Genomic DNA, 41,425 nt, shown 5'->3' with positions numbered 1-41,425 from the left:
CTCCAACGGCAACGCCCGCGCCCGGCAGCACGCCGCCACCCCCGCCGCCCGGACGTCCGGGGTCGGCAACGCCCGCGCCCGGCGCAACCCCGGCCCCGACAGCGACGCCAGCCCCGGGGCAGCGGGGTGGAACGCCTCCTGCCGGCGCGCCCGCCGCCGGGACTCCGGCTGCGCCGCCGCAGGCTGGTGCGCCCGCCCGGCCGCCGGCACCTCCGGCCGGCGCCGCGGCTCCGACCGTGGTGCCCGGCACGCCGGCCGCAGCGCCGCCGCCCGACCGGGCACAATACAGACCGCCGACGGTCGCGCCGGCTTTCCGCGCCGCGCCGACAGTCGCCGCGCCCCTGCCGCCGCCGCCGCGTCCGCAGCAGCGTGACCTGACGCCGCTCGCGATCGGCGCGGGCGTGGTGGCCGGCGCCGTGATCGGCGCCACCATCGCCGATATCCATAACCAGCGGCGCGAGGTCGTCGAAGGCGGCCGCACCGTCTACACCGAGCCGGACCGCATCATCATCCGCGATCCGGGCGGGCAGGCTTACGTCCGCGGCAACGATCTCTATCGCTTCCGCTATGGCGCCCGCGACATCCGCACCGACACCGTCGGCGGCGAAACCCGCACCGTCGTGATCCGTCCCGACGGCAGCGAGGTGATCACCGTGGTCGGGCCGGACGGCTCGCTGCTGCGTCGTATCCGCCGGGACCCGCGCGGACGCGAGATCGTGATCATCGACAACACCTACCGCGATCCGCGGGCGGTCGGCGGCTTCTACGTCGACGTGCCGCCGCCGGTGGTCAACATTCCCTACGATCGCTACATCGTCGACGCCCAGGAGGCGCCGCCGCAGGTGATCTACGAAACGATGCGGGCTCCGCCGGTGCAGCGGATCGACCGGCGCTACTCGCTCGACGAGATCCGCTACAGCCCGAATGTTCGCATGCAGATGCCGAGCATCGACGTCAACACGATCAACTTCGAGACCGGATCGTGGACCATTCCGCCGGATCAGGCGGCGCGGCTGCAAGTGATCGCCGACGGCATCAACCAGGCGCTCCAGGCCAACCCGCAGGAGGTGTTCCTGATCGAGGGCCACACCGATGCGGTCGGCAACGAGGTCGACAATCTGTCGCTGTCGGATCGCCGCGCGCAGGCCGCAGCCGAATTGCTGACGCAGCAATTCAGTGTGCCCGCGGAGAACCTGACGTCGCAGGGCTATGGCGAGCAGTATCTGAAGGAGCAGACGCAAGGCGCGAGCCTGATCAACCGGCGCGTCACCGTCCGTCGCATCACGCCGTTGCTCAACGGCGACCAGGCCAACGCGGCGCCTCCGCCGCGCCAGTAAGACCTTCGCAAGAAGACAATGGCCGGGAGCGATCCCGGCCATTTTTCTTGTCACGCCGTCATTGCTTCCGATGGCAGGCATGCCTCGCAAACGGCGGCAACATGCCGGTGATCAGTGCCGCAACAGCCGCCGAGAATGCGCATGCCGGGGAATGCGCGCCTCAGCAAATGGTAGCGGCGGCCGAGATCTTGGGGATCACCACTGTCCAGCGCCTCCGATTCGTCGAGCTCGGCGTGGCTCTTGACCGATGCATTGGCTCTGATGCCGTGGATGCGCTGAACCCACGCCTCGCCTGCGGCGAGTGCACTCTCGAAGTGAGTTGGGTGCGCGCAATTGATCAGGAAGTATTCGCAGGCACGTTCAGTTGCGTCGTCGACCGCCTCGATCGCCTCGCGCAGCGACTCTCCCCGGACGAGGCGGCCATCGGTTTCGACCGTGAAAGAGATGGCGACCGGAATGTCCTGCCTCTTGGCTGCACGGACCACGCCCACCGCTTCGTTGATGCTGTTCAGCGTGAATGCAGTCACCATGTCGGCGCCCGCCTCGGCGAAGGCCGCGATCTGGCCTGAGTGGTAGGCTTCCGCCTCCGCCGCGTCCATGTTGCCGGCCTTGTAGCCGTCGCCTCGCGGACCGATCGCGCCGTTGATGACGCAAGGCATGCCGGGCAACTCCCAAGCGCCGCGCAATTCGTCGAGGAAGCGGATGGCGCGCATGTTGATGGCCTCGAGCCTGGCGGCATCATAGCCGAGCTTGGCGCCCCAATCAGGGTTGGCGCGCCAGGTCGGACTGTCGAGGACAAAGCCGAGCCCATGCTGCCGCGCGATACGCAGGTAGGCTTCGTAGTACTGCCTCAAATGCGCGCGGCCATCCGCGCTGTCGAGCAGCACAAATGCCGCAAAGTGGGGCAGCTCCAGCCCGTGCTGAAAGATGAGGGTTGTTTCCATGCCGCCATCGGTCAGGAAAATGCCGCCGCCGCGCTGCGGCAGACCATGTCTGTATCTGGCCATTGATCGCTCCATCATTTGGACGGGCCGCTCTCTTCACTCGATCGCGCTAGGCCCGTGTTCGGTCGCGGCATTTGGTGCCGCATAATGTCGCGTCGCTCTAGAAGCCCCGTGGTGCGGCTGAACTTCCACCCGCAAGCGGAGACAAATCAATGATTTGCAGGAGTCACGCGGAGTGGGCCTTGGCCCCCAAGGGCCAATTTCCGCACCGTCGGTACAGTTCTGGAGACATCGATGGGAAAGGGCGAAGCGACGCGCGAGCGCATTCTCGAGATCGCGGAAGCGGCGGTGCTCGCAAAGGGCTTCGGCGCCACCTCGATCGAGGAAGTCATTGCCGAGGCCGGACTGACCAAGAGCGGCTTCTTCTATCACTTCAGGGACAAGAACGCGCTCGCACGGGAGATGCTGCGACGCTACGTGGATACAAATGACCGCCTGTTCGACGAGATCTTCAGGCGCGGACGTGAGCTCTCCGACGACCCGCTGCAGTCGTTCCTGATCTCGCTGAAACTACTCGCCGAAGTCATGGCCGATCTGCCGAACGGCCATCCCGGCTGCCTGATCGCCAGCATCTGCTATCAGGAGCGCTTGTTCGACCGCGATGTTCGCGATCTGACCGCGCAATCGGTCCGGATCTGGAATGCGCACTTCCGCGAGATTCTCGACGGCATCGCCGCCATCTATCCGCCCCGCGAGCCGGTCGACCTCGACGATCTCGCGGAGATGATCTCGTGCGTGGTCGACGGCGCAATCATCATGTCGAAGACGCTCAACGACCCGAAGCGGCTGGAGCGACAGATCCTGCTCTTCCGCAGCTGCGTGAAGCTGGTCTTCACGCCGCCTCACTCGTCGTGAATTGATGGAACGTGAGCGGACCAGGGCGGCCCGTCCTGCCGCGCTCGCCAGCGGCAGGAATGTGATTGGGCCCAGGTTGGCCAGTCGCCCCCATCATTCTCGCGCAGCCAATCCCAGCGCCTCGGCCATGACGCGGAACACTTCGGTATTGTCCATCGAGCCGTGCACGCGCTCGCTCCCCGGGCCCGCCGCCGTGACAATGACGTCCTCGCCCGAATGCACGCTGGCGCCGACCAGCGACGACAGATTGCCGGGGCGCAGCACCGCGCCCGGGACCTCCTTGTATTTGTCGTTGGCCTTGAAGGTGCCGTCGTCGCCGGCCTTGACGGTCGGCTCGTTGGGATTGTCGAGCTTCGGACGGAACGTCTCGTAATGATCGGGCAGGCTCGCCGAGAAGATGGCAAGCCGGCGGCTCACGTCGACCCGTGACGGATAACCTTCCGCATCCGGCGCGGGATAGTTGGGGAATCCGGCCTGATCGTAGACCCCGACGCGCTCGCGCAAGGGCACGTTGGGCGTCGTGCCCATGTCGTCGTTCACCGTGCCGACCAGGCTGTTGGGGTGATTGTGATCGGCCAGCACCAGGATGAGGGTGTCGTCGCCGCGTGCGCGCGCCCATTCGCGCGTCTGACGCACCGCGTTGTCGAGCATGATCGTGTCGTAGACCGCGCGCTCCATGTCGAGCAAATGCGCGTATTTGTCGATCATTCCGGATTCGACCATCAGGAAGAAGCCGGCTTCGTTCTTCGAGAGGATTTTCAACGCCGCCTGCACCTGCTCGGTCAGATCAGGCTGCTCGGGGAATTTCTTGACGCCGCCTCCTTTCAGGAATTTGCGGTCGAGCGCACCGTCCATGTTGCCGGTGGCGAACAGGCCGAGCAGCTTGCTCGTCTCCTGCTTGGCGGCGGAGGCGCTGAGCTCGCCCGCGGTGGTCGCCACCTGATAGCCGGCATCGCGAAACTTCGCGATGTAGTCGGTCTCGTCCTTGCGCTTGGAGCCGGCAGCCGACTTCGGCAGAAAATTCGCGCTGCCGCCGCCCATCATCACATCCGGCTTTGCCGCGAAGAACTGCTCGACGATGTCGTCATAGGCGGCGCGCCGGCGGGTGTGCGCGACCATCGCCGCCGGCGTCGCGTCTTCGATCTCGGTATTGGTGACGACACCGATCGCCATGCCGAGCCGTCTTTTGGCGAGGCTGGTGATGGTTTCGACCTTGGGATCGTCGAGCGGGCTCGCGCTGCGGTCGGCATAGACGCCGAGGGCATTGACGGCGCTCTTGTGCCCGGTCGCATAGGCACTCGCCGAGTTCGCGGAGTCCGTGATGATCGAGTCCGAGCCGGCGGTTGCCACCAGCGCCATATGGGGCATGTCGTCGATGGCGAGCTTGCCGCGGCTCTTGCCTTCCGAAATGCCCTTGGACAGGATTCGCGCGGCGACCCGATGCGCCGGCGACATGCCATCGCCGATGAACAGGATGACGTTCTTCGCCTTGCGCGGGCCGGTGTCGTAGACCGTCCAGGTGACGCTGCGCTGGCGCGTGCCGTCGCTCACCTCCACGGCGACGCTACCCGGCTTGGTCAGCGTGACGTCGCGCAGGACCAGGGCCGACTGCTCCTTGCCGTCCTCGCGCTCGACGAAGGTTCCGGAGCGGCCGAACGCGGCCGCGTAATCCGCGCCGTTCACCGTCACCTTCAACTTGGCGGGATCGATCAGCCCCGGGAGCTCGACCTTGAAGTCGAACTTGGCTCCGGCCAGGATCTCGGCGCGATCGATCGGATAGATCGTCTGCGCCGACGATGATGATGCCCAACAGAGAACAATGAGAGAGGCGAGTGCCGATCCCCTGACCATGTGCGATGCTCCGCAATCCCGTTTCCAACAGTGGAAGCGTAGCGGTCGAGAATGACAGCGTCATTAAGCTCGGTGCCCGGATGGAGCGAAGCGCAATCCGGCTCCGGAAAGCCTCAGCCCTTGTCGCTCTCGAGCCGGAAGATCTGCGAGCCTTCGCTGCCCGACAACAGGCCGGTCTTCGAATAGAGACCGAGCTTGGTGCGGGTGTCGGCGATGTCGAGGTTGCGCATGGTGAGCTGGCCGATGCGGTCGGCCGGCGTGAAGGCGGCGTCCTCCACCTTCTCCATGCTCAGCCGCTCCGGCGCATAGGTAAGGTTGGGGCTCTCGGTGTTGAGGATCGAATAATCGTTGCCGCGGCGCAGCTCGAGCGTGACTTCGCCGGTGACGGCGCGGGCGACCCAGCGCTGTGCGGTCTCGCGCAGCATCAACGCCTGCGAATCGAACCAGCGGCCCTGATAGAGCAGGCGTCCCAGGCGCATGCCGCTGACGCGGTACTGCTCGATCGTGTCCTCGTTGTGGATGCCGGTGACGAGGCGCTCATAGGCGATGTGCAGCAGCGCCATGCCAGGCGCCTCATAGATGCCGCGGCTCTTGGCCTCGATGATGCGGTTCTCGATCTGGTCGCTCATGCCGAGGCCGTGACGACCGCCGATCGCGTTGGCCTCGAGGAACAGCGAGACCGGATCGGAGAAGGTCTGGCCGTTCAGCGCGGTCGGCTGCCCTTCCTCGAAACGCACCACGACCTTCTCGGCCTTGACGGCGCAGTCGTCGCGCCAGAACGGCACGCCCATGATCGGGGTGACGATCTTGATGCCGCTGTCGAGGCTCTCGAGATCCTTTGCCTCATGGGTGGCGCCGAGCAGATTGCTGTCGGTCGAATACGCCTTCTCCGCGCTCATCTTGTAGGCGAAGCCTTGCGCGGTCATGAATGCCGACATCTCGGCGCGGCCGCCGAGCTCGTCGATGAACTGCTGGTCGAGCCAGGGCTTGTAGATCTTCAGGCCGGGATTGGTGAGCAGGCCGTAGCGGTAGAAGCGCTCGATGTCGTTGCCCTTGAAAGTCGAGCCGTCGCCCCAGATGTTGACACCGTCTTCCTTCATCGCTGCGACCAGCATCGTGCCGGTGACGGCGCGGCCGAGCGGCGTGGTGTTGAAATAGGTGATGCCGCCGGTCGAGATGTGGAAGGCGCCGGACTGGATCGCGGCGATGCCCTCGTGGACCAGCTGCGTGCGGCAATCGACGAGGCGCGCGTTCTCGGCGCCGAACTCCATCGCCTTGCGCGGGATCTCGTTGTAGTCGGCTTCATCCGGCTGACCGAGATTGGCGGTGTAGGCGTAGCAGCGCGCCCCCTTCTGCTTCATCCAGAGCAGCGCCGCAGAGGTGTCGAGGCCGCCCGAAAAAGCGATGCCGACTTTCTCACCCTTGGGCAGGCTTTTCAGGATCGTGGTCATGGGGCTTCCAATCGGGTCTCAAGCTGATGTGATGGGTGCGTTCGACCGCGCGAATATCAAATTTCGCGGGGCTCGGCACCCCTTTAATGGCTCAAACCGAGGGCTCGGGGTCGGTCTTGCGGCCGAACAGGCGCTGGCGGAGCCGGTAAGCGGGCATGTTCAGCCGGGTCAGGGCGGCATCCACCGCTTCGTCCGAGAACCGCGTGCGCGGCCAGCGATAGATCAGCGCGTAGGCGAACCAGATCACGACGAAGGTGACGAGGCCGGCGATCGACACGTCCGTGAAAAAGTGCCCGCCGAAGGCCATGCGCAGGGCGCTGGTCAAGGCGCCGAACACCACGGCGGCGGCATAGGCGAGCGGCCGCCACGCCGGCGGCGCCAGCGCGGCCGGCGCCAGCGTCCAGAACGCCGTCGCGCCTTCGCCGGAGAAGAACGAGCAATTGCGCCCGCAAGTGCCGCGCGGATCCCACCACGGCACGAATTGCTGATTGCCGGCAAACTCGGTCACCACCACCGGACGCGGACGGCCCCAATAATTCTTGAACGTCAGGTTGGTCAAAATACCGGCCGACATGGTCATCGTCACCAGCAGGAAGATGACCGTACGCCCCGGCACCATCAGCGGCCGGTCGGGCCGGATCATCTTGACCACGAGCGCGACGATCGAGGGAAGGGCGAAGGCCCAGGCGATCCACATCGCCGCATCGCGCGCAAAGCCGGCCCACCCGTTCAGCTTGAGCGGAAACGTCTTGGTCTCCGCGTCGAAGAATAGCGAAGCGAGCTTGAGGTCGAGCTCGGGATAGAGGCCGAAGACGACGCCGATCACGAGCCACAGCGCCAGGGCAATGAAGAGTCCGGTATGGTTCATGGCGCGCGGTTTAGCGGAGTGGGATGGAGATGGAAACCCCAGGGGAGGGTAGGAAACTCACCGCGGGCCCGGCCTTGAATTCGCCGGCAATGGCGGCGGTGGTTTCCGCGGGGACGGCGGGATGCGCCAGGCGCCGGCGTTGCGGCCGGCGATCAGCCAGTAGACGAAGCCGGCAACGATGCCCGCGCCGGTCATGATCTCCAGGTGACGCCGGACGATGCCCTCGAACTGCAACGTGTCGGAATGGAACGGGACGAGGCCGAGATAGCAGGCGAGCCCGACAAGGCCGCCGCCGACGGCATAGGCGATCGCACTGCGGATGTAGAGCGCTTCGGTGATCGCGACGATCACCGCCGCCGGCACCAGCGCAAAGCCGGACACGAAGATGAAGCCGAAGCCGAGCAGGATGTCGATCGTGCCCTGGTCGACCGGACCGGCGCCGAGATCGGCGAATTCCGGAAACAGCAGCGCGACGACGACGATCATGCCGCCGACAAAGCAGGCGGCGAGGAAGCCGATGAAGATGACGACGAGGCGGCCGATCAGGGACATGACGAAGAAGTCCCGATTGTCGTCATTGCGAGCGGAGCGAAGCAATCGAGACATACGTCCGCGGAGACGGTCTGGATTGCTTCGTCGCTACGCTCCTCGCAATGACGAGGAGGCGAGAGCACGGGCATGACACACTAATCCGTCATCGCCATGGCGCGCAGCGCCTGGCGCTCGCGCGCCGAGAGCTTTTCCGTCTCCGACTTGAGCTGGCCGCAGGCGGCGAGGATGTCGCGGCCGCGCGGGGTGCGCACCGGCGAGGAATAGCCGGCGTTGAAGATATATTCGGAGAACTTTTCGATCTGGTCCCAGTCCGAGCATTCATAGGCGGTGCCGGGCCAGGGATTGAACGGGATCAGGTTGATCTTGGCCGGAATGCCCTTGAGCATCTTCACCAGCAGCTTGGCATCGTCGAGCGAATCGTTGACGCCCTTGAGCATCACATATTCGAAGGTGATGCGGCGCGCGTTCGATGCGCCGGGATAGTCGCGGCAGGCCTGCAGCAGCTCCTTGATCGGATATTTGCGGTTGAGCGGCACCAGCTCGTTGCGCAGCTCGTCGCGCACCGCGTGCAGCGAGATCGCGAGCATGACGCCGATCTCCTCGCCGGCCCGCACGATGTTCGGCACCACGCCCGAGGTCGACAGCGTGATGCGGCGGCGGGAGATGCCGATGCCTTCGTTGTCGCCGACGATCAGAAGCGCATCGCGCACCGCGTCGAAATTGTAGAGCGGCTCGCCCATGCCCATCATCACGATGTTGGTGACGCGGCGCGTGCCGTCCTCGCGATCGGCCCAGTCGTTGAGACGGTCGCGCGCGACCATCACCTGGCCGACGATCTCGCCGGCGGTGAGGTTGCGCACCAGGCGCTGGGTGCCGGTGTGGCAGAAGGCGCAATTGAGCGTGCAGCCGACCTGCGAGGAAACGCAGAGCGTGCCGCGGTCGGTCTCGGGGATGTAGACGCATTCGACTTCATGCGCCTTCTGAACATTGTCGCCGCTCGGCAGGCGCAACAGCCATTTGCGAGTGCCGTCGTTGGAGATCTGCTCGGCCACGACTTCCGGCCGGTCCACGGTGAAATGCTGCGCGAGCTCGGCGCGGATGCCCTTCGAGATCGAGCTCATCTCGTCAAAACTCTGGGCGCCGCGGAAATAGAGCCAGTGCCACAGCTGCTGCACCCGCATCTTGCGCTGGGCCGGCGCGACACCGATCTCGCCGAGCCGATCGGCAAGCTCGGTGCGCGACAGGCCGATCAGCGACGGCTTGGCCGGCGGCACATAGGTTTCGAGCGGGGTCTTCTCCACCAGGAGGCCGTTGTGCGGCTCGGTCGTCGGTTGCATTGAATGGACCTAATGGCTTGGTCGTTCCGGGATGGTCCGAAGAGATCGCGAAGCGACCCTGAGGACCAGACCCGGAACCTCGGAGATTCCGGGTTCGTGCTGTGCGCGCCCCGGAATGACGAAGAAATCTGGAACGGCCCTTATATAACAACCGGAACCGCCGATTGCGACCTTATCGCCCGCAGTCTTAACGCCGGCAATCCTGCGCGATCTTGTCGAGCGCCTGGGCGAGGCCCTTCAGCGAGAAGGTGTCGGTCGTCTCGGTCCCCTTGGCCGAGACGCCTTTGACGACGAGATCGGCGGATTTGCGCATGGCTTCGACCATCCGCTCCTCCTCGGCCGCGTTCTTGATCCAGAGCCCGTCCCCCTGCGTGTACATGGCGAAGGAGGCGCCGCCGACCTCGGCGGTCGATTCCGAGCCCGGCTTCAGCGCATAGCCGATCATGACCGAGACTTCGTTGTTGACCTTCTCGGCCGGCCGGGTCGAGACGAAGGCATAGGCGGGATCGCGCGGCCGGTTCGGCGGATTGGTCTTCGACGATGACGGCTTGGCCAGCGCGAAGCAGACCTTCTTGCCGTTCGGCGTCGCCGAATAGGCACCCCAGGTGCCGAACTGCCCGATCAGGGTCGGCTCCGCGCCCCCCGCAACGGCCGCAGCCGGGGCCGCCGGCTTGCTCTCGGGCTTCGGGGCCGCCTTTGCGTTGGTGTTGGCCGGCGGCGCCGCCGGCTTCGGTGCCGCCTCTTTTGGAGCTGGACTGGACTTGGGCGTCGGTTGCGCCCGCGCAGACACGGCGATTCCCCCGGCCGCCACGCCAGTCATCAAAGCTAAAATCAGCACCCGCCACATGCCGCGTTGGTTCCCTCAATATTGTGACTGGAAGATGGCCCGAGCGCGCTTTGTCCCCGGGCAGGGATAGCCGGGAAAGTTCAATTTGGGAAGGCAGTTAGCGGTATCTTCGGCGGCTAGGCCCTGGATCGGGCGGCGCGTTGCGCGGCCCATTGCGCCTCGGTCCAGCCGAGCAAATCCTCGGCGCCGGAACTGCGCAGATGCGCGCCACCGTCGATGACCACCATCTCGCCATTGATGTAGGCGGCGTGATCCGAGACCAGGAAGCTGGCGAGATCGGCGAGCTCGCCGTGCTCGCCGGTGCGGCCGAGCGGATTGCGCGAGGTCCAGCCTTCGTCGCGGCCTTCGGGACGGAGCTGCCCGGTGGCCCCTGCGGTCGGAAACGGGCCCGGCGCGATCGCCACGGTCCGGATGCCCTTCGGGCCCCATTCCACCGCAAGACTCCTGGTCATCGCCAGCAGTGCGGATTTCGCCATCGCCGAGGGAACGGTGAAGGCGCGGCCGGTAATGGTGGAGGTCGAGAGGATCGACAGCACGACGCCGCGATGGTTAGCCTCGATCCAGCGCCTGCCGGCGGCGAGCGTGCAATACATCGCGCCATGCAGTGTAGGCGCCAGGATCGCGTCCGCGGCGCGGAAGGAGAGATGCTCGCTCTGTGCGATGAAGGTGGCAGCGGCATTGTTGACGAGGATGTCGAGCGGCGCCTCGCGCCAGATCGCATCCATCATGCCGTCGACCGCCGCACCGTCGCGGATATCGCAGGCGATGGTGATGACCGTGCCGCCGATCTCGTCGCGCATCTCGCGCGCCGTCGCCTCGAGCCGCTCGAGCTTGCGGCCGCAGATCACGAGCTCGGCGCCGAGCGCGAGGAAGCGACGCCCCATCGCAGCGCCGAGACCCAAACCACCCCCGGTAATGAGGATGCGCTTGTTCTTCAGCAGGCTTGTTTTAAACATCGTTTGAATCCTTTCTCCGCGGATATCGTCATTGCGAGCCACCGGGTCCGCGCGAAGCGCGGCCCGATGACGGGCTTCGCGAAGCAATTCAGACTATTCCGCAGGACGGACTCTGGATTGCTTCGCTGCGCTCGCAACGACGGAGGATAGGCCGTCGCTGACCCCCAGACAAAGAATCCGGATTGTCGCCACTGCCTAAATCCGGCAGAAACGGCCAAACTATAATTCCACCCGAAACGCCCTCAAGGTGCCGCCATGAAAGCCATCCTCTGCTCGCAATATTGCCAGCCCGACGACCTCGTCCTGACTGAGGTGCCCGATCCGGTGGCGGGGCCCGGCGAAGCCGTGATCGCGATCAAGGCGGCGGCGCTGAATTTCTTCGACATCCTGATGATCCAGGGCAAGTACCAGATCAAGCCGCCGTTCCCGTTCTCGCCGGCCGCGGAAGTTGCGGGCGTGATCGAGAGCATCGGCGCTGGTGTCACTGATCTCAAGGTCGGCGATCGCGTGGTCGCCTCCTGCGGCCACAACGGCGCACGCGAGAAGATCGCGCTGCCGGCGGCATCGATCGTGAAGATCCCCGACAATCTCGACTACGACCGCGCGGCCGGCATCATCATCATCTACGGCACCGCGCTGCATGCGCTGGAAGATCGCGCCAGCCCCAAGCGCGGCGAGACGCTCGCGGTGCTGGGCGCAGCCGGCGGCACCGGTTTAGCGGCCTGCGAGCTCGGCAAGCTGATGGGCTTGAAGGTGATCGCCTGCGCCTCGTCGGACGAGAAGCTCGAATTCGCCAAGGCGCATGGCGCCGAGCTGACGCTGAACTACGCCAAGGAAGATCTGAAGGAAGGCCTGCGCAAGCTCACCGGCGGCAAGGGCGTCGACATCATCTTCGATCCCGTCGGTGGTGCTTACGCCGAACAGGCGCTGCGCTCGATCGCATGGGAAGGCCGCTTCCTCGTGATCGGCTTTGCCGCCGGCGACATTCCCAAGATGCCGCTGAACCTCGCGCTCCTGAAGGGCTGCGACATCCGCGGCGTGTTCTGGGGCGCCTGGACCCGGCTCAACCCGGCCAAGAATCGCGCCAATCTCGAGAAGCTGGTGAAGTGGACCGCGGAAGGCAAGATCTCATCGCATGTCGACCGCACCTTCCCGCTGGCGCAGACGGCGGATGCGCTGAAGGTGCTGGCGGGACGGCAAGCCATGGGCAAGGTGATCTTGCATCCGTGAGCTGATGCAGGTGATTGAAGTCGCGTAGGCTACGCGACTTCTGCTTTGCCGTCCGCCTCGCCGACCCCACGCTTCAGCGCGGCGCGGGCGGCCTCGCGATGCTCGTACGTGATGTGGCTGGCAACCATGCGGATGGCGGTGGCGAGCACGGCGGCGTCATCGGCGAAGCCGAGCATGGGCATCACGTCCGCGACGAAATCGAACGGCAGGACGAAATAGGCGATTGCACCGAGCAGCGAAGCCTGGACGTGACGCGGCGTCTGCCGGTCGAACGCGCAGTAATAGGCGGCAAGTAGATCCTCCGCGAACGGCAGATGCGCAGCGACCCGCTTCAGCTTGCGCCAGAAGCGGCGGCGCACGCTCTCGCGATCTTCCGCGAGCCGATCGGCCGGCTCGAAGCCAACGCTGTGCTCGGCAGCCATGCTCAAATGCTCCCCGTTCTGCGGGAGGCGGAGGACCGCCCGATCCCGGCTGATCACAAGATGGGGATGCAGCCGGTCCCTGCAAGACGTCTGCTTCAAGACGTCTGCTTGGTGTCAGCCTGCGATTGCGTTCATCGCCTTGGCGAGCGCCATGTCGCGCGCGGTGACGCCGCCGGCGTCGTGGGTCGACAGCACCACCTCCACCGTCTTGTAGACGTTGCGCCATTCGGGGTGGTGATCCATCTTCTCGGCGACCAGCGCGGCGCGGGTCATGAAGCCGAACGCCTCGTTGAAATCCTTGAAGACAAAGGTTTTCCCGATGGCGTCGCGGCCTTGGACGTCAGTCCAGCCGGATAGTCCGCCCAGCGCCTGCCTGCGCGCCTCCGCCGAGAGCCGTTCTGCCATGGTCGTCTCCGTCCTCTAGGGGGAACTTTACTCTAACACCGCCCCGGCGCCCCGGTTCATACGGGATTTCCTGCATCCGCTAACCATGACGGAGATGTAACCCCGCCGGACAAGAAATTTGCTACAATTGCGGGCGTAAATCGCCGGCCAAGATGAAACCGAGCCTGAAGCGCCTCTTTGGGAGACCGATGACCGGGGGATTGGACCTGGCCGAAACGCCCCCTCCGCCTTCGCCGCGATCCGCGGCGCGGAAGACGGCGCTCGTGTCTCTGGCGTTCCTGCTTGCGATCGTCGGCGTGGTCGCCGGCGGCTATTACTTCGCGATGCGTCCCGTGACGCTCAGAATCGCGGTCGGCCCCGCCAACAGCGACGACGTCAAGGTCGTGCAGGCGCTGACGCAAGGCTTCGCGCAGCACAAGAGCTATGTGCGGCTGCGCCCGATCCAGACCGACGGCGCGACCGCCAGTGCCAATGCGCTCGCGGAAGGCAAGGTCGATCTCGCCATCGTGCGCGGCGATCTCGACGTGCCGAAGAACGCGCAGGCTGTCGCGACCCTGCGCAAGAACGTCGTGGTGCTGTGGTCCGTGCCCGCCAAAGGAAAGAAGAAGGGCGCGAAGATCACCAAGATCGCGCAGCTCGCCGGCCATCGCGTCGGGGTCGTCGGCCGCACCCAGGCCAACGTCAATCTGCTCAAGGTGATCCTGCACCAATACGGCGTCGACCCGGCCAAGGTCGAGATCGTACAATTTCCCGTCAATGAAGTTGCCGAGGCGATCAAGGCGCAGAAGGCCGACGTCTACCTCGCGGCAGGCCCGGTCAACAGCAAGATCACGGCGGACGCGATCTCGGCATCGGTCAGGGAGGGCGGCACGCCAACCTTCCTCGCCATCGATTCCGCCGATGCGATCGCGCAAAATCATCCAGTCTATGAAGCGGGCGAGATCCCCGCCGGCACCTACGGCGGCTCGCCCGACCGGCCCGAGGACGAGGTCAAGACCATCAGCTTCGCGCACCACATCGTAGCGCGCAAAGGCGTGTCCGAGGCCGACATCGCAGCGTTCACGCGCCAGCTCTTCGCCGTGCGCCAGCAACTGGTGACGGAATTCCCGCTGGCGGCGAAGATCGAGACGCCCGACACCGACAAGGATGCAGTGATCCCGGTGCATCCGGGTGCGGCCGCTTTCGTCGACGGCGAGGAGAAGACCTTCCTCGACAAGTACAGCGATTACATCTGGTGGAGCCTGATGGCGCTCTCGGCCATGGGCTCGGTCGGCGCCTGGTTCGCCGGTTATCTGAAGAAGGACGAGCGCGACAACAACAATCACCAGCGCGAACGCCTGCTCGACATGATCGCCGCGGCACGCAAGTGCGAGACGACCGAAGAGCTGGACCAGATGCAGACCGAGGCCGACGAGATCCTGCGCGACACGCTGCGCTGCTTCGATCACGGCGCCATCGAGGAAGCCGCGCTCACCGCCTTCAACATCGCACTCGACCAATTCCACGCCGCCGTCGCCGACCGCAAGGCTGTGCTGTTCAGCCTGCCGCCGAACCTGCAACGTGCCAGCGCGCAGTTCCGGGCCGCCGGCAACGCGTGAGCGCCCGCGCGCGTTATTGCTGCGTCACATTGTCTCAATATAGCTCCCAACGTCATTCCGGGGCGATGCGAAGCATCGAACCCGGAATCCATTGCGCAGCATTCGCGGGGAGACATGGATTCCGGGTTCGCGCTACGCGCCCCGGAATGACGGACTCCCCCGCAAGCCCCGGGGTCGGAGCCTCATGACCATCACATTCTCCCGCCGCCGCTTCCTCGCCAGCAGCGCCGGTGCGCTCGGCACGCTGGCGATGCCGTATCTTTCGCGCGCGGCCGACCGGCCGGCAGTCACCCACGGCGTGCAAGCGGGCGACATCACCGTCGACGGCGGCGTGGTGTGGGCGCGAACCGACCGGCCCGCGCAGATGCTGGTCGAGGTCGCCACGAGCGAGTCCTTCAAGGACGCCCGGGCATTGCCGCCGATTGCGGCGCTGCCCGAGAGCGACTTCACCGCCAAGATGCTGGTCGAAAATCTACCCGCCGGCCAGGACATCTTCTACCGCGTCCGCTTCCGCGATCTCTCCCACAGCGCGATCGAGGGCGAGGCGGTGACCGGCCGCTTCCGCACCGCGCCGGCCGACCGCCGCGACGTCAGCTTCGTCTGGGGCGGCGACGTCGCAGGGCAGGGCTGGGGCATCAATTCCGACGACGGCGGCATGGTCACCTTCTCGACCATGCGCAAGCACCGGCCGGATTTCTTCCTGCACTCGGGCGACACGATCTATGCCGACGGTCCCATCCAATCCGAGGTGAAGCTCGCCGACGGCAAGATCTGGAAGAATCTGACCATCCCGGAGAAGGCCAAGGTCGCCGAGACGCTGGACGAGTTTCGCGCCGCGTACAAATACAATCTCACCGACGACAATCTCCGCGCCTTCAATGCCGAGGTGCCGGTCTTCGTGCAGTGGGACGACCACGAGGTCACCAACAACTGGTCGCTGTCGAAAGACTTGCCGGCCGCCTACAAGATGCGCGACATCTCACTGCTCGCAGCCCGCGCGGGCCGGGCCTTCCACGAGATGTACCCGATGCGGGAGAGCATCACTGAACCCGGCCGCGTCTATCGCCAGATCTCCTACGGCCCGCATCTCGACGTATTCGTGCTCGACGAGCGCAGCTATCGCGGGCCGAACGGTGCCAATCTCGAAACCGCCTATGGCCCCGCGAGCTATTTCCTCGGCCCGGAGCAGATCGCCTGGCTCAAGCGCGGCCTGCTGAATTCGCGCGCGACATGGAAGGTGATCGCATCGGACATGCCGATCAGCCTGATCGTCTCCGACACGCCGAAGGGCGGCTCGGAAGCCGTTGCGCAGGGCGACGGCCCGGTGCGTGGCCGCGAGTTCGAGATCGCCGACATCCTACGCTTCATCAAGATGGCGCCGATCAGCAACACGGTGTGGCTGACCGCGGAGGTGCACTACGCCGCCGCGCATTATTACGATCCGAACAAGGCGCAATTTCAGGAGTTCGAGCCGTTCTGGGAGTTCGTCTCGGGCCCGCTGCACGCGGGCACGTTCGGCCCGAACGCGCTCGACAATACCTTTGGTCCCGAGGTGCGCTTCGTCAAGGCGCCGGGCAAGGACAGCCAGAATCTGCCGCCGTCCGCGGGCATGCAGTTCTTTGGTCACGTCAAGATCGACGGCGCGTCCGGCCGGATGGCGGTGACCCTGCGCGATCGCGCCGACGTCGCGCTGTGGTCGACCACGCTCGATCCGAAGCTTGCGTGACGGCCAATTCGAAGCCGGATGAACCCTCCGGCCGGCCCGGACGACAATTGCGAGCGCCAGCGCATTTTCGAGGGCGTGATGCCGTCCGAGCCATGTTCGAGTTGATACCGTGCCGTTCAGCCGCCCAACGATCGTTATCGCGCTGCTGCTGAGCGCAGCATCCCCCACATGCGCGCAGACCCAAGAGAAGGCTCAGGACAAAGCGACGCTGGTGCGCGAGGCCCTCGCTTCGCGTTACGGTAAGGCGCTGACCGCCGAGCTCGGCAAGTCACTGCGCGCAAGCGCCGACCCGGCATGTCTGACGGACAAGGGGTTGGCTGCCGACCAGCTCGAACCGCGCGGCCGCGATATCGTCATCAGATGGGGCACGCATATGCTGGATGGCGCATCGGCGTTCATCGACCGGCAGACCTCCGACAATCCATTTGCCGGCGCAGCCGAATTGGAAAGCCTGAAGAGCAATCCGGATGTGAAGCGCTATCTCGCGATGGAAGAGCCGATACGTCAGGCGAAGATCCTGGATTTGATCTTCGAGCATTTCGACCGCTACAACGTGATCGCCCGCGTGAAACTTGGAGGGGTCTATCCATTGCAGACAGGCAACGAAGCTCTGCTCCGTCTCAATCCGACCGATGCAACGGAAGAGCGGTTGGAGACGTTCGCCAGGAAGAGTCGCTCGAAGGCGCTGAAACGTTTCCTGCAATTGTCCGATCAAGAGGCGATTGCGCAGAGTGCGGCGATCAGGAAGGCCTCATCGCCGGCGCCGTTTCCGCACACTTTCTTCAAGGGCGTCGAGACTGACCTCGCCGAGCTCTGCATTCGCTCCGGCAACTAGGCGATCAGGTGTCCCGTCTCTGCAGCGCCGCCTCCAGCGCCTCGCTCGAGCACGGCTTCTGCAGCCGGGGCCGGCCCGCCAATTCGGGCGGGATGCGCACCTCGGCGCCGTAGCCGGTGACGAACACGAACGGAACCTTCAGCGCAATGAGCCGCTCGGCGATCGCAAAGCTGGTCTCGCGGATCAGCTCGACATCGAGCAGCGCGAAATCGGGTGTCCGTTTGGCGATGGCGTTCAACGCCTGCGTCACCGAACCCGCGGTCCGCACGGCGGCCACACCAAATCCGAGCAGGCGATCCTCGAAATCGATCGCGATGATCGGATCATCCTCGACGATCAGAACATCGGCCGGCCAGCCTGTGCCATTGGAGTGTGCAGGTACCATGATCGCATCTTGGTTTGGGGGTTTTTGGATCAGGACTGCCGCGACACGATGGCTGCGCGCAGCGCATCGGAGGGTTCCCGGAACGAAACTCACCACATCATCGTTCTCTGGTCTGTCCACTTGTGCACACAGGAAACGGATGGAACTCGCTAAGGTGGGAGGAAGGGTGGGAGTTCAGAATGGATGCGCGTATCGGCAAGATCACCGAGGTCGAGAGCCGGCCGGCCAACAATCTGCTGCGGCGTTTGAGTCAAGTCGACTACGGCCTCGTGGCGCCGCACGTGACCGTCGAGGACTCTGCAGCCGGGCACTTGCTCTACAATCCCGGCGATGACGTGCAGGTGGTCCACTTCCCCTGCGGCCCGTCGCTCGCGACTTTCCTCGTCCCCAACGAGGATGGCCGCGACGTCGAGACCATTCTGGTCGGCCGCGAAGGCGCCGTGGGCGGCATCGTCAGCGAGGGATTTCTGCCGGCCTATACCCGGATCTGCGTCAAATTCGGTGGACCGTTTGCGCGCATTCACGTTGCCAAGCTGGAAGCAGCCAAGCTGCGCTCGGCGTCGCTGCGCAACGTCTTTGCCCGCTATGCCGATTGCATGCTGGCCCAGATCTTCCAGTCGACCGCCTGCAACGCGATCCATTCGATCGAGCAGCGCACCGCCAAATGGATCCTGGCGGCGATGGAGCGGACCGGCGACGAGACCAGTGTGCCGCTGACCCACGAACAGCTCGCGACTTTGCTCGGCGTTGGCCGCTCCTATGCCAGCCGCGTGCTTCAGTCGTTCAAGGCCGAAGGCGTGCTCGACACGCGGCGCGGCTCGATCCTCGTCCGCAACCGCGACGGCCTGAGGCTGCGCGCCTGCCTGTGCAACGATGCGGTGAAGATGCATTTCGAGGAGGTGCTGCGCGGGGTCTATCCGACCGAGGAGCGGGAAGCGGGGTAGCTTCTTCCTTCTCTCTTGTGGCGCTATAATGCGCGGCGCGCCGCTCTAACCGCGGTCGTGCTATACTGGCCCCGCATGAGCGGGACTTTCCTTCACACTCTCTTCGACATCCTGGCCTGGCTGGCGGCGGCTACCGCCGTCTTTTGGCTGTCGCGACGGGGCTTGCAGTTTCCCTCGCAATCCTTCGCGCTGCCCTATATCGCCACGCTGGTGTTTGGCGCAGGCCTTGGCGCCTATCTGTTCGGCTCCGCCAATCTGTGGCTGTCCGGGCAAAGCGGCATTGCGCGCTCGGTCGAGGGCGGGCTGGCCGGCGGCATCGTGGGAATCGAGCTCTACAAATGGTCCGCAGGCGTCACGGTGCGAACCGGCGCGCGCTTCGCGCTGCCGCTGGCGCTCGGCATCGCGATCGGCCGGATCGGCTGTTACCTCGCGGGCCTCGACGATTTCACCTATGGCACGCCGACGGCGCTGCCCTTCGGCCATGATTTCGGCGACGGCGTTCGCCGCCATCCCGTGCAGCTCTACGAGAGCGCGGCCATGGCCCTGTTCGCGCTCGCCTATGTGGTGGCGGTCTTGAACCGGAACGCGTTCACGATCACCAATGGTTTCTACCTGGTGCTCGCCTATTACGGAGCGCAACGCTTCCTATGGGAATTCCTCAAGCCCTATGGCACGCTGATCGGGCCCCTGACCCTGTTTCACCTGCTGTCGCTGTCCGTCCTGCTCTACGCCGCATTCATGCTGGCGACGGCACCCAAAGCGAGACGCTTACAAAAAGAGTCACTTGCATGAACGCGCCGTTGCGTAAGTCGCGTCCCTACATCTTCTGGGGCCAGACCCAATCTCTTTGCGAGATCTGCCTGAAGCTGGTGCCGACCAAGATCCAGATTCTCGGCAACGAGGTCTGGTACGAAAAGCGCTGCAGGGAGCACGGCGTGCAATCGACGTTGGTGTCGACCGATGCCGCCTATTGGCGGCTGTGCAAGGATTTCATCAAGCCGGGCGACCGGCCGCTGCAATTCCAGGAACGAACCCAATTCGGCTGCCCCTATGATTGCGGCCTCTGTCCCGACCACGAGCAGCATTCCTGCCTGGCGCTGATCGAGATCACCGAGCATTGCAACCTCACCTGCCCGGTCTGCTTTGCGGAGTCCTCGCCGGCACGAACCAAATTCACGCCGCTCGCGACGGTGGAGAAGATGCTCGACGCGCTGGTCGCGAGCGAGGGCGAGCCCGATCTCGTGCAGATTTCCGGTGGCGAGCCGACGCTGCATCCTGACTTCTTCGAGATCCTGGACGCCGTGCGCGCCCGGCCGATCCGCCACGTCATGATCAACACCAACGGCCTGCGCATCGCCCGCGAAAAGGATTTCGTGGCGCGGCTCGCCGAGAACAAGCGCGGGCTGGAAGTCTATCTCCAATTCGATTCGCTGCAGCGCGACGCGCTGATCAATCTGCGCGGCGCGGACTTGCGAAAAATCCGCCAGCAGGCGCTGGAAAATCTCGAGCATTACGGCATCTCGACCACGCTGGTCGCGACCATCAAGCGCGGCGTCAACGATTCCGAGATCGGCGACATCGTGCGCCACGCGCTGACCTGGACGTGCGTGCGCGGGGTGACATTGCAGCCGGTCCAGGATGCCGGCCGCAACGAGAGCTTCGACAAGAATACCGACCGCATCATGCTGTCGGAGATCCGCAAGCGCGTGATCGAAACCGGCGTGTTCGGCGACAAGGACATGATCCCGCTGCCCTGCAACCCCGAGAGCATCTCGATCGGCTATGGCCTGCGCAACGGCGAGAAGGTGCTGCCGCTGACCTCGTTGATTCCGCAAGAGCAGCTGGTTGCGGTGATGCCAAACACGATCAGCCCGGAAAAGTATCCGATGCTGCGGGAAAAGTTCATCGACCTGTTCTCGCTCTCGTCAGGGCCCCTCAACACGTCCGAGCGCGTCTGCGAATTGTTGTGCTGCCTGCCGAGCTTTCAGGTGCCGGACGGGCTCACCTACGAAAACGTCTTCCGCGTCACCATCGTGCAGTTTCTCGACCGCTTCAACTTCTGCGTCGGCAACGTCAAGCGCAGCTGCATCCATTTCGTGACCGAGCAGGGGGCGATCATCCCGTTCGACACCTACAATCTGTTCTATCGGAATGGCGCCATCTCCCGGATTCGCGCCGGGCTCGAGGGGCAAACCTATCACGAGGCGAGGCAAACCGAGGAGGCACCACGATGAGCGACACGCCACCGCCGGTTCTACCGCCACCCGCACCAACGCCCGGCCCAGCTCGCAGCGGTTGCCTCACCGCGCTGATGGCGATCGCCGGGATCTTCATGCTACTGCCAGGTCTCTGCGCACTCCTGTTCGGCGGAGTGTCGATGTTCGCGGACGGCAAGATCACTGGCGACATCGCGCCGTTCGTCCTTCTGGGACTGGTCGTGGGCATCGGCGGGGTCGCCATGATCTGGGCGGCCATCAAGGGGCGCAGGGTCCCCGCTCACCCCCCGACCCAGCCCTAAGCCCCGGGGATTCCCGGACAAAATTCAGTCAACCAACGGTCAAAGAACACATTGTTTTTTGGCCGTTTTTGCATATATTGCGCCGCAACGCGCAGGGCGCCCGGTCTGATATGGCCGGGCTTCCTTTTTGGGCGGAAAGCGCCCCGTTTCCAGTCTTCCAGCGTTGTTTCGAGAAGAGGTCCCGGTCCGACCGGCGAGATCGCGCTTAACCCATTGTTCGACCGCAAAGAAGCTCACTCATGAATCTTCGTAACGTCGCCATCATCGCCCACGTCGACCACGGCAAGACGACCCTGGTCGACAAACTCCTGCAGCAGTCCGGCACGTTCCGCGAGAACCAGAAGGTGACCGATCGCGCCATGGACTCCAACGATCTGGAGCGCGAGCGCGGCATCACCATCCTGGCCAAGGCGGCCTCGGTGCAGTGGAAGGACACCCGCGTCAACATTGTCGACACCCCCGGCCACGCCGATTTCGGCGGTGAGGTCGAGCGCATCCTCAACATGGTGGACGGCGCCCTGGTGCTGGTCGACGCCGCCGAAGGCCCGCTGCCGCAGACCAAATTCGTGGTCTCCAAGGCGCTTAAGGTCGGCCTCAAGCCGATCGTCGTCATCAACAAGGTCGACCGCCCTGACGCGCGCCCGACCGAAGTCATCAACGAGGTGTTCGACCTGTTCGCGGCGCTCGATGCCAGCGAGGAGCAGCTCGATTTCCCGATCCTCTACGGGTCGGCCAAGCAGGGCTGGATGGCGGATAGCCCCGAAGGTCCGCAGGACAAGGGCATGGAGCCGCTGTTCGACCTGATCCTGCGCCACGTGGCCCCGCCGAAGGTCGAGGAAGGTCCGTTCCGCATGATCGGTACCATCCTCGAAGCCAACCCCTATCTCGGCCGCATCATCACCGGCCGCATCTCTTCCGGCACGCTGAAGCCGAACCAGCAGGTCAAGGTGCTGAACGCCGACGGCAAGCTGGTCGAATCCGGGCGCATCACCAAGATCCTGGCATTCCGCGGCCTCGAGCGCACCCCGCTCGATGAAGCCGAAGCCGGCGACATCGTCGCGATCGCGGGCCTCACCAAGGGCACCGTCGCCGACACCTTCTGCGACCCGACCGTCGAGGTGCCGCTGCCGGCGCAGCCGATCGATCCGCCGACCGTGTCGATGTCGTTCATCGTCAACAACTCCCCGCTCGCCGGCACCGAAGGCGACAAGGTGACGAGCCGCATGATCCGCGACCGTCTCCTGCGCGAAGCCGAGGGCAACGTCGCGCTGCGCGTCGTCGAATCCGCCGACAAGGACGCCATGGAAGTGTCGGGCCGCGGCGAACTCCAGCTCGCGATCCTGATCGAGACCATGCGCCGCGAGGGCTTCGAGCTCTCGGTGTCGCGTCCGCGCGTCGTCTACCAGAAGGACGAAGCGACCGGCGCAACCATGGAGCCGATCGAGGAGGTCGTGATCGACGTCGACGAGGAGCATTCCGGCGTCGTCGTGCAGAAGATGAGCGAGCGCAAGTCCGAGCTGATCGAGATGAAGCCGTCCGGCGGCAACCGCCAGCGCCTGGTGTTCTACGCGCCGACCCGCGGCCTGATCGGCTACCAGGGCGAATTGCTCACGGACACCCGCGGCACCGCGATCATGAACCGCCTGTTTCACGGCTATGCCCCGTACAAGGGCGAGATCCAGGGCCGCCGCAACGGCGTCTTGATCTCCAACGACCAGGGCGAAGCGGTGGCTTACGCCATGTTCAAGCTGGAAGACCGCGGCCCGATGATGATCGAGCCGGGCTGGAAGGTCTATCGCGGCATGATCGTCGGCGAGCACACCCGCGACAACGATCTCGAGATCAACGTGCTCAAGGGCAAGCAGCTCACCAACATCCGCACCACCTCGAAGGACGAGGCGGTGCGCCTGACCCCGCCGATCCGCATGACGCTGGAAAAGGCGCTCGCCTATATCGAGGACGACGAGCTCGTCGAGGTCACCCCGAAGTCGATCCGCCTGCGCAAGAAGCACCTCGACCCGAACGAGCGCAAGCGCGCGGAAAAGGCCAAGGAAGCGGTGGCGTAGGAGTTACCCGGGTTCGCCCGGCGCATTCTCGCCGCGACTGATGAAGCCGATCGTCGTTGTCTCGTCGGAGAGATTGATCGCGTCCCGCAGAGCCGCAAGATGCGGTGCCTTCCAGGTATCGGGTTTCCGGTCGACATTCCAATAGGCGGTGTGGGTGAAGAAGTCCGCACCGCCGGCCAATCTCGTCGAGACCGGGAGGTCAACGATGTGCCGGCCGAAGATCGGGGCTAACGGTCCACCGATCACGTCGCCCCAGAAGATCTGTTCGATCGGGAAATAGATATTGGTCCAGCGCGTTAACCCGAACAGCGCACCGTGGTGGATCTGCCGAATCTTCTTCCTCGGATTGTCGAAGGCCAACAAGCCATCCTGCTGGAGCCGCTTCGGCGGACAGGTCGGAAACTCGCGCTCTTCGACACGACGCCTGAAATCTGCGCGCAATCTCTCGTGTCCATCCTTCTCGGCGGTATCGGGATCCTTTGCCTCTTCGCACATCAAGAAATAAGCGTGGGATAGTGCGCTTCCGAGCGTGACGAAGTCGGTCACCAGCCAGCTCTTGAACTCCCGCTGTTCGACAGGCCGCCTGACGGTCACGTCGGCGATGTTTGCGATCAACTGCCGTGCCTTGCGGCGAAGCTCCACTTTCTCCTCATGGGTGGCCACTTTCTCGGGCTGCCACGGCGCACCATCGACGGCCAAAAACTCCTGGCCGAGCAACGTGACAGGCGGCAACTCGTCGCAAATCCTGCTGAAATAGGCCCGCAGCATATCGTAGGCGACGACAGTGCCTAGGCTGTGAGCGACAACGACAATGCGGTCGTATCGGCCGCTTTCATGCAGACGCGCCAGCGTGTCTACGGCCTCTTTCCGGATGGCCCGACGAACGGCGACATTGGCCGGTGAGCCGCGGAAATAGCGCGCGGCATCGCCGAGATAGGGCTGGAGGAACGCACCGTTGGCGGCGAGATAGATGCCGATCACACCAAATGCGATCGGAGCGCTCCAGGGCGAATTCAATCCCCAGGGCCAAGCCTTGAGCACCGTTTCGGCCAGTGATCTGTCGTACCAGTACTGATCGGCCCAGATGAAGGCAAGGGACATGAGTAGCGAGACCGCGAGTGTACGCCAGAACGCGCGCAATCCTTGCTGTCCCATCACAAGGTACGTCGTCAGCAACGCATACAAGGTCGGAAGACCAATCAGCGTCAAGATCTCGGCGCCGTCGAGGAATCCGTTTCCGCCGGGGAAAGTACCCTCAAGCCAAAGATAGCCGAGGCCAGCGGCGAAACCCGCGACGCAGAAGGCGGCCAGCCACGGGACGAGACGAAGAGCCTGCCATTTGAGTGCGACGCAAAGGCCGAACACAAGACTGCATAGAATTAGAAGCAAGGGCGCAATCAGGATATTTTGCGCGCTGGTTTCCGAGAACAGCAACACGCCCCTGATTGCCAGCACGGCAAACGAGAGGTTCATCAGGCACAGAAAGATGGACGCGGTCCACCAGAGCGCATTGAGTCCGGTTCTCATGACCGGCCCCTTGCGGCACAACTCGTAGAGCCAGAGCAGCACGGCGACCGCCTTGGTTTCGCTCATGAGATGAGCCCAGTAGAGCTCGTGAAAATCGGCCACGCGCTTGTCCGCCGATCCCGGCACCTCGCTGGTCGTCATCACCGTCAGATCGATGTCGACGCCGCTCTTCTCCGGATGCGTCCAGAGCTTGTTGGCTTTGTCGTCGGGATTGCCTTCGTTGTGCCAAACGCCGCGGATGACGCCGCGTACAGTTTCCAGCGCGCGCTGGCTGCCGATACCGTGAACTACCAGAATTGCGGTTCGCTTGTGCTCTACACCCGGGTCGATGTTCGGCATGGGGAAATTCCTCGAAGAATGGATCAAAGAGAATGCGAAATTTGAATACAACCTTGGCACGAAAAACAAGGCGGTTCGGATCCGATGACTTAGCGATCTTCGTCACAAAAGTCGCGCAACCGGCGACAAGGTGGCATCCGGAACCGCGTGCGCTGCGGAAGGTATGCGCCGGCCCGGCTTCAGCACTCTTCGCGAACGTGCTAGAGCCCGCCCATGACCTCCCTCCCCTCCTCCGTCGACGTCGCGATCATCGGCGCCGGTGCCGCCGGCCTCGGCGCAGCCCATGCGCTGCAAGGCTCCGGCCTTTCCGTCATCGTGCTGGAGGCGCGTGACCGGCTCGGCGGCCGGGCTTGGACCGTGCAGGCCTCACCCGAGGTGACGTTCGACGTCGGCTGCGGCTGGCTGCATTCGGCCGACAAGAACTCTTTCGTGCCGATCGCGCGACAGCTCGGTTTCGAGCTCAACAAGGACCTGCCGCCCTGGCGCGAGCGGGCCTACGGCAATGCCTTTCCGGAAAGCGAGCGCGACGATTTCATGCGCGCAATGGACGCGTTCTATGAGCGTCTGTGGGAAGCGGCGCAAACAGGTAAGGACGAGGCCGCGAGCTCGCATTTGGAGCCCGGTAATCGCTGGAATCCGATGATCGACGCGATCTCGACCTATATCAACGGCTGCGAGCTGAAGGATATGTCGACGCTGGACTGGGAAGCCTATGAGGACACCAACTTCAATTGGCGCGTCCGCCGCGGCTATGGCGCGCTGATTGCGGCCTATGGTGCGCCCTGCCCGGTGGCGCTGAATTGCAATGTCGCGCTGATCGATCATTCGGACAAACGCGTCCACATCGAGACGTCGCGGGGCGCGCTGACCGCGGACAAGGCGATCGTCACCGTGCCGACCAATCTCATCGCGGAAGAAGCCATCCGCTTCTCGCCGCCGCTCCCCGCAAAGGTGAACGCAGCGGCGGGCCTGCCGCTCGGCGTCGACGATAAGGTGACGCTGGCCCTCGATGACGCCGAGACCTTTCCGACAGAAGGCAATCTACGCGGCGCCACCATGCGCACGGAGATGGGCACCTATCACATCCGCCCGTTCGGCCAGCCCTGCATCGAGGGCTTTTTCGGCGGCAGCTTTGCCCGCGCGCTGGAAGATGCCGGCGACGGTGCCATCGCCGCCCAAGCCATCAGCGAGATCGCGGGTTTTCTCGGCAACGATATCCGCCGCAAGCTGAAGCCGCTGTATGAATCGCGTTGGGCCCGCGATCCCTTTGCGCGGGGGTCGTATTCGCATGCGCTGCCCGGCCATGCCGGCGACCGTGCCGTGCTGGCTGCGCCGGTGGATGCACGTCTGTTCTTCGCGGGCGAGGCGACGTCGCCGACCTTCTTCACGACCGCGCATGGTGCACGGGACAGCGGCGAGCGGGCGGCGAAGGAAGTGCTGGCGGCTCTGGGCAAGCCTTAGCTGCAAGCTCCGTCATTGCGGGCTACTCGATCACTCGCGCTCGCAAATCCGCATCTGGCACGAAGCAGGCGTCATACTTTCCGAAGATGCGATAGCGGTTGCGCGCGACGAGGCTGTAGACCGCATCCCGCAGTGGCTTCGGCAACACGAATAATGCGCGCACCCAGCGCCAGCCTGGGAGTTGCGACAGCACCGTCAGCACAGCATCCGACTTCATGAACACCTCGCCGCCGTGGACAACCGCGTTGGTGTCGGGATCATCGGGGTCGATGCCGAACGTGCGCGCGAGCCGGGCGCCATAATCCGACTGGATCGGCGTGAACCGAAACTGCCTCGCCGTGTCGCGCTTGGCGACGAAGCGGACCCAGCGTGAGCAGAAGATGCAGACGCCGTCGAACAGAATGACGTCGTCCTCAGGCCATTTGGGCATCAGACTCTCTTTTTGACGCGTTTTCTTCACGCGAACCGGAATCCACTTCGCTCGAAAACGCTATCGGTTATCCAGCATCAGGAGCGCGACGACCATCAAGACGATCGCCGGCCCGGTCTTCACCAGCGCGCCAAGCGGCTCGATCCAGAGGTCGGGCGTCAGGATCGCCGCGCCCAGCATATAGCCGAGCGAAGCGAAAATACCCGCGACCAAGCCGATCGCAGCCGTTCGGCGGAAGGCGATCAAGACACCGATGCTCATGTCCATCAGGCTGGTGCCGATGGTGATGGGATCAACCAGCGCGGGCGGAAAGTTGTGCGCGGTCAAAATGCCGGCGGCGGCACCGTAGGACACGAACAAGGCGATGAAACCGGAGACGACCCAGAACGCGACCAGGCTTGCGAAAATCAGCGCCTTGACCAGGAACAGGCGCGCGAACCATTTGTCCTGGATGCTGGCAGGATGGCGTCCGATCGCCTCAGCCAGATGCTTCGGCGCGATACCCGTCGCGGCGCTCCACGCTGACGGATCGCCAGTCACGCCGCGACGCAGCTCGGCAATGGCGGTCGAGCGCATCGGCGGCGTCCAGCCGAGATAGCAGGCGACATCGCCGAGTTTCACGCCGAGATCGAGCAGGAAGCGGGGCATCGCGATGCGCGGCCAGCCGTCCGTGCCGAACGCATGGCGAAACGGCTTGATGACGCCGGCCATGGTGATCGGTTCGGCCTGCATCAGGTCCCAGCTCACCGCCCTCAACGAGGCATCGTCGATGTCGCGCGCGGCGAGCCAGGCGATGGTCGCCGTAATATCCTCGATCGCCACGGGCTGAAATGGCGTTGCCATGTCCTTGGCCGGCAAATCGATCGGAAAGGCTGCAAGCGCGCGGAGCATGGCGCTACCGCCATAGGCTGACGGTGCGACCACGAAGCCAGGCCGCAGGATGGCATGAGGAATGCCGCTAGCCCCGATCAGGCGCTCGGCCTCGCGTTTGGTCGTAGCGAAGGCGGTGCGGTCCGCCTCCGCGGAGCCGGGGATCGAGATGTGCACCAGCCGGATTGCGCGGCCGCTGCCGCCGATCGCCCGAAGCAGTCGCGCGACGAAATCGCGATGCACCGCGCTCGTGTTGCTGCCGGGGCCATCCTGGAGCACGCCGAGACAGTTCACGACGACGTCTACCGCGTGCTCGCTGAGGAGACGCGTCAGCGCGGCCGTGTCGAGGATGAGGATCGGCAGCTCGATGTCCAGCGCGCTCATCCTCTGCGCCGGCGACAGGCTCCGCGCCACGCCGACGACGCGAAAGCCCCGCGTGCGCAGATCGTCGGTGACGAAGCGGCCGATCAGGCCGGAGGCGCCGAGCACCAAAACGGTTCGCTCACTCATCGCTTCTCTCAAAACGGTTTCGCGATCATCAGCCACAGGATGGCCATCGTCGCGCCGAAGCCGGGGAAGCCGAACGCGAACCAGCGGCGGAATAGCACGAAATAGCGCTGTGGGAGCGCACTGCGCTGCGCAGCAGCCTTGCGCGCGAGGTCGCGCATCTCGATCTGCATGAACACGACCGGCACCCAGAACAAGCCGGCAATCGCGTAGAGCGCGAGTGAGGCCAGCAGCCAGCGCTCCGTGATCGAGGTCGCCGACAGCATCATCAGCACGCCGCCGCTGACCGGCTGGAGGATCACGGCCGACAGCGTGAAGATCGCATCCGCGATGACCACGACCGAAGCGGTGCGGGCGATGAACTCCGGGTCCTGCGTGCGATGCGCCATCAGCATGAAGAAGGCGATGCCGGTCCCGGTGCCGAGAATGACGATGGCGCCGAGGACGTGAACAAATTTGAACAGGAAATACAGCGTCATGGCTTCTTGGTCGCCACAGGCTTGGGCGGGTTCAGCGCCCGCGCGAGCTCGCCGCTGGCGGCTTTGACGCCGGCTTCGGTTTCGATCATCCAATGGCCTTCGCTGCCGACGGCCGGCAGCGGGCGAAACTCAGCCTTGCCGCCCGTGCCGCGAAACGCATCGACGAGTTTCTGCGAGAATGCCGGCGCGAAATAGCTGTCATTGGGCGCAACGAGCCAGGTGACGGGAATGCGCGCGGTCTTGCCGAATTCCGCTGCGGCGGCGAGCAGGGTGTGCGGCGCGCAGATTCGGTTCGGCTCATCATTGGCATGGCCGCCGCGTCCCGGTGCAAACACGGTGATGGCGGAGATCACCTTCGGATCGGCACCGGCGAGCGCCAGCGCACCCCATCCGCCGGCGGAATGGCCGATCACGATCGCGCCATCCTTGCGGATGAAATCCTGCTTTTGCAGCTGGACCAGCGCCAGCTTGATTGCGTCGGCCGTTGCGCGGCCCGAGCGCGTGTAGTCGGGCTCGCCGCAGCCGCCCTGATCCTCGAGGTAGCGGCCGCCGGTGGCACCATGGCCTGGCCGCTCCGGCACCAGCACGGCAAAGCCGCGCGCGACGAGATAGCCGGCGAGCGGGCGGTATTCCGGCTGCGGCATTTGCACCCGACGTAGCGTGTTCTGCGTCGAGGCGTGTGCGATCACCGCGAGCCGGAACGGACCTGGGCCCGAGGGGCGAAACAGCAGGGCATGCGCAGCAAGATCGGTATCCGGCGTTGGCACGCGCCATTCCTGCCGACGAAACGGTTCGCCCTCCTCTCCCGATGGACCGAACCTGACCTCTGCGCACAGAGGCGGCGCGGTCAGCAAGGCCAGCAGAGGCAGGAGCGCGATGGTATTGAGGAGCCGCATGAATTGCCGAGGGCGAACAAGAACAGCGACAGGCACACTAGTAGGAACGAATCACAATGAGCGGACTTTCTGCGGTGCCCATTGCCGTTCCTTCGTTGCCGCAAGCAACAGGAGTTTTGCACCGACGGCACGCACGCAGGTGCCCTCGGAGTTGCCGTCCTGTCTTTTTTCGGCACAACTCGGTTGAAATACTGATGCAGAAAGTCCACAGGTTAACCGATAATTAACGATAGGTCTTGCCGCCGGCGCGGCGACTTGGTTTGATCGCGTCCATGAGCACAACCCTGATCGAGGTCCGGCCGGCCAAAGCCGCAGATGCAACTGCGGTGGCGTCGACCCATGACGAAGCCTGGCGTTCGGCCTATCAGGGCATCATTCCCGGCGCCGAGCTGGAGAAGCTGATCAACCGCCGCGGTCCGCAGTGGTGGGACAGCGCGATCCGCAAGGGCAGCCGTGTCAGCGTGCTGGTGTTCGGTGACAAGATCGCCGGCTATGCCAATTATGGCCGCAACCGGGCCCGCAGCCTGCATTTCGACGGCGAGATCTACGAGCTTTATCTGCGGCCCGAGTTTCAGGGCCTCGGCTTCGGCCGCCGTCTGTTCGCCGCCGCCCGACGCGACCTGATGCAGAGCGGGCTGAAGAGCATGGTGGTGTGGGCGCTCTCGGACAACGACCCTGCCACCGAGTTCTACCGTGCCCTGGGTGGCCGCATGGTGGCGCGCTCGTCGGAGCGGTTCGGGCCGAAAGCGCTCGACAAGGTTGCCTTCGCTTGGACCAATTGAGCTGCTGAAACCCTAACCGGGCAGCGTTCCCATCCGTCCATACCGCAGGCCGCTCGCGCCGGTGATCGCCGGATTCATTATTTCACAAAAACGCGATGGATCAGCGGGCCAAGCCCGCGTATGACAGCGCCAAAATCGCTGCCGGGCGCGATTTATCCTCGGCAACAACGGAGCCTTGAATGCGTATCGATGCGGTCTCGATCGGAAAGAACGTCCCCCACGACGTCAATGTCATCATCGAGGTCCCCGTGGGCGGCGAACCGATCAAGTACGAGATGGACAAGGAGGCCGGCACGCTGGTGGTCGACCGCTTCCTCTACACGCCGATGCGTTACCCCGGCAATTACGGCTTCATCCCGCATACGCTGTCGGATGACGGTGACCCCTGCGACGTGCTGATCATCAACACCCGCGCCATCATCCCCGGCGCCGTCATGAGCGTGCGTCCGGTTGGGGTGCTGTTCATGGAGGACGAAGCCGGCGGCGACGAGAAGATCCTGGCGGTGCCGTCGTCCAAGCTGACGCAGCGCTACGACAAGGTGAAGTCGTATTCCGATTTGCCCGACATCACGCTGCAGCAGATCCAGCACTTCTTCGAGCACTACAAGGATCTCGAAAAGGGCAAGTGGGTGAAGATCCTGCGCTGGGGCGGCCCGGAGGAAGCGCACCAGCTGATCCAAGAAGGCATCGAGCGCGAGAAGAAGAAGAAGGGCTGATCCGCACGGTCATTCCGGGGCGCGTCAGAGCGAACCCGGAATCCAGAGGTCGGGGCGCGAGATTCCGGGTTTGGCTCTGCGAGCCGCCTCGGAATGACGCTCAACTACACCGCCGGCTTCGGCAGGCCGGCGATCGCGCAGGCCGCGCGGAGCGTGTTCACCAACAGGCACGCCACCGTCATCTGGCCGACACCGCCCGGCACCGGCGTGATCGCGCCGGCAACGGCAAGCGCTTCCTGATAGGCGACATCGCCGACGAGGCGCGTCTTGCCGTCCTCCTTGGGGATGCGATTGATGCCCACATCGATCACGGTCGCACCCGGCTTCAGCCAGTCGCCGCGCACCATCTCTGGTTTGCCCACTGCTGCATAGACGAGGTCCGCTTTCTTCACGAGGCCAGGCAGGTCGCGCGAGCGCGAATGCGCGATCGTCACCGTGGCGTTCTCGTTCAACAGCAATTGCACGAGCGGGCGGCCGACCAGGTTGGAGCGGCCGATGACGATGGCGTTCATGCCTTCGAGCGAGGCGTGCACGCTTTTGGTCAGGATGATGCAGCCGAGCGGGGTGCAGGGCGACAGCGCCTCGAAGCCGCCAGCGAGCCGGCCGGCATTGTTCGGATGCAGCCCGTCGACATCCTTGGCGGGGTCGATGGCGTTGATGACCGCTTCGGTGTTCAGCCCCTTCGGCAACGGTAATTGCACGAGAATGCCGTGCACGGAGGGATCCCGGTTGAGCTTTGCGACCAGCGCCAGCAGATCTGCCTGCGAGACGTCGGCCGGCAGCTTGTGCTCGAACGAGGCCATGCCCGCGGCCTGGGTCTGGGTGTGTTTTGAACGGACATAGACTTCGCTGGCGGGGTCGTTGCCGACCAGGACCACCGCAAGGCCCGGCACCAGATTGTGCTCGCGCTTGACGCGGGCGACCTCCTCGGCGACGCGGCCACGGAGTTCCGCCGCAATGACTTTTCCATCGATGATATCAGCGGTCATGTCCGTTCTCTCAATCTGTCGGTTTGGCCGATGTGAGCTGGCGCAGGGTTTCGCCGAGACGCGCCGGATCGCCGTCGACCGCGATCTGCTTCAGCCGCGACGTGGCTCCGGATAGCAGCTTTACATTGCTCTTGGGCACGCCGAGCGATTTCGCCAGCAGCGCCAGCACGGCCTTGTTGGCCTCGCCGCCATCGGCAATGGCGCGCACCCGCACCTTGAGCACGCTGCGGCCATCCGAAAGCTGCTCGATCCCGTCGATGTCGTCGCGGCCGCCGCGCGGCGTCACCCGCAGCGCGATGCTGATTCCTGCGGCCGAGTAGCGCCAAGGGTCCTTAGGGCAAGGCTCCTGACAACAAGGCTCCTTGTTGGCAACCAAGGCGCTCCCGCCCGCTTAGACCACGTTCGGGTAGATGTAGTACAGGATCACCCGCTCGATGAACATGATGATCAGGATCAGGATGATCGGCGAGATGTCGAGACCGCCGAGGCTGGGCAGGAAATTGCGAATCGGCGCCAGCAGAGGCTCGGTGATCCGGTAGAGGAACTCCGCCACCGCCGACACGAACTGGTTACGGGTGTTCACCACGTTGAAGGCGATCAGCCAGGACAGGATCGCGGAGGCGATCAGCAGCCAGACGTAGAGGTCGAGCACGATGATGACGATGTCGAGAACGGCACGCATGGCTTATGAGGCCTCTGGCTTTTGAAAACTCTGGCTCGGTCGGGATTGACGCCCCGTTTGCTAGATATCGGTTCCGTCAGGCCCAAACAAGGGAAGTCGGCACCCGGAGAGCTAAAACCGGGTTACGCCCGTCCTTGACTTGACCTTGGCGGGGACTTAAATGGCGCCCGGTTGTCGGCCGCGTTCACCAGAGCGGCCAGCAAAGGGGCCATAGCTCAGCTGGGAGAGCGCGTCGTTCGCAATGACGAGGTCGGCGGTTCGATCCCGCCTGGCTCCACCAGCCTTCGCTCGCTTCGCGAGCTACGGCTAGGCAAGCCAGCCGTGCTCTCTCGTAGCGAAGTGAGCGAAGGCTGTCCCGCCATAGCCCGAAGGGCGACGGCGGACCCTCTCCGTGAACTCCCCCTACCTCCCGGTAAACCTTGGCGGCCGCTTCTCCATGAAGCTCGCCACGCCCTCCCTGAAATCACTCCCGTTCAGCGCCACCATCATCTCCCTGTTGGCCTCGATCGTCGCCTCGGCCAGCGTCTGGAACGGCACCTCGTAGAGCTGGCGCTTGATCACGGCCATCGCGCTCGGCGAGACGAAATCGGCGAGATCGCGCGCGTAAGTATACGTCTCTTCACGCAGCTTCTCCGGCGGACAGAGCCGGTTGACCAGCCCGATCCGCAGTGCCTCCTCGCTCGACACGCGCCGCGCCGAGAGCAGCAGATCCAGCGCATTGGCGTGGCCGACGATGCGCGGCAGCATCCAGCTGATGCCGTGCTCGGCGATCAGGCCGCGCCGCGCGAAGGCGGTGGTGAACACGGTGTTGTCGGCGGCAAAGCGAAGGTCGCAATAGAGTGCATGCACCAGTCCAATGCCTGCCGTCGCGCCGTTCAGCATGGCGATCACAGGCTTCTTGATGGAAGGATAATAGCCGTACCGCGTCTGCCAGTCTGGCCGGCGATTCATGTCGAACGGCGGCAGGTTCGAGGCGCGCCTGACGTCGTTGGGATCGAGGCCCTTCAGCGCATCCATGTCGGCGCCGGCGCAGAAGGCGCGGCCCGCGCCGGTGAGGACGATGACGCGGACATTGTCGTCGGCGCTCGATGCCTCCATCGCGTTGCGCACGTCGCGCTCCATGACCGGCGTCCATGCATTCATGCGATCGGGGCGGTTGAGCGTGATGGTCGCGATCTTGTCGCTCACCTCATAGAGAATGTGTTCGTAGGCCATGACGCTCTCCCTTGTTTGCCGGCACGCGTTCGCACGCGCTCGTTAGAAGCGAGCCTAGCATACCCCGGGATGGGAGAAGGACTTGCGCCAAGGACCTGCGCCAAGGACTTGCGCGAAGCCGCGATCACTCGGCGGCTTGCGCCAGCATCGGCCGGCGCTCCAACCAGCCGTCGAGGAAATGATCGAGCCAGGCGCGTTCGGCGACATCGTAGACGGCGCGATCCGCGAAATGATGATGCCGCTGCCGTGCACCGGGCGCGCTGAATCCGTCATAGCCGCGCGTGGTCCAGCGGCACATCATCGCATAGGTCACATCGGGGTGGAACTGCACGCCGAAAGCATTGCCCGTGCGGAACGCCTGCACCGGGAAATCATCGCCTTCGGCGAGCAAGTCGGCGCCTCCAGGCAGCTCAAAGCCCTCGCGATGCCAGTGATAGACCTGCGCCGGCCAGTGCGGGCAGAGCGCGCGGCCCGCGGCGGTCGGCCTGATCGGGTAGTACCCGATCTGCGTCAGCGCCTGCGCATGCGGCGCGACACGGGCCCCGAGCTGCATCGCCAGCATCTGCGCCCCTAAGCAGATGCCGAGCAACGGGCGCTGCTCGCGGAGCGGAATTTCGATCCAGTCGATCTCACGGCGAATGTAGTCGTCGGAATCATTGGCGCTCATCGGCCCGCCGAAGATCACGGCCCCGGCATGCTGATCGAGCGTCTCGGGCAGGGGATCGCCGAAGCGAGGACGGCGGATGTCGAGGCGGTGGCCGAGCGCGCGCAACGCATTGCCGACGCGGCCGGGTGTCGAGCATTCCTGATGCAGGACGATCAGAACCGGCAGCCGGGTTTCAGCGGCGGCGACGCTCGCCGCCCTCTGTGGGAAGGCGACCACCTCTGCGCCACCAAACCTGTCCGTCCGGAACGACATGGCCTCTGCGAGTGCTATCGGTTCAGACCGCCAGCATAGCTAAGCGATGGTTAACATCGTGTGAGTTTGCGCACACACGCGCACGTCTGGAAGCAAGCTCCGGGCCACTACGGACGCGGGCGGCGGCGTTCAGCGCCGCTGCCGCTGGAACCGGCTAGTGGCCGCCAGGATGAAGCCGCGTGGGAAGAAGCGCAGCGCGAACGGCACAATCTTGTTGCCGAGGCCGGGCAGCACTGCCCGTTTGTTGGCCATCAGAGCGCGATACGCCTCCCGCGCAACCTCGGCAGCTGAGACGTTGAGAAAGGCCGTGTCATGTTGCGAGCCGACGCCGGCGCGGGCCTGGAATTCCGTGGGGACCGGGCCCGGGCAAAGCACGGTGACACGGACGCCGCGGGGAGCGAGCTCCGCCCGCAATGCTTCGGTGAAGGAAATCACATAGGCCTTGGATGCGTAGTACACGGCCATGCCGGGGCCGGGCAGGAAGCCTGCAACCGAGCCGACATTGAGAAGACCGCCCTTGTTCCGGATGAGCTGATCGGCGAAGCGCAGCGACAGATCCGTCAGGGCGCGGACGTTGACATCGACGATACCGAGCTGCGCGACGCGATCGCGCTCGATGGCATCGCCGAATACGCCGAAGCCGGCATTGTTGACGAGATGATCGAGCTCGACGCCTTCGGCGGCAAGTGTCGCGGCGATCCTCTCACCGGCATGCGGGTCCTCGAGATCGCAGGCGATCACGATCGGCTTCTTGCCACCCTTGGCGGCGATCTCGTTCGCGAGCGCTTCGAGCCGATCCACCCGTCTCGCCGTCAATGCGAGGCGATGTCCATTGGCGGCAAACACACGCGCCAGCTCCATCCCGATGCCCGCCGAGGCACCGGTGATCAACGTTACCCGCTCATTCACGATCGAAGTCTCTTGAATTGAAGTCTGTGGTCCCGGCAATACCAGAACGAGAGCATAAGCCGTGCGCGCCAGGCAAGCGGCGCTGGCAGCATGGCTGCTTGTGAGAGCGACAGTGGAAGCAGGAAAGACCGGTATTTGCAGTCGAATCCGCAGAAGCGGGGGACCGCCGGGCTTATATTAAAGTTTCGTCATGTGGCTCGCAGGCCAGGCAATCCACCGGGGACCGGTCCGACGGCGCGATCCTTGACCTGGCCACCGGCACGCTCCGCAATGGCGTGCTTCAGCTCGATCCGGTCACGCTGGGAGATGCCGAGCAGGTCGGACGCGCGCCAGACCACATTGTCCTCGAACTCGCTGACCTCTCCGTCGGCATAGACCAGCTCCCACATCATCTGCACGATCCGCTTGCGACCCGCTTCGTCGAGCGAGCGCATGATGACGCTGGTGAAGTGATAGAGGTCGACGGCCTCGCCTTCGACCTGGGTGGCGTCGGCGATGAGACGGTCAGCGGTGCCGCGGTCGAGCCCGAAATGGCTTTCGATCAGGCTGTGCAGCTTGCGCTGCTCGGCCGCGCTCGGCTGGCCGTCCAGCGAGACCACATGGACCAGCAGCGCGGTCGCGGCCAGCCGGTAATCGCTGTCGCCAAATGCGCGGTCCTGGGCTTGGGGACCGACAATGTCGGCGATGAATTGGCGCAAGCCGTCGAGCATAGGTCCTACCGAGATTGATGACGCCGCAAGGAGCGCGGCCGTTACCAGCATTATATGAGCAAGAAACCCAACCGGCGCAACGTGCGTCAGTTCCGCGCGCGTATTACGTTTCGGCAATCTGGGCGCGCTTTCTGCCGTGATGGCCGGGCTTGACCCGGCCATCAAAGCGTCACCGCGAGGAAGGACATTCATGCCCGGGCATGACGGTGAAGGATGTAAAGCGCTTTTGTTTCCCACGGAGCTAGAGACTGCGGCGCAGCCCACAAGCTCACGGTATCTCGTACACCACCATCTTGTCGGCGATGCCACGGAGCGCGGCCTGCTTCTGGATCGGCTTGATGGCGCGCTGCTTGAGCACCTCGGCGACTGCGGGAGCGTCCAGCACCGGGCCGGTGATGTGGATCTCCTGCGCGGTCGACAGGCTCTGCACGCGGGCGGCGATGTTGACGGTCTGGCCGAAATAATCCTGCCGCTCGTTGAGCATGACTGCGAGGCAGGGGCCTTCGTGGATCCCGATCTTGAGAATGAGGTCGTTGGCGCCGCGCTGCTTGTTCAATTCGTCCATCGCCGCGCGCATGCGCAGTCCCGCAGTGATGGCGTGCTCGGGCCTGACGAAGGTCGCCATCACGGCATCGCCGATCGTCTTCACGACCGCACCCTTCTCGGCGGCGATGATCTCCAGCAGCGCGCGAAAATGCGCCCGCACGAGATCGAAGGCATTGAGGTCGCCGACCCGCTCATACAGCGCCGTCGAACCCTTCAGGTCGGTGAACAGGAACGTCAGGGACGTGATCTTCAGTCGCTGGTCGACATTGAGGTTGTCGGCCTTGAAGACGTCGCGGAACGTCTGGTTGGACAGCATGCGCTTGGCGGTCAGGATCGGCTTGCGCTTGCCGATCATCTCGTGCAACGCGTGGTCGGCAATCCAGACCGAGGGCAATACGCGACTGTCCGATTGGTTCTCGAGCATGAGACGCAACGGTCCGGGGCGCATCACGGTGGTCCCCGTCGGCGCCTCCAGCTTGTTGAACATGATCGACAGCTGCTGACGCTCGCTGGTCGGCTCACCCTGAACGTCCAGGAAATGGGCGGAATGGGTGACCGGCTCGAACACGATGATGAACTGGCTCGGCAGATTGAGTGAGAGGATCGCCTTCTCGCCGGCGGGCAATTCGAGGGCTTCGAGCGTTACCTGGTTGATCAGGCGGGAAAAGGATTCGTCGTTGATGTCGACGCCTGAGCTCCAGAACATCTGCCGCACATACTCCCAGATCGGCAACGTGTCGGGATCATGAGCACCGATGCGGCGGACCCGCGGGCTGACGGTGAAGGCCACTTCGACCATCTCGTCGACGGAGGCCTCGTATCCGGCGGCGCAGAGCGCGCAATTGTAGTCGTCGTGCTTCAACGACTTCAGTGTGGCGTGCGCGCCCAGCACGCCTCCGCAGCCGGGACACAGCACGTTCCAGCTCATGTCGAACAGGCCGAGCCGCGAGGCGTGCAGGAAGCCGGAAATGACCTTCTCCTGGTCGAGCCCGGTCCGGTCGGCAAAATCCAGCGCATTGATCCGGTTGAGATCGCGATCATGACCGTTGGCGATCAGCTGCGCGATGGCCTCCACCACAACGGGATCGGCGGTCTGCTTCAGAACGGAGAGTTGGGCCTGGATGTCGCTCATGGCGAAACTCTATGTAGGCTGGATCACGCTAGCGGCCAGACGCGAGCCTGTCACCGACGCGTGATGCGGAACAGGGGTGAATGGTCCGGCTGGGTGGTGACGACGCCGAGCGGAATTACGGGGGTCGCGGGGTCGGCAAGCTCGATTCGGTACGCTCCGATCAGCCGCGCCAGCGCCAGCACGGATTCGGCTTGGGCAAACGGTGCGCCGATGCAGACGCGCGGACCTGCACCGAATGGCAGGTAAGCAAAACGGTCCGGCGCCTCCTGCGACATGAAGCGCTTTGGAATGAATGCGTTCGGCTGATCCCACAGCTTCTCGTGCCGGTGCAAGAGCCAGGGCGCGATCATGATGATGTCGCCCTTGCCGATCTCGACGCCCGCCGCATTGTCCCTATCGCGCGCGGCACGCGCGACCAGGAAGGCCGGCGGATAGAGCCGCATGGTTTCGTCGATCACCGCGCGGGTGAATTTCTGGCGATCGATGTCGGCCATGCTGTCGAGATGCTCGCCGCGGGTCTCGGACGCCACCTCCTCCTGCGTATCGGGATCGAGCGCGAGCAGGTAGAGCGCCCAGAACAGCGCCGTCGCCGTGGTCTCATGACCGGCGAGGATCATGGTCGCGACCTCGTCGACCAGCTGCTCGTCGGAGAAGCCCTGGCCCGTCTCGGGATCGCGTGCCTCGTCCATGAGATCGAACAAATCGCGCGGCGGCGCACCGTCCTTCTTGCCCGCCTTACGCCGCTCGGCGATCAGCATGGCCACGAACTCGGTCCAGCGCTTGCGGAAACGGGCGCGGGCAAAATCCATCGGGCTCGGCCAGGACACCGGCAGCACCATGTCGAGGAAGTACGGACGCCCCAACCGCGCGGCATATTCCATGATGAAGTTGCGCAGGGTTGCGCCGTGCTGGTCCATGCCGAACGAGAACATCGTGCGACCGGCGATCTCGAGCGTCATGCGCTGCATGATCGCGCGCAGGTCGACCGGCTCACCGGTTTGCGCGTCCAGCTTGGCGATGGTTTCGTCGAGCACGGCCGTCATGTGCGGAACGAGGTTTGCGGTCGCGCGCGGCGTGAAGGCCGGCGCCAGCGTGCGGCGCTGAAACGTCCAGGAATGACCTTCCGCGATCAGAAGGCCGTCGCCGAGAACGGGGCGCAGCATGCGGATGCCGGCCGGCGTGCGCGTGTAGTTCTCGTAATTGCTGAGCAGCACGTGCCGGATCGCGTCCGGCTGGTTCAGGATGAAGCTATTGCGGAAGAAGAAGCGGCCAGAAATGACCTCTTCCTCGTAGGCGCGTTGACCCCAGGTCGCGATCATATTCTGCCTGATGACCGCGAGCCGGCCGAAGAACGACATATCGTCGGGCGCTCGCGGAGGAGCCGGAGGGGTGATGGGCCGACGCACGCTGGCGATATTCATGGCTCTCTCCCGCAAGGTGGGACGCAGGTAAATAGCTAGTAAGTCAGCTCGGCGATGGCAATCCGGTTCTCGGACGCAGCCCAGGCGCGTGCCACAATCCGTTCTTCGCCGAATTGGGCCACGATGTTACGGCCAACCTCGGTGGCGGGAAGCCGCAGGGTGGCTGCCGCATCCGTGGGCACGCCCGGCTTGACGTCGGCCGGCTCCTTGCCGTCGAGCAGCACCACGTCGCGCGGCAGGCCGAAATAGCCGCGCGGGCGCGACATGATCACGACGGCGCCGGCGGCCTTGTCGGCCGGCCCGAGCGGCCGCGCGGGCCGCAGATGCACAACCTCGGACGAGCGCGGGAAGGGCGAGCGGTAGATGTGCGTCGTCGGCGCATCCGGCGAGGTCAGCACGAATTCGAGCGACCAGGCGGGATCGACCTGCGCCGGCCCCCAACGGCCATCTGAGCCTGTTGTCGAGCTGTACAGCGCACCGTCTTTGCGCTCCCCGGTATCAGGATCGACACGGAAGACATCGACGATTGCACCCGCGACCGGACGATTGGTCGGCACGCCGCCGGGCGTACCCGTGACGAGGCCGCTCAATCTCACGCTGGTCTCCGGCACGATCGCGATGCGCGCAGGTTCGCGCCCCGCGATGAACTTGTAAATCTCGCGGAACGCGCGCGGGTGAAACGCCACCTCGCGATGGTCGAGCGCGCCGAGCACGAGATTGGTGGCGCCCTTCAGCTCCGGCCCTTCGGCGGTGACATTGGTCGGCATGCCGGGCTTGCCGATAAAGCGGCCGTCGGGTTGCGCGAATTTGTCCAGACCGTCGCTGCGCAGCGTGAGGAAAGCGACTCCCGGCGTCACCTCACTCTCGCCCTCGTTCAGTCCGCGCAGGAACGTGCCGCGGCCATTGAATTCGTTGTTCGGCTGGTCGTCTGTTGCGAACACGCCGTGATTGGGCGTACCGCACAGCACCGCATGGCTGACATCACCGGCGGCGCCGTTCTTGATGACGTTACGGATCGCGTAGCCGCCGCGCGAGCTGCCGACCAGCGCCACGCGGGCTGCGCCGGTGCGGCGCTTCAGCTCGGTGATGGCGGCAGCGAGCTCGAGGCGCTGATCCTCGGTCGAGGAGCGACCCGCCTGCTCGACCTTGTCGTCGTTGCGCGCCAGCGGGTCGGTGAAATTGATCGCCATCATGCGATCGCGCGCGATACCGTTGGACTCCATCCGCCAAAGCGTCGTCATCCAGAGCGCGCCGTAATCGCCATTGCCGTGGACGAACAGAATCGGCGGCAGCTCCGTGGCGGGCGCGGTCTGCGCCAGCGCGCCCGTCCGCAAGCTCGCAAGTGCGAAAGGCACGCTCGCAGCCCCTCGCAAAATCGTCCGTCGCGACAGCTTCATCAGTTCCTCCCGGCAAGCCTAGCTCTTTGCACTGCTTATACCGGCCTAAGCACTGGACAGCGAAGGACTTTCGCGGGCATCACTGAATTGGCCGGAATCACCACGACCACTTCTGCCATCCGACATGGAAGGGGATATGACCGAGCAGCCGAACCGCCCGAAAATGGCCGCCGACGGCATCACAGCGCCCCTGCGGTACACCGTGTTCCGGCGGATCTGGCTCGCCAGCCTGCTCTCCAATCTCGGCCTCCTGATCCAGGGCGTGGGTGCGGCCTGGGCGATGACGCAGATGGCGGCCTCGGCAGACAAGG

General features: G+C 64.6%; 41 protein-coding genes and 1 tRNA gene (1 of these 42 cut by a window edge). 16 read left to right on the top strand and 26 right to left on the bottom strand.

Annotated features, from left to right (window positions below; all coding sequences use genetic code 11):
• Positions 1-1,337: OmpA family protein (locus I6F12_RS28680; protein ID WP_225157749.1), on the top strand; the 1,337-nt coding region annotated here is incomplete at its 5' end.
• Positions 1,338-1,387: 50 nt separating this feature from the next.
• On the opposite strand, the gene I6F12_RS28675 is transcribed toward I6F12_RS28680, so the two are convergent.
• Positions 1,388-2,344, bottom strand: a complete 957-nt coding sequence (locus I6F12_RS28675) for a homocysteine S-methyltransferase family protein (RefSeq protein ID WP_225157748.1) — start codon at positions 2,342-2,344, stop codon at positions 1,388-1,390.
• A 231-nt stretch (positions 2,345-2,575) separates the two neighbouring features.
• On the opposite strand from I6F12_RS28675, the gene I6F12_RS28670 reads away from it, so the two are divergent.
• Positions 2,576-3,196, top strand: coding sequence for a TetR/AcrR family transcriptional regulator (locus I6F12_RS28670; protein WP_225157747.1), 621 nt, complete (start codon positions 2,576-2,578; stop codon positions 3,194-3,196).
• A gap of 93 nt (positions 3,197-3,289) precedes the next feature.
• Here the strand turns inward: I6F12_RS28670 and I6F12_RS28665 are convergent, their stop codons facing one another.
• The 7 genes from I6F12_RS28665 to I6F12_RS28635 form a co-directional block, all read right to left on the bottom strand.
• Positions 3,290-5,047, bottom strand: coding sequence for an alkaline phosphatase (locus I6F12_RS28665; protein ID WP_225157746.1), 1,758 nt, complete (start codon positions 5,045-5,047; stop codon positions 3,290-3,292).
• 113 nt (positions 5,048-5,160) lie between these two features.
• Positions 5,161-6,498: an argininosuccinate synthase gene (gene argG, locus I6F12_RS28660; RefSeq protein WP_225157745.1), complete on the bottom strand. Its 1,338-nt coding sequence runs from the start codon at positions 6,496-6,498 to the stop codon at positions 5,161-5,163.
• 91 nt (positions 6,499-6,589) lie between these two features.
• Positions 6,590-7,366, bottom strand: a complete 777-nt coding sequence (locus I6F12_RS28655; RefSeq protein WP_225157744.1) for a phosphatase PAP2 family protein — start codon at positions 7,364-7,366, stop codon at positions 6,590-6,592.
• Between the two features lie 57 nt (positions 7,367-7,423).
• Entirely contained in the window at positions 7,424-7,918 is a 495-nt protein-coding gene (locus I6F12_RS28650) for a hypothetical protein (RefSeq protein WP_109145561.1), read from the bottom strand.
• Positions 7,919-8,052: 134 nt separating this feature from the next.
• Positions 8,053-9,255, bottom strand: a complete 1,203-nt coding sequence (gene rlmN, locus I6F12_RS28645; protein WP_036002808.1) for a 23S rRNA (adenine(2503)-C(2))-methyltransferase RlmN — start codon at positions 9,253-9,255, stop codon at positions 8,053-8,055.
• Positions 9,256-9,442: 187 nt separating this feature from the next.
• The gene (locus tag I6F12_RS28640) at positions 9,443-10,102 is read right to left on the bottom strand and encodes an invasion associated locus B family protein (protein WP_225157743.1); all 660 of its coding nucleotides are present in this window, start codon (positions 10,100-10,102) and stop codon (positions 9,443-9,445) included.
• 116 nt (positions 10,103-10,218) lie between these two features.
• Positions 10,219-11,058, bottom strand: coding sequence for an SDR family oxidoreductase (locus I6F12_RS28635; protein WP_225157742.1), 840 nt, complete (start codon positions 11,056-11,058; stop codon positions 10,219-10,221).
• 255 nt (positions 11,059-11,313) lie between these two features.
• On the opposite strand from I6F12_RS28635, the gene I6F12_RS28630 reads away from it, so the two are divergent.
• Positions 11,314-12,288, top strand: a complete 975-nt coding sequence (locus tag I6F12_RS28630) for an NADPH:quinone oxidoreductase family protein (RefSeq protein ID WP_225157741.1) — start codon at positions 11,314-11,316, stop codon at positions 12,286-12,288.
• Positions 12,289-12,317: 29 nt separating this feature from the next.
• Here I6F12_RS28630 and I6F12_RS28625 read toward each other — a convergent pair whose 3' ends face one another.
• Complete coding sequence (locus I6F12_RS28625; RefSeq protein ID WP_225157740.1) at positions 12,318-12,710, bottom strand: YkvA family protein; 393 nt, start codon at positions 12,708-12,710, stop codon at positions 12,318-12,320.
• 114 nt (positions 12,711-12,824) lie between these two features.
• Positions 12,825-13,115, bottom strand: coding sequence for a 4a-hydroxytetrahydrobiopterin dehydratase (locus I6F12_RS28620; protein ID WP_036002826.1), 291 nt, complete (start codon positions 13,113-13,115; stop codon positions 12,825-12,827).
• Between the two features lie 152 nt (positions 13,116-13,267).
• Here I6F12_RS28620 and I6F12_RS28615 point away from each other — a divergent pair, with 152 nt between their 5' ends.
• The 3 genes from I6F12_RS28615 (at position 13,268) to I6F12_RS28605 (ending at position 17,274) form a co-directional block, all read left to right on the top strand.
• On the top strand, positions 13,268-14,713 hold the full coding sequence (locus I6F12_RS28615; RefSeq protein WP_225142344.1) for a TAXI family TRAP transporter solute-binding subunit: 1,446 nt from the start codon (positions 13,268-13,270) through the stop codon (positions 14,711-14,713).
• A gap of 184 nt (positions 14,714-14,897) precedes the next feature.
• On the top strand, positions 14,898-16,439 hold the full coding sequence (locus tag I6F12_RS28610) for an alkaline phosphatase D family protein (protein ID WP_225157739.1): 1,542 nt from the start codon (positions 14,898-14,900) through the stop codon (positions 16,437-16,439).
• 109 nt (positions 16,440-16,548) lie between these two features.
• Positions 16,549-17,274 carry a hypothetical protein gene (locus I6F12_RS28605; RefSeq protein WP_225157738.1) on the top strand — a complete coding sequence of 242 codons (726 nt, stop codon included), beginning with the start codon at positions 16,549-16,551 and terminating at the stop codon, positions 17,272-17,274.
• Positions 17,275-17,278: 4 nt separating this feature from the next.
• Here I6F12_RS28605 and I6F12_RS28600 read toward each other — a convergent pair whose 3' ends face one another.
• Positions 17,279-17,659, bottom strand: a complete 381-nt coding sequence (locus I6F12_RS28600) for a response regulator (RefSeq protein WP_225157737.1) — start codon at positions 17,657-17,659, stop codon at positions 17,279-17,281.
• A gap of 179 nt (positions 17,660-17,838) precedes the next feature.
• Here I6F12_RS28600 and I6F12_RS28595 point away from each other — a divergent pair, with 179 nt between their 5' ends.
• From I6F12_RS28595 to typA, 5 genes are all read left to right on the top strand, one after another.
• Positions 17,839-18,603: a helix-turn-helix domain-containing protein gene (locus tag I6F12_RS28595; protein ID WP_036002835.1), complete on the top strand. Its 765-nt coding sequence runs from the start codon at positions 17,839-17,841 to the stop codon at positions 18,601-18,603.
• 75 nt (positions 18,604-18,678) lie between these two features.
• Positions 18,679-19,395: a prolipoprotein diacylglyceryl transferase family protein gene (locus tag I6F12_RS28590; protein ID WP_225157736.1), complete on the top strand. Its 717-nt coding sequence runs from the start codon at positions 18,679-18,681 to the stop codon at positions 19,393-19,395.
• Positions 19,392-20,837, top strand: coding sequence for a radical SAM protein (locus tag I6F12_RS28585; RefSeq protein ID WP_109142009.1), 1,446 nt, complete (start codon positions 19,392-19,394; stop codon positions 20,835-20,837). Before I6F12_RS28590 ends, I6F12_RS28585 begins: the two co-directional genes overlap by 4 nt.
• Entirely contained in the window at positions 20,834-21,121 is a 288-nt protein-coding gene (locus I6F12_RS28580) for a hypothetical protein (protein ID WP_225157735.1), read from the top strand. The genes I6F12_RS28585 and I6F12_RS28580 overlap by 4 nt, the downstream gene beginning before the upstream one ends.
• Positions 21,122-21,360: 239 nt before the next feature.
• Positions 21,361-23,187 carry a translational GTPase TypA gene (gene typA, locus I6F12_RS28575; protein ID WP_036002847.1) on the top strand — a complete coding sequence of 609 codons (1,827 nt, stop codon included), beginning with the start codon at positions 21,361-21,363 and terminating at the stop codon, positions 23,185-23,187.
• Positions 23,188-23,190: 3 nt separating this feature from the next.
• Here the strand turns inward: typA and I6F12_RS28570 are convergent, their stop codons facing one another.
• Entirely contained in the window at positions 23,191-25,053 is a 1,863-nt protein-coding gene (locus tag I6F12_RS28570) for an exosortase/archaeosortase family protein (RefSeq protein ID WP_225157734.1), read from the bottom strand.
• Between the two features lie 213 nt (positions 25,054-25,266).
• Between I6F12_RS28570 and I6F12_RS28565 the strand changes: the two genes are divergently transcribed.
• A complete protein-coding gene (locus tag I6F12_RS28565; RefSeq protein ID WP_225157733.1) occupies positions 25,267-26,514 on the top strand; it encodes an NAD(P)/FAD-dependent oxidoreductase in 1,248 nt (415 codons plus the stop codon).
• Between the two features lie 22 nt (positions 26,515-26,536).
• Here the strand turns inward: I6F12_RS28565 and I6F12_RS28560 are convergent, their stop codons facing one another.
• From I6F12_RS28560 to I6F12_RS28545, 4 genes are read right to left on the bottom strand one after another with little or no spacing between them, the layout of a single operon-like run.
• Entirely contained in the window at positions 26,537-26,944 is a 408-nt protein-coding gene (locus I6F12_RS28560; RefSeq protein WP_036024199.1) for a thiol-disulfide oxidoreductase DCC family protein, read from the bottom strand.
• Between the two features lie 60 nt (positions 26,945-27,004).
• Positions 27,005-28,324 (bottom strand): SDR family oxidoreductase, encoded by a 1,320-nt coding sequence (locus I6F12_RS28555; protein WP_036002855.1) that lies wholly within the window; start codon positions 28,322-28,324, stop codon positions 27,005-27,007.
• Positions 28,325-28,332: 8 nt separating this feature from the next.
• Entirely contained in the window at positions 28,333-28,800 is a 468-nt protein-coding gene (locus I6F12_RS28550) for a DUF2269 domain-containing protein (RefSeq protein WP_057025834.1), read from the bottom strand.
• Positions 28,797-29,696 carry an alpha/beta fold hydrolase gene (locus I6F12_RS28545; RefSeq protein ID WP_057025833.1) on the bottom strand — a complete coding sequence of 300 codons (900 nt, stop codon included), beginning with the start codon at positions 29,694-29,696 and terminating at the stop codon, positions 28,797-28,799. The genes I6F12_RS28550 and I6F12_RS28545 overlap by 4 nt, the downstream gene beginning before the upstream one ends.
• A 272-nt stretch (positions 29,697-29,968) precedes the next feature.
• Here I6F12_RS28545 and I6F12_RS28540 point away from each other — a divergent pair, with 272 nt between their 5' ends.
• Entirely contained in the window at positions 29,969-30,478 is a 510-nt protein-coding gene (locus I6F12_RS28540; RefSeq protein WP_024338772.1) for a GNAT family N-acetyltransferase, read from the top strand.
• A 179-nt stretch (positions 30,479-30,657) separates the two neighbouring features.
• The gene (gene ppa, locus I6F12_RS28535; protein ID WP_036002867.1) at positions 30,658-31,194 is read left to right on the top strand and encodes an inorganic diphosphatase; all 537 of its coding nucleotides are present in this window, start codon (positions 30,658-30,660) and stop codon (positions 31,192-31,194) included.
• 104 nt (positions 31,195-31,298) lie between these two features.
• On the opposite strand, the gene folD is transcribed toward ppa, so the two are convergent.
• From folD to I6F12_RS28520, 3 genes are read right to left on the bottom strand one after another with little or no spacing between them, the layout of a single operon-like run.
• Positions 31,299-32,183, bottom strand: a complete 885-nt coding sequence (gene folD / locus I6F12_RS28530; protein WP_225127916.1) for a bifunctional methylenetetrahydrofolate dehydrogenase/methenyltetrahydrofolate cyclohydrolase FolD — start codon at positions 32,181-32,183, stop codon at positions 31,299-31,301.
• Positions 32,184-32,193: 10 nt separating this feature from the next.
• Positions 32,194-32,559 (bottom strand): DUF167 domain-containing protein, encoded by a 366-nt coding sequence (locus I6F12_RS28525; protein ID WP_051056859.1) that lies wholly within the window; start codon positions 32,557-32,559, stop codon positions 32,194-32,196.
• A 15-nt stretch (positions 32,560-32,574) separates the two neighbouring features.
• Positions 32,575-32,865 (bottom strand): YggT family protein, encoded by a 291-nt coding sequence (locus I6F12_RS28520; RefSeq protein ID WP_036002872.1) that lies wholly within the window; start codon positions 32,863-32,865, stop codon positions 32,575-32,577.
• Between the two features lie 204 nt (positions 32,866-33,069).
• Between I6F12_RS28520 and I6F12_RS28515 the strand changes: the two genes are divergently transcribed.
• A tRNA-Ala gene (locus tag I6F12_RS28515) sits at positions 33,070-33,145 on the top strand.
• Positions 33,146-33,267: 122 nt separating this feature from the next.
• On the opposite strand, the gene I6F12_RS28510 is transcribed toward I6F12_RS28515, so the two are convergent.
• From I6F12_RS28510 to I6F12_RS28480, 7 genes are all read right to left on the bottom strand, one after another.
• Positions 33,268-34,080: an enoyl-CoA hydratase gene (locus tag I6F12_RS28510; protein WP_036002884.1), complete on the bottom strand. Its 813-nt coding sequence runs from the start codon at positions 34,078-34,080 to the stop codon at positions 33,268-33,270.
• 124 nt (positions 34,081-34,204) lie between these two features.
• A complete protein-coding gene (locus tag I6F12_RS28505; RefSeq protein WP_109142003.1) occupies positions 34,205-34,999 on the bottom strand; it encodes a glutamine amidotransferase in 795 nt (264 codons plus the stop codon).
• 129 nt (positions 35,000-35,128) lie between these two features.
• A complete protein-coding gene (locus I6F12_RS28500; RefSeq protein ID WP_109142002.1) occupies positions 35,129-35,908 on the bottom strand; it encodes an SDR family oxidoreductase in 780 nt (259 codons plus the stop codon).
• A gap of 188 nt (positions 35,909-36,096) precedes the next feature.
• Complete coding sequence (locus I6F12_RS28495) at positions 36,097-36,618, bottom strand: TerB family tellurite resistance protein (protein ID WP_036002890.1); 522 nt, start codon at positions 36,616-36,618, stop codon at positions 36,097-36,099.
• Positions 36,619-36,886: 268 nt separating this feature from the next.
• Positions 36,887-38,296, bottom strand: a complete 1,410-nt coding sequence (locus I6F12_RS28490) for an adenylate/guanylate cyclase domain-containing protein (protein WP_225157732.1) — start codon at positions 38,294-38,296, stop codon at positions 36,887-36,889.
• Positions 38,297-38,346: 50 nt separating this feature from the next.
• A complete protein-coding gene (locus tag I6F12_RS28485; RefSeq protein ID WP_036002897.1) occupies positions 38,347-39,717 on the bottom strand; it encodes a cytochrome P450 in 1,371 nt (456 codons plus the stop codon).
• Between the two features lie 35 nt (positions 39,718-39,752).
• A complete protein-coding gene (locus I6F12_RS28480; protein ID WP_225157731.1) occupies positions 39,753-41,114 on the bottom strand; it encodes a hydrolase in 1,362 nt (453 codons plus the stop codon).
• A gap of 136 nt (positions 41,115-41,250) precedes the next feature.
• On the opposite strand from I6F12_RS28480, the gene I6F12_RS28475 reads away from it, so the two are divergent.
• Positions 41,251-41,425: the beginning of an MFS transporter gene (locus I6F12_RS28475; RefSeq protein ID WP_225157730.1), read on the top strand. The gene runs 1,514 nt beyond the window's last position; the window shows 175 of its 1,689 coding nt (coding positions 1-175); its start codon is at positions 41,251-41,253; its stop codon lies off the right edge, out of view.

It is taken from the genome of Bradyrhizobium sp. IC4059, from assembly GCF_020193615.1.
GTDB lineage: Bacteria > Pseudomonadota > Alphaproteobacteria > Rhizobiales > Xanthobacteraceae > Bradyrhizobium > Bradyrhizobium yuanmingense.
The sequence above is the reverse complement of the archived record's forward strand: the minus strand, read 5'-3'. Positions and strand labels throughout refer to the sequence as shown.

What these genes read in the sequence shown, in the direction of transcription:
- I6F12_RS28675 (WP_225157748.1), bottom strand. Translation starts at nt 2,344, where the DNA reads ATGGCCAGATACAGACATGGTCTGCCGCAGCGCGGCGGCGGCATTTTC.
- I6F12_RS28670 (WP_225157747.1), top strand. Translation starts at nt 2,576, where the DNA reads ATGGGAAAGGGCGAAGCGACGCGCGAGCGCATTCTCGAGATCGCGGAA.
- I6F12_RS28665 (WP_225157746.1), bottom strand. Translation starts at nt 5,047, where the DNA reads ATGGTCAGGGGATCGGCACTCGCCTCTCTCATTGTTCTCTGTTGGGCA.
- argG (WP_225157745.1), bottom strand. Translation starts at nt 6,498, where the DNA reads ATGACCACGATCCTGAAAAGCCTGCCCAAGGGTGAGAAAGTCGGCATC.
- I6F12_RS28655 (WP_225157744.1), bottom strand. Translation starts at nt 7,366, where the DNA reads ATGAACCATACCGGACTCTTCATTGCCCTGGCGCTGTGGCTCGTGATC.
- I6F12_RS28650 (WP_109145561.1), bottom strand. Translation starts at nt 7,918, where the DNA reads ATGTCCCTGATCGGCCGCCTCGTCGTCATCTTCATCGGCTTCCTCGCC.
- rlmN (WP_036002808.1), bottom strand. Translation starts at nt 9,255, where the DNA reads ATGCAACCGACGACCGAGCCGCACAACGGCCTCCTGGTGGAGAAGACC.
- I6F12_RS28640 (WP_225157743.1), bottom strand. Translation starts at nt 10,102, where the DNA reads ATGTGGCGGGTGCTGATTTTAGCTTTGATGACTGGCGTGGCGGCCGGG.
- I6F12_RS28635 (WP_225157742.1), bottom strand. Translation starts at nt 11,058, where the DNA reads ATGTTTAAAACAAGCCTGCTGAAGAACAAGCGCATCCTCATTACCGGG.
- I6F12_RS28630 (WP_225157741.1), top strand. Translation starts at nt 11,314, where the DNA reads ATGAAAGCCATCCTCTGCTCGCAATATTGCCAGCCCGACGACCTCGTC.
- I6F12_RS28625 (WP_225157740.1), bottom strand. Translation starts at nt 12,710, where the DNA reads ATGGCTGCCGAGCACAGCGTTGGCTTCGAGCCGGCCGATCGGCTCGCG.
- I6F12_RS28620 (WP_036002826.1), bottom strand. Translation starts at nt 13,115, where the DNA reads ATGGCAGAACGGCTCTCGGCGGAGGCGCGCAGGCAGGCGCTGGGCGGA.
- I6F12_RS28615 (WP_225142344.1), top strand. Translation starts at nt 13,268, where the DNA reads ATGAAACCGAGCCTGAAGCGCCTCTTTGGGAGACCGATGACCGGGGGA.
- I6F12_RS28610 (WP_225157739.1), top strand. Translation starts at nt 14,898, where the DNA reads ATGACCATCACATTCTCCCGCCGCCGCTTCCTCGCCAGCAGCGCCGGT.
- I6F12_RS28600 (WP_225157737.1), bottom strand. Translation starts at nt 17,659, where the DNA reads ATGGTACCTGCACACTCCAATGGCACAGGCTGGCCGGCCGATGTTCTG.
- I6F12_RS28595 (WP_036002835.1), top strand. Translation starts at nt 17,839, where the DNA reads ATGGATGCGCGTATCGGCAAGATCACCGAGGTCGAGAGCCGGCCGGCC.
- I6F12_RS28590 (WP_225157736.1), top strand. Translation starts at nt 18,679, where the DNA reads ATGAGCGGGACTTTCCTTCACACTCTCTTCGACATCCTGGCCTGGCTG.
- I6F12_RS28585 (WP_109142009.1), top strand. Translation starts at nt 19,392, where the DNA reads ATGAACGCGCCGTTGCGTAAGTCGCGTCCCTACATCTTCTGGGGCCAG.
- I6F12_RS28580 (WP_225157735.1), top strand. Translation starts at nt 20,834, where the DNA reads ATGAGCGACACGCCACCGCCGGTTCTACCGCCACCCGCACCAACGCCC.
- typA (WP_036002847.1), top strand. Translation starts at nt 21,361, where the DNA reads ATGAATCTTCGTAACGTCGCCATCATCGCCCACGTCGACCACGGCAAG.
- I6F12_RS28570 (WP_225157734.1), bottom strand. Translation starts at nt 25,053, where the DNA reads ATGCCGAACATCGACCCGGGTGTAGAGCACAAGCGAACCGCAATTCTG.
- I6F12_RS28565 (WP_225157733.1), top strand. Translation starts at nt 25,267, where the DNA reads ATGACCTCCCTCCCCTCCTCCGTCGACGTCGCGATCATCGGCGCCGGT.
- I6F12_RS28560 (WP_036024199.1), bottom strand. Translation starts at nt 26,944, where the DNA reads ATGCCCAAATGGCCTGAGGACGACGTCATTCTGTTCGACGGCGTCTGC.
- I6F12_RS28555 (WP_036002855.1), bottom strand. Translation starts at nt 28,324, where the DNA reads ATGAGTGAGCGAACCGTTTTGGTGCTCGGCGCCTCCGGCCTGATCGGC.
- I6F12_RS28550 (WP_057025834.1), bottom strand. Translation starts at nt 28,800, where the DNA reads ATGACGCTGTATTTCCTGTTCAAATTTGTTCACGTCCTCGGCGCCATC.
- I6F12_RS28545 (WP_057025833.1), bottom strand. Translation starts at nt 29,696, where the DNA reads ATGCGGCTCCTCAATACCATCGCGCTCCTGCCTCTGCTGGCCTTGCTG.
- I6F12_RS28540 (WP_024338772.1), top strand. Translation starts at nt 29,969, where the DNA reads ATGAGCACAACCCTGATCGAGGTCCGGCCGGCCAAAGCCGCAGATGCA.
- ppa (WP_036002867.1), top strand. Translation starts at nt 30,658, where the DNA reads ATGCGTATCGATGCGGTCTCGATCGGAAAGAACGTCCCCCACGACGTC.
- folD (WP_225127916.1), bottom strand. Translation starts at nt 32,183, where the DNA reads ATGACCGCTGATATCATCGATGGAAAAGTCATTGCGGCGGAACTCCGT.
- I6F12_RS28520 (WP_036002872.1), bottom strand. Translation starts at nt 32,865, where the DNA reads ATGCGTGCCGTTCTCGACATCGTCATCATCGTGCTCGACCTCTACGTC.
- I6F12_RS28510 (WP_036002884.1), bottom strand. Translation starts at nt 34,080, where the DNA reads ATGGCCTACGAACACATTCTCTATGAGGTGAGCGACAAGATCGCGACC.
- I6F12_RS28505 (WP_109142003.1), bottom strand. Translation starts at nt 34,999, where the DNA reads ATGTCGTTCCGGACGGACAGGTTTGGTGGCGCAGAGGTGGTCGCCTTC.
- I6F12_RS28495 (WP_036002890.1), bottom strand. Translation starts at nt 36,618, where the DNA reads ATGCTCGACGGCTTGCGCCAATTCATCGCCGACATTGTCGGTCCCCAA.
- I6F12_RS28490 (WP_225157732.1), bottom strand. Translation starts at nt 38,296, where the DNA reads ATGAGCGACATCCAGGCCCAACTCTCCGTTCTGAAGCAGACCGCCGAT.
- I6F12_RS28485 (WP_036002897.1), bottom strand. Translation starts at nt 39,717, where the DNA reads ATGAATATCGCCAGCGTGCGTCGGCCCATCACCCCTCCGGCTCCTCCG.
- I6F12_RS28480 (WP_225157731.1), bottom strand. Translation starts at nt 41,114, where the DNA reads ATGAAGCTGTCGCGACGGACGATTTTGCGAGGGGCTGCGAGCGTGCCT.